Raw genomic sequence first — 55,711 nt, 5'->3', positions numbered from 1 at the left:
GAAGACTTCCCATCAAAAATTGAAGAGGCATTATTAAGTAACTCCTGCTTCCAGGTGGTAATTTGATTGGTGTGAAGATTAAATTGCTGTGCTAACTCAGATAAAGTTTTATCTCCCTTAGCAGCCGCTAATGCAACCTTAGCTTTAAATTCTGGTGAGTGGTTTCTACGTTTTCTAGTCATAATCTGCTCCAGCTGTGATGCTAGTTATTAAAACAGATTAATCACTTAAGATCGTGTCCGATTTTTGGGGACCATTTCTGAAGTTACCGTTCGACAAAGTTACTAACGTCAACGAACTTATTGAATTATACAACAAGCCATACACACCGCTGTTTAGTATTAATGATTACCAGCTGGCCACAAGCCAGCAATGGCAGGAAGTATTGGGTCAATTAGCGGAAAAATAGAATTGTAACAGTTGCTATAACCTAATATATAAGCTTAACAACAAAAAATTGTAGACTACCTTAAGCTATGAAGGTATTTCAGATAAAAAGTAATAATTAACTGCTGCTTCTCAGCGGGCGCTTTTTCAAACTTCAAACGTAATATAAACAGAGCGAGCATGCGCTGTTCATGTATTTTAGACGTTATCAAGGGTCTCAGTTCATCCAGTGACAGGCTCCTGTATTTTTTAGCCAGCAGGCGCAGCGGCGGGATGCGTATTCCCCAAAACAGATCCCCTTCACCGTAACCGCCGGGAAAGGCTTTAAAAAACTGCGGAAAATAAGCGGCCTTCTGCGGTTCAATATAAGTTTTTAATTCATCAAGTAACTGGTTCATTTTATTACCCTACATAAACAGAGAAATTTTATAAACAAAAGGCGGGTCATTTAATAATAGACAGCTATATTAGGAGAAGTATATGTGCAGCAGCCCCAAATCACATGCTTCAAAAAAAGTATTAAAATCTCATTACGGCGGCATAATGTCTGGATTAGACAAGCAGGCCAGAATTAAATTCACGGAACGGGCTAATACTGCGGCGGATAGACGTGCATTAACGGAAAAGAACATCGGGCAGCGGGAAACAGTGAAAAACAGCCGTGAGGTTTCACTTCTCTCATATTTTCAGCTTGCTTTAAACAGCTCAAAATAACTATGAAACAGTGTCTGTGCGGATAATTAAAGAATAAACAGCTAGGCTAAGAAGCAATAATGGTAATAGAACCGCTTTGCAGATCTGCACTCTGACAGCTCAAGTCTAAGCGCTGCTCATCGGGTTTATTAAATAACGCTTCCACTTTCTGCAGATCATCAGCTAATAAAATCATATTTTTAAAAGTTAAATTTCTTTTACTGCCGGGAATAGTAAATGCAGCGGCACAGTCACTCAATGCTTTTTTACCGCCCTCTAATGCTTCTTTACTAATACGCTTCTCAGCCAGCATCTTATCTATTTCGCCCTTCGCCAGCTCACTTTTTATGCCGCCTAAGATACAGGCGGCCTGTAAGTTTAAGACTGCAATAGAACGGATCTTATTGGTTAATCCATCTTCAAACAGCCCGACAATACAGGGTAGTAATTCAGATGAGACCTGCTGCGGTGCGCCGCTTGTTAACGTTACTTCAACGGATAAAGAGCGGTTTAGTGTCTGCTGTAAACGGTTTAATTTAGGCAGCACAAAACCGTTGTTCGCTTTGACCTTAATTAATGGAATAATCGCTTTATGCAGCGATTCATCATCAAAAGGTTTGGCTAAAACAAATTCAGCACCAAGCTTTATCGCTTTTTTAATGCGTCCTTCATTTCTTTCCGTGGTAACAAGTCCCACCTTTATCGGCAGCTCTCTTTTTCGGATAACAGCAAGCAGTTCTAAACCCGACATATGCGGCATATGCCAGTCAGAAAGAATAATATCAGGATGCCATTCATCAATGACAGCTAATGCATCTTTACCGTTAGATGCTTTTTTAATACTGAAAGTAACATGCTCAAACTTAGTCAGGCCGCGGCGGACGATTGCCTGCATAGCTTTACTATCATCAACAATTAATAATTTCACATAAGCTCCTTCTAGGGCCTGTTTATCTTTGCTCTTTGTTCCTGCTGGAGGCTATTTTTATGCTCAGCAAGGCAGAAGTCATGCAGTGTAGTTACTCTACATTAATGACTGATAACGAAGTTGAGTGTAAAAATACCCCCTGCCCTTCGGGTTGAGGCTGAAAATCCCTCACTCTGCGTTGCTCATCACTCATTTAGAACAACTAAACTTCATTCTTCGCGTCTTGATTGAGAAACTTTCAGGCTCAACAGGGGCAATTTTCAAAGATAAACAGGCCCTTAGTAAAATAGTTATTAACTTTCAGTAATATGGGCAGAATTATAGAACACAGCTATTATCTGATAATTATAGGTCTGAAATAAATTAAGGATAGATATGATAAGCGAAAGAATGCTGGAAGTGTTAGCTGTCGATTTAGGATTAATCATAATTGCGGGCTGGTTCTATATTTTACTTCTGATGTTTAGAGAGTTCCAGACAGTCAGCAGCGCAGTTAACCGTTTGACTAACTCTCATCTAATTCAGGATCTAAGCCTGGAAAATAAAGATCCGCTTGCAGATAACGAGCTTAATCTAAATGAAACCGACAGCAGAAAACTTGATGAATTAATTAGAATCAACACTAAAATTGAAGCTCTGTTCAGTACTGAACTGGTCGGTAAAAATAAACGTCTGCAGCTGCATAAAAAAGAGATCGCCTTTTTAAATCAGGAAATACAGAAATCAAATGCACTGATTAAAAAGCTGAAAACCAATATGAGGAATCATTATGGTGCTCAGGATGAATTAGAAGAATCCCGCCGTAAATTATCTAAACAGCAGTTAGTCATCAAAAAACTACGTATTCAAAGCGATAAAGCCAATATAGAAAACGATCAGTTAAAGCAGCAGATAATAAATCATATTAAAGAGATAAAACAAATCAGCGAACAGGGCGAGCTGTACTCTCAGAAGCTGATAGAGCAAGGTAAGGAGCTGGAGTATTTAAAAGCAAAATCTCAAGCCGAAGGAAATAGTAAAAATGCAGTGGATCTCAATATACAGATAGAAACGCTGCAGGACAAACTGTCCAATTCCAAAGAAGAGCTGCAGCGGATTTCAACCGAGAAAGATTTCTTAGAAACACAGTTTCTGGATATATTAGAACAGTATGAAGAGGAGGAAGATGAAAACTAAAGAGCAGTGACAGCGATAAACACAATCTATTTGCAGGATAAACAACCGCAGGAAAAGTTACATTTTGTTAACTCAATATAATTAACAAAATGTAACCTCAAAAATACTAAACAGAAAAAAACATCAACATTTCAAAAACAACAAACAACAAAAACAGTCGTTTAACAACAATACACTACAGTGCATACAAAACCCTCTACAGAAATTAGTGACAAAGCTCGCACAACCAAAACGCAGAGTTACATATTGTTAACTTTAACTTGTATACAGAACATATAAGGAGCAGAATTCGCCCGTAAAGTTAACAATAGTGAGCAGAAAAATGGAAAATATAATTAATAATAAATATAGTGAAGCAGACAAGGAAGCTCTGGCGGCTTATTTTCGTTTAGCAGATACCATGGCCGATTTCATCGGTCCGCATTGTGAAGTGGTGATCCACTCCTTTGAAAGCTACGAAAAATCGGTTGTAAAAATTGTTAACGGGCACCATACCGGCCGTACCGTAGGCTCACCTATCACTGATTTAGGTTTAAAAATGCTTAATGCATTTGAGAAAACCGGTGAGGTATCACCAAAGTGTTATTTTACTAACAGCAAAGACGGCGCAATCCTGAAATCAACGACCTGTGTTTTAGCCGGCGACAGCGGCAAAGCGATAGGCATGTTCTGTATCAATATGAATCTCTCTTATCCGTTTCCAGAAATCATAAAAACCCTAATGCCGGATACCTCAATTGCCAATACCGTGGTTAACGAAAACTTCAGCTCTAACGCGGCAGATGTAATTACCCAGGCTCTTGATAATGCTATTGAGGATACTGAGAAAGACGCCAGCATCAAATTAAAAGGCACCAATAAAGCAATCACTAAGCGCTTGTTTGAAAACGGCGTTTTTGAGCTGAAAGAGACCACCCTGATGGTTTCTGAACGTCTTGGTATAACCCGCCACGCGATATATAAATATATCCGTGAGTTTAAAGCTGAAGAATTAAATCAAACAATTTCACATTAACAACATTAAATAATCAACATTAATCATAAGGTCTAAAAATGAAAAAAATAATTGATACAAAGCATGCCCCGGCAGCCATCGGCCCGTACTCTCAGGGAGTTTCCATGGGTAATCTGGTATTCACATCAGGACAGCTTCCGCTTGTCCCGGAAACCATGGCTTTTGTCGAAGGCGGTATTAAAGAGCAGGCGGCTCAGTCATTAAGCAACCTGAAAGCCGTGTTAGAAGAGAGCGGTGCGGCATTGGATTCAGTACTGAAAACAACCTGTTTCTTAGCCGATATGGAAGACTTCGCGGCATTTAATGAAGTGTACCTGGAAATCTTTGGTACAGACGCGGCGCCAGCACGTTCATGCGTTGAAGCAGCCCGTTTACCAAAAGATGCATTAGTTGAAGTTGAAGCAGTCGCTTTTATCAAATAATCACACTATAAAGCTGTATTTTTAGGAGTTCCTATGAGTATTACATTTATTACATTATGCGCCCTGTTTTTAGGTTTTTACGTCATGTTAAGCCGTTTTAAAAAACAGCGTAAATCATTTAACTTCAGAGTATTAAGCGCGCTGGTCGGCGGTTTAATGTTCGGCGGTGCAATCCAGCTTACTCTGGGTTTCAATAATGAAATGCTAACCGGATTTACTGAGTTTATTTCTATTTTCGGTAAAGGTTATATTAAATTACTACAGATGATTGTTATCCCGCTGGTATTTGTAGCGATGATATCTGCGATCATGAATGTTGACGGCGGCGGTGCCCTGTCTAAAATCGCCCCGAAAGTATTAGCGACATTAATATTTACGGTTGCAGTATCTGCAGTTGTTGGTGTTGCCGCAGTTTACATCTTTGGTATTGATGCGAATGCGTTAGTCACTACCATCGGCTCTAACAGCGATATACATATGCGTGAGCACTCGCTTGCATCTACACAGACATCAATGGAAAGCCTGGGGTTATCCGGCCTGTTCCTGTCAATTATCCCGGGAAATATCTTTGATATGCTGACCGGCTCTGAACGTACCTCTACGCTTTCAACGGTACTATTTGGTATGTTCTTAGGTTACAGCATCCTGCAGGTTAAAAAACGCCGTCCTGAAAAAGTACAAAACTTTATTGATTTCATCAATGCGGCTAAAGAAGTTGTACTGTCTATGGTACGTGAAATCTTAAAGCTGACCCCCTACGGCGTGTTTGCATTAATGACCAGCTTTATGATGACTAACGACCTGTTTGCACTTGCAGAGATGGGACGCTTCCTGTTAGCAAGTTACGCGGCAATCTTTGTTATGTACGCCATCCATTTAATTATGGTCGCAGTATTCGGCTTATCTCCTATTCAATTTGCACAGAAAACATGGCCGGTACTGGTATTCGGCTTCGGCTCCCGTTCAAGTATGGCGGCGATTCCTCTTAATGTGCAGACCCAGACAGAACGTTTAGGTGTTGATGAAGAAACTGCAAATATGTCAGCAACATTTGGCACAAGTATCGGACAGAACGGCTGTGCGGGTATTTACCCGGCGATGCTGGCAATTATGGCGGCACAGGTAATGGGTATGCCGATTGATCTGAGCTTTATGCTTCAGCTTGTAGCTGTTATTGCCATTGCCTCTTTCGGTATTGCCGGTGTCGGCGGCGGCGCAACATTTGCAGCGGTTGCGGTACTAACCATTATGGGTCTTGATATTACGGTTGTCGCTATTTTAGTGTCCATTGAAGCGCTTATCGATATGGCCAGAACCGCGCTTAATATCTCAGGTTCAATGCTGTCCGGTGTGATCACGGCTAAACAGAATAAAACCTTAGATGCTGATGCATATAACGGTGAACAGACAGGTGAAGCAGAAGCGATTGTTTAATCCCGCCTGAATTAATAAAACAGCACTTCATAGAGGTGCTGTTTTATACCAATCAGAATAAGTCTCTGATCTTTTATGCTGGTTACAATCAATCCTGTCTTCGTTATTAATTTCGTAATTAGAGTAACTAGTTACATCAATTAAAACCTTGCTAGTATCGATTTTTCCTACGCCTAAAACAGACCATTTACTTAATCAGTTTGGTATTATTTGAGATAACAGTTATTAGGTAATAGACAGATATGAAATATTTAATTATCGGCGGCAATGCTGCCGGCATGAGTTTTGCCGCAAAATACAAAAGAAACAGCCCTGAAGATGAAGTGATAGTGATTGAGAAACGTGATTATGTCTCCTTCGGCGGCTGCGGACTGCCCTACTTCACCGCGGGTTTGTTCCATGATACTGACAGAATGATCTCCCGTAGCCCGGAGCAGGCGATCAAATCCGGCTTAGATATGCGCGTAAATTCAGAAGTGATCAGTATTGATAAAGAAAACAAAAGCGTATTAATCAAGTGCGGTGAAGAGAGCTATCAGCAGAGTTACGATAAGCTGCTGATCTGTACCGGCGCACGCCCGATAGTGCCGAATTTCGGCCAGTATAACCCGGAGCATGTTTATACATTAACCAGCAAAAAAGACGGTTTTGATGTTAAAAATGCCTTTGAAAATCCGGCATTAAAAAATGTCTGTATTATCGGCGCCGGTTTTATCGGTTTAGAAGTATTTGACGCGGCCCATCATTTAAATAAAAACGTTACTATTATTGAGCGTGAAACACACATTATGAGCCGTCAGTTCAGTCCGGAGATGATCAATACCGTTGAACAGGATATCAGAGCAAACGGCGGCACATTAAAAACCAGCTGCTCAGTAGAAAGCATTTCGGATAATGCCGAGGGCGGATACATAATTAACACCACTGACGGTGAAATTCGTGCTGATATCATTATTTTATCGCTTGGTTTTAAACCCAACACAGAAGCTTTTGATCTGCCGAAACTGCCTAATGGTTCATTAATGGTTAATAAAGTCGGTCAGACTGATGATGAACATATCAGTGCAGTGGGCGACTGTGCGGCAAGCTACCATATAGCGCTTGATAAAATGGTTTATCTGCCGCTGGCAACAACCGCTAATAAGCAGGCGCGTATGATGGCCGATCACGTTGCCGGAAAGGAGACTTTCTTACAAGGTATGCTTGGCTCTTCATGTTTAAAAGTATTAGATCAGGAGCTGGCCTGCACCGGTATTTCTGAGATAGTTGCCAAAGAGAATAATATCTCTTATAAAACATCCATTATTGAAGATCAGAACCAGACGGATTATTACCCGGGTCAGGAGCCGATAAAAATTAAACTGGTTTACGATCCAGCTTCAAAACAGCTGCTGGGCGGTGAGATTATCGGTAAGAAAGGGGCTGTCAGCCGCATCAATGCATTAGCCGTGGCCATTACAGCTAAAATGACTACCTCTCAACTGGGTTATCTTGACTTCTGTTATGCACCGCCGTTTTCGCGCACATGGGATGCGTTAAATGTAGCGGGTAATGTTGCCAAATAAGAGCACAATAAAGCCCGTTTTTTAAGGAGAACGGGCTTTATTAAATCTCAAATAAATAATTAACCAAGTAATAAATCGCGATCAATCGGGTTAAACACTGTACAGGAATCAATTAATGCTTTAGCAGTGAGCTGAGGCACACCGTAAGCTTCGGTCTGCACAGCAAAACTGTCTTTCACTTTATCCAGCAGAATCGCAAAATCACCGTCACCGGACAGTAAAATGACCGTATCCACCTGCGCCGCTGTTTCCATAATATCAATGGTAATACCTACATCCCAGTCACCTTTGGCAGTGCCGTCACTGCGCTGAATATAAGGCTTAAGCTTCACTTCAAAACCAAGGTGTTTCAGTGCATCCTGAAATTTTTTCTGCTGCTTGTCCCCGCGGTCAATGGCATAAGCAAAAGCATTAACAATAATCCCCTGCTTCTCGATAATCTGCCAGAGCTTACGATAGTTAAACTGTTTTCCGTAAGCCTGGCGGGTGGTGTAATAGATATTCTGCACGTCCGCAAATACAGCAATCTTTTTCATTCAAATATTCACTCTGTTATTTTTTCTGCATAATGCCATATAAAACAATACAAAAAAGCCTTAAACAACAAGGTTATTTAAGGCTTTTATTTTTATCTGTTAATTAACCGTAAAAATGCAGTTTTATTCACCAACAAAGTTATTACGTGCTGAACGCTGTTTTTTATTACTGCCGGTTTTCGGACCTGAACGCAAACCGTCACGGTGACCTGGTTTAGGTTTTTTAGGTTTTTTAGGTTTTTTAGGTTTAGGTGCACGCGTATCTAATACTGACGGCGGCAGAGGCTCTCCCGGTTCAAAACCTTCAACCGTTTTACGCGGAATAACTTTTTTAATCAGTTTTTCAATATCTTTGAGCAGTTTAAACTCTTCCTGACAGACTAAAGAAACAGCTTGTCCGTCATTACCTGCTCGACCGGTACGGCCGATACGGTGTACATAATCTTCGCTGACATGCGGCAGATCGAAATTAACAACCTGCGGCAGCTGATCAATATCGATACCACGTGCGGCGATATCCGTTGCCACTAATACTTGAATCTGACCTTCTTTAAATCCGGCTAAGGCTTTAGTACGCGCGCCCTGGCTTTTATTGCCATGAATAGCGGCCGAGCGGATTCCGCGGGCATCTAAGTTTTTAACTAAACGGTTGGCACCATGTTTAGTTTTAACAAACACTAATACTTGTTCCCAGTTTTGTTCTTTAATTAAGGTACTTAACACAATCGATTTTTTAGTTTTATCTACCTCGTAAATAAACTGCGTCACACTTTCTGCTGTGGTATTACGCGGGCTTACTGAAATCTCAACCGGATTGTTTACCAACCCCTTTGCCAGATTACGAATATCATCAGAGAAAGTGGCAGAGAAAAGCAGGTTCTGACGCTTTTTAGGTAAAAAACCTAATATTCTTTTAATATCATGAATAAAACCCATATCCAGCATACGGTCAGCTTCATCCAGAATCAGTACTTCTAACTGCTTAAAACGTATTGCATTCTGCTGGTACAAATCTAATAAACGTCCCGGTGTTGCGACTAATACATCCACACCGCGGCGTAGATTCTGCATCTGCGGATTTATTTTCACGCCGCCGAATACAACAGCTGAGCGAAGCGGCATATTTTTGCCGTAATTTTCTACACTAGCATGTACTTGAGCCGCCAGCTCACGTGTCGGCGTTAATATTAATGCACGCACCTGATTCGCTTTAGCGCGTTCACCATGCTCCAAGTTTGCCAGCAGCGGTAAAGTAAAACCGGCTGTTTTGCCGGTACCTGTCTGAGCGGCCGCCATCACGTCTTTACCTTGTAAAACTGCCGGGATCGCCTGAGCCTGAATCGGAGACGGTTCAGTATACCCCTGTTCTTTAACTGCTTTTACTAATGAATCGGGTAAACCTAAGGAATCAAAGCTCATAAACGGATCTCTTCTATAAATGGTAAAGGGTATAAATCTGGTGCGTAGCTTACAGCAAACTAAGAAAGAGGTGTGATTTAAATCACCATTGCTCTATAAATAGTCAAATTGCTCTGTATAATAGCGTAACTTAAAAAATACAGTGAATTATTAAGCGCTGTATCATCAATATAAATACAGTCATATTCAGATGCAGGGCATTTATCAGTATGACATTGAATTAGGAACACTAACCTTGTTAAGTACTAACAACATCACCATGCAGTTTGGTGCAAAACCATTATTTGAAAACATCTCAGTTAAATTTGGTACTGGTAACCGCTACGGTCTGATTGGTGCAAATGGTTGTGGTAAATCAACCTTTATGAAAATCTTAACGGGTGATCTTGAACCAAGTGCAGGTAATGTTACTAAAGATCCTAATGAGCGTATCGCTAAACTGCACCAGGACCAGTTTGCTTTCGAAGAGTTCTCTGTTTTAGATACCGTGTTAATGGGTCATAAAGAGATGTGGGAAGTGATGGCTGAGCGTAACCGTATTTACAGCCTGCCGGAGATGAGCGAAGAAGACGGCATGAAAGTTGCCGATCTTGAAACTGAGTTTGCAGAAATGGATGGTTATACCGCCGATTCCCGTGCCGGAGAGCTGCTGCTGAGCGTTGGTATTCCCCTTGAACAGCATTACGGTTTAATGTCTGAAGTTGCTCCGGGCTGGAAACTGCGTGTACTTCTTGCACAGGTTCTTTTCTCAAATCCAGATATCATGCTCCTGGATGAGCCGACCAATAACCTGGATATCGATACTATCCGCTGGTTAGAAACAGAATTAAATGCACGTCAGTGTACTATGGTAATCATCTCGCATGACCGTCACTTCTTAAACTCTGTATGTACACATATGGCTGATATCGATTACGGTGAGCTGCGTTTATACCCGGGTAACTATGACGAATACATGACAGCTGCGACACAGGCTCGTGAACGTCTGCTTTCTGAGAATGCTAAGAAAAAAGCCCAGCTTTCTGAACTGCAGGAGTTCGTAAGCCGCTTCTCTGCCAACGCATCAAAAGCAAAACAGGCAACATCACGTGCTAAACAGATGGATAAAATTCAGCTTGAAGAAGTAAAAGCATCCAGCCGTGTCAACCCGTACATTGTTTTCAAGCAGGAGAAGAAACTGTTCCGTAATGCTCTGGAAATGGAAAATGTCACTAAGAGCTTTGATACCACTCTGTTTAAAGATCTTAACCTGATGGTTGAAGTGGGTGAGCGTATTGCCATTATCGGTCAGAATGGTGCGGGTAAAACAACACTGTTACGTACTTTAATGAGCGAAATTCAGCCGGATGCCGGTCACTTCAAATGGTCTGAAAATGCTAACTTAGGATATTACGCGCAGGATCATTCTGCTGATTTTGAAAAAGATCAGACCCTGATGGAATGGATGGGACAATGGATGAAACCAGGTGACGACGAGCAGGCTGTCCGCGGCACATTAGGCCGTTTACTGTTCGGCTCTGACGATATCGGCAAATCTGTGAAAATCATCTCCGGTGGTGAACAGGGCCGCATGTTATTTGGTAAGTTAATGATGAACATGCCGAACATCCTGTTAATGGATGAGCCTACTAACCACCTGGATATGGAATCGATTGAAGCACTTAATTTATCACTGGAAAACTACGAAGGTACATTACTGTTCGTAAGTCATGACCGTGAGTTTGTATCTTCACTTGCTACCCGTATTATTGAAATCAAAGAAAACGAAGTTGTTGATTTCCACGGCCCGTACAGTGAATACCTGAAAAGCCAGGGTATTATAGAAGCTTAAAATAAGCTTACTGATCAATTAGAAAAGGGCCTAGCGCCCTTTTTTTGTCTCCGCGTAAGATTGTTACACTTTCGATAAATAGAAATACTGCAGGTCATTTCCCCATAGATAAATATATTTACGCTTTTTATCTTTACTGAAAACACATTTGCCGAACAAAATAAACCCAGCGCCTTCTACATCCGTCGGCTCATCAATATCAAAACGACTCAACAGCTGCTCGCGGTATTTAGATACAGGTAAACCAACACTACGATCTTCTGCCGGATTTAACCAGTTAAGTGTTTTATCCGCATGGGATATGGTGCCCCAGTACATTCTCGGCGCATTATTTTCGGTTGGCTGCGCATCTTTAATATTGACGAATAAATTTTTAGCACGCCATTTATGCTTTTCACTGGTATAGATCCATAGATCCGATGAAGCTAAAGAGCTGCCCCGCAATAAGCTGGTCAGCAGTTTAGCCAGCCCCTGCTTAGATACTTCAGGCAAATTATTTTCTTCATCTAAGCCTGCACTCTGCGGCTTTGCTTTATTACTTTTAGAGGATTGAACGGCTTTAGTTAAATACCTTTCCTGAACAGTGTGCCGCTCTTTTTGCGCTTCAAATTCCTCAGCCGGTTCTGTTTGAGAAGACTTTTTCCTGCTGATAACAGGTTTGCTGAAATCAATCAGCAGCGAATCCTGCTCGAGAATAATCTGCTCCACTTCAGCAAGCTGTTTCTCTTCTTCGCTTTTAGATGCGGAAGGATTGAATTCTTCACAGTCTTTTTCATGATAACGTGAACCAAAACAGGCCTGCTTGCCGTCTTTAGATGCTCTGCGGAAATACGCTTTCTGCTTACAAACCGGGCAGAGCAGCGAATAACGCAGCTTATCTATTTCTGTTTCCGGCAGAAGCTTAAACTCAAAAATAGAATAGATTTTCGGATGAGTCTTATCATAAGTACAAATTGCATCAAGCATACTAAGTCCGTTAATTAATAAACAAAAATCCGCTGGTTAATTTACAGCATCAGCAGCGGCAGCTCACAATGCGTTAAAAATTAGCATTACTTACTGGATAAAATCTATTTTGCCCTCTTTTACAGCAACCATAATATTCTTCCCCGTGGTTAAAGAGCCCGAGAGAATCCTCTGTGCTAATGAATTCTCTAATAACTGCTGAACAGCACGTTTTAACGGCCGCGCACCATATATAGGGTCGTACCCCGCTTCAACTAACAGGTCGATAGACTGATCGTTAAAAGTTAACTGGTAGTCACGTGCTTTAAGGCGTTTCTGCAGTGCATGCAGCTGAATAGTAGCAATCGATTTTATATGCCTTTGTCCAAGCGGGTGAAATACAACCGTTTCATCAATTCGGTTTAAAAATTCAGGTTTAAACTGCTGACCTAACACTTCTAATAGAGTTAACTTAATCTCTTCATAGCTGACCTTGTCAAAGGATTCATGGATTAAATCAGAGCCAATATTAGAGGTCATAATTATCACTGTATTACGAAAATCAACCGTTCTTCCCTGCCCGTCCGTTAAACGTCCGTCATCTAAGACCTGCAGTAAAATATTGAAAATATCCGGGTGTGCTTTTTCAACTTCATCCAGCAGAATCACTGAATAAGGTTTACGGCGTACTGCTTCGGTCAGATAACCGCCCTCTTCGTAGCCCACATATCCTGGAGGCGCTCCCACTAAACGTGCAACCGAGTGCTTTTCCATAAATTCAGACATATCAATACGCACCATATTATCTTCACTGTCAAACAGGAAGTTTGCTAAGGCTTTGCATGACTCCGTCTTACCCACTCCGGTTGGTCCTAAAAACAGAAACGAACCGATCGGTCTATCAGGATCACTTAAACCTGCGCGGCTGCGGCGGACCGCATTAGCAATGGCGTCAATCGCTTCGTTCTGTCCGATTACCCGGGAGTGCAGATGTTTTTCCATCTGCAGCAGTTTATCTCGTTCACCTTCAAGCATTTTCGCCACGGGAATACCCGTCCAGTGTGCAAGAATTTCAGCTATTTCATTTTCTGTAACACAGTGCTTTAGCAGAGTCATTTCCTGCATTTCGGCCTGCGTAGCAAGATCCAGCTGTTTTTCTAATTCGGGAATTTTCCCGTACTGCAGCTCTGACATACGCGTTAAATCGGCTGCGCGGCTGGCCACTTCAAGGTCTAAACGAGCCTGTTCAAGTGCCTGTTTAATATTCTGTGTGCCGGAAAGGGCCGCTTTTTCCGTTTTCCATACTTCATCCAGCACTTTATAAGCTTTATTTTTATCCTGCAGAGAACTTTCTAAGTCAGACAGGCGTTTGACACTGGCTTCGTCATTTTCGTTCTGCAGCGCTTTCTGCTCCAGCGTTAACTGAATAATCTTACGCTCTAATTTATCCAGCCCTTCCGGTTTAGAATCCATCTGCAGACGAATGCTTGATGCTGCTTCATCAATCAGATCTATCGCTTTATCGGGCAGCTGACGATCTGCAATATAGCGGTGTGACAGTGTGGCGGCGGCAACAATAGCAGGATCTGTAATTTCAACCTTATGGTGCAGTTCGTAACGCTCTTTTAAACCGCGTAAAATAGCGATGGTATCTTCAACTGTGGGCTCATCCACCTGCACTTTTTGAAAGCGGCGCTCAAGGGCCGCGTCTTTTTCAATATACAAACGGTATTCATCAAGTGTGGTTGCACCGACACAATGCAGCTCACCACGTGCTAAAGCCGGTTTTAACATATTGCCGGCATCCATCGCACCATCGCTTTTTCCGGCTCCAACCATAGTATGAAGTTCATCGATAAACAGGATAACCTGACCTTCTTCCTTGGCCAGTTCGGATAATACCGTTTTCAGGCGTTCTTCAAATTCACCGCGGTATTTTGCCCCGGCAATCAAAGAGCCCATATCCAGTGATAATACCCGTTTGTTTTTTAAACCTTCCGGCACTTCGCCATTGATAATCCGCTGCGCAAGGCCTTCTACAATGGCTGTTTTTCCTACACCGGGCTCGCCGATAATTACCGGATTGTTTTTGGTACGGCGCTGCAGAACCTGCACCATGCGCCGTACTTCGTCATCACGGCCGATAACAGGATCCAGCTTGCCCTGCTCTGCACGCTCGGTCAGATCTATTGTATATCGATCCAGGGCCTGTTCCTGACCCTCAGCATTCTGATCATCGACTTTCTGACCATCACGAATTTTTTCTATCGACTTCTCAACCTTCTGTTTACTTAAACCCAGCTGTTTTAAAATAGCCCCTAATGGGCCTTTGTCATCACAGGCGGCAACAAGAAACAGTTCGGAAGAGATAAATTTGTCTTTGGATTTCTGGGCGTATTTATCACAGAGATTAAACAAAATCCCCAGCTGCGCGGAAAGCTGAACATCCCCGCCGATCCCAGAAACTTTGGCAATTTTGTCTAATTCAGCGGAAAGCTGCGAACGCAGTAAATTAATATCAACTTCTAAATCAGCCAGTATCCGGCGAATGGAGCCGCTGTCTTGATTTAACAGTGCCAGCATCAGGTGAGTCGCTTCAATATACTGATGATCACGCCCGAGTGCTAATGACTGCGCATCGGAAATGGCTAATTGAAACTTACTGGTTAATTTATCTAAACGCATACTCAATCCCCCTAAATCACATACCTTTAGAAGATGGAGCTTTACATGGGAAATTTCAAGGATAAGGACTAGAAAATAGTGTGAAACGTGACTTTTCAGCTCATTTCTTAATATTTTCAAGCTCTTGTATTATATAACCAATTTACTTCAATATGCTGATTCATAGACTGGATATAAGCGTTAGTCAATCCAGATTAAACTTGCCATGCGCCCGGTGATACCGTCGCGGCGGTATGAGTAAAACAGATCTGCTTCAGTAAAAGTACAGTGTTCACTTGTACTTATTTCGGCAACATTGAGAGGTGCTAAACGCAGCTTAGCTAACAGTTGCAGATCCGCAAGCCAGCGCTCCTGATCGGCAGTAAAAGCCGATTCAGCAAGTTTATTCTGTGCTATAAATTCAGCGCGGACTTCATCACCTACCTGAAAAGCACTTCTGCCGATACACGGCCCTAACCACACTAATAATTCCGTAGAGTTGATATTTAACTCGGTGCAGATAGAGTGAATAGATTTTTCAATAATACCGTCACACAAACCGCGCCAGCCGGCATGAACAGCACAAACAAAACTGCCTTGTTTATCTGTAATTAATACAGGTAAGCAGTCCGCAGTCATCACAATGCAGGGCTGTTTCTTAAGCGTAGTCCAGCTGGCATCTGCTTCAGTCTCACTAGCAGTCTGTTGTTCAAGCCTGAGTAAGATAGTACTGTGAATCTGATTTAACCAGCATAAATCGTCAGGTAAAGCTAAATGCTCAGCTAACAAAACACGATTCTGCACTACCGCAGAGGAGATATCATTAACATGATCACCTAAATTCAACCCCTTATAGGGCCCCAGACTTCGACCACCGCTACGGGTAGTCGAAAATGCCTGAATATGCTGTGGTGCCGACCATTGCGGTTTGATTAAGTGCATTTCGGACAGTTTATTAACCACCGTGTTTAATCATATCTGCGCGTAATGCGGCGGCCAGCTCAGCCATATCATCGGGAAGCGGTGCATGCCATTCCATCATTTCGCCAGTAATCGGGTGCTCCAGACGAAGCATAGTTGCGTGTAACGCCTGACGTCTGAAGCCGCGCAGTGTTTCAGACAGAGCTTCGGAAGCACCTTTAGGCGGACGAGGACGACCGCCGTAAACCGGATCACCGGCAAGAACATGACCAATGTGCATCATATGTACACGAATCTGGTGAGTACGGCCAGTTTCCAGACGCAAACGTAAACGAGTGTGTGCACGGTATTTTTCAGACACACGGTAATGTGTTACCGCATGTTTACCGCCCGTTGCATTAACCGCCATTTTAGTACGGTGCACTTTATCTCGACCGATCGGCGCATCTACACGTCCACCAGCAGTAAAGCGGCCCATTGCAATCGCTTCGTATTCACGTGTAATTTCACGAGCCTGCAGGCTTGCAACCAGGTGCGTTTGTGCTGGTACCGTTTTAGCAACCACCATCAGTCCAGTTGTATCTTTATCCAGACGGTGCACAATGCCCGCTCTCGGCACTTCAACAATTTCCGGGTAATGATGCAGCAGGGCATTTAAAACCGTGCCGTCCGGATTACCGGCACCAGGGTGGACAACTAAACCAGCCGGTTTATTTATCACTAAAATATGTTCGTCTTCAAAGACGATATCTAATTTAATATTCTGCGCTTTAAAAACAACTTCATCTTCTAATACGGCATTTACATCAACCATTTGTCCTGTAAATACTTTTTCTCGAGGACGGGCAATTACTTCACCGTCAATTTTGACCATGTCAGCCAAAATCCATTCTTTGATACGCGTACGAGAATAATCAGGAAATAACGAGGCTAATGCCTGATCTAAACGAAACCCTAATTGTTCGTCAGTAACTTCTGCGCTGAGCTTTAACTCTTGACTCATATATTTATTCTCTTTTCCTGATTTCCAAGTGCTTTAGTTATGCACAACTGCATAAATAAGCTTAATTTAACTGTTTGCACTGTGATCTTGTCACATTTTATCTTTTTTAACTTTTCTTTTTTTAGTCTATAGAAGATACTGTGCTTTTATCTGCACTGGCATTATAACACTTATGAAAAAGATCCTCAGACTAATAACGACCTCTCTGTTTATTGTTTTAATCAGCTCGGGCTGCTCTTCCAAAAAAGCAGACAAACCAAAAGTTGATGATAAGCCTCCAGTAGAGCTTTATAAAGATGCTAAAGCTGCTTCAGAGTCGGCAAGTCATGAGAAAGCAATCGAAGTATTAGAAGCTTTAGACAGCCGCTACCCCTTTGGACCACATTCAGATCAAGTGCAGCTGGATCTTATTTATTCTTATTACAAGCGTGACGACACTGCACTAGCCCTTGCAAATATAGACCGTTTTATCCGTCTGAACCCGACTCATAAAGATCTTGATTACCTGTATTACATGCGCGGCTTAACACATATGGCCACAGATCAGCAGTTTTTCCAGAATTTATTCGGCATCGACCGCTTTAACCGCGATCCAAGCCATTCACAGCAGGCGTTTAAAGACTTTGCACACCTGATAAAATATTACCCGAACAGCCAGTATGCGGCCGATGCTCAACTACGCTTGGTTTTTCTTAAGGATCGTTTAGCACGTTATGAAATTGCAATTGCACAGTGGTATATCGAACGTGAAGCTTATATTGCTGCGATTAACCGCAGTAAAACCGTTTTAAATAATTACCCGGATACCGCTTCGGTTGAAACTGCCTTAGAGATTATGATCGAGGCTTATGATGTACTCGAGATTAAAGAGCCGAAAGATAATGCGATGACGGTATTAAAGCTAAACTTCCCTAAAAATAGAACCGTTAGACGCTATGAGCGCTGGAATAAAGAAGACTAGTCACTTTATTTAAAACATAAAAAAGGAGAGCTGAGCTCTCCTTTTTTATTATTCAGTATAATTTATACCGCTTCACCGTCTTCTTCACCGGTACGAATACGAATCACCCGTTCAACAGGCATTACAAATATCTTACCGTCACCAATCTTACCGGTTTGCGCCGTTCCCATAATAGCTTCAATACAACGGTCTACATCTTCTTTTTTTACAACCAGCTCGATTTTAACTTTTGGTAGAAAATCAACCATATATTCAGCACCACGGTATAACTCCGTATGCCCTTTCTGACGACCAAAACCTTTTACTTCAGATACAGTCATCCCTGTAATATCAATATCGGCAAGCGCTTCACGAACATCATCCATTTTAAACGGTTTAATAATTGCTTCTATTTTTTTCATCACGGTCTCTTTATGTTGTCTGCAAAAAAATATAAATAAGAATAAGTGCCTACTGTAATACGAATTAAGACAAATATACAGGCAGAAAATTGAAAAGAATATTACACTAATAGTTCGCATCTACTCCATCTTCAGGACGATAATATGTACCCAGTGAAGGGTTTCACTCTATTAGAACTTATCATTGTATTGATAATCAGCATGCTGCTGATTACTATCGGTATTCCTGGATTTCAGACATTAATTCAAAATAACCGCTTAACCAGTGTTGCGAATACGATTCAGCACCACCTGTTATTTGCCCGCAATCAGTCGTTCAGCCTGATTAATTACGTTACCGTTTGTCCGCTGGATGCAAACCAGGTGTGCACCAATAACTGGATAAATGGAATTGATGTGTTTACTGATGCTGATCAGGATTATTTAGTTAATAATAATGATGTGCTGCTAAAAACAGGGGAGCCGTTTAATGCTAATGATCAGCTGGTTTTTCCTAGAAAAAATGTAACTTTTACACCGGACGGGCAGATCACCGGCTCTTCAGGAAATTTTCGTTACTGCACAGGCGAACAGAAGATTGGTGTCCAGGTCGCTTACAGCGGACGGGCTAAAGTTATTGACGGCAGTGAATTCACTAATTGTGACTAATAAGCGTCTCAATCAACTTGTCCGGCTAATTGAAACACTTAAATATATTAAACAGCTAAAAAGGAGTTGCGGCTTCTAACTCTTTAGCCTGACGATTTTTGAAGCTTTTACCTGCCTCTACACATTCATAGACTGATTTTATCTTTAAAAATGAAACGCCGTCCTGCTGAAATACCTTTTCTCCAACCAGGTCATTCACAAACTCCTGCTGTGTTTGTTCGCTGTAGACAAACTGGTGCACAACGCTGCTTTTATCTTCAAGCTGTAAATAACACTTGAGATGCCTGCGCTGCACATCCTTATTATCAGCAGATAAAGAAGGCGAAAATATCAAACCAGCAAGTATCATTATTAAAAATTTCTGTTTCATTTTAACCTCCTGTTAAACACATTATTTTCACTGAGCATTTCCCTTGCTCCTTAAGCTTATTAATATCTAATTCCAGCAGTTTGTGCCGTTGGCGTTAGTTGCTGTTTTTGTAAGCTCATGGTTAATAGCTAAGAAGGCACAATCAGTATCACCTGCCTGCTGGTTTTTTGGCGTGGCGGTTAAGGTAAAGTCAACCGTCGCTTTTGATGAGCTGGTTTCAATCTCATAATACTTATTTTCAGTAAGGAGCTTGTCTGGCCCATCTCCTAACAAGGCATTTAAACCGGAAGCATATTTATGATGATCCAGGTAATACATCTCCTGACGATTGGCTAAATCAATCAGCTTGGCCTGCGCTTCACTGCGCCTGCTATCCTGCACGTAACTTACGTAACTCGGGTAAGCCACACCAACCAGTATGCCCAGAATTGCTATGGTCACTAATAGTTCAATTAAGGTAAATCCATTTTTCTTCATCACTGTCTCTTCTTAATTAATTATGTTCTGCTATTTTTCTTTAAAATAGCTGTAAATTCTCCTAGGCATCATATCGGTATTTGTATCAACAGTGCCAGTGAAAACTTTCTCTTCTTCTTGAGTTTCTTCATTAAACACTGTTATTTCATCACCTTGGCCAACACCCAGCAGGCGGATCACACTGTCTTCCTGTTCATCTTCACCGGCATGAATTACCAGCGAATCAGGCACACGAGAGCCGATATCTTTTTTCGCTACAGCCACTCCCTGCTCATTGCTGAACCTTTTCTCGCCAGAATGTAAATCAACGGCATATAACCAGCCAGTACCTAAGTCCCCTACCCCGCAGCCGATATTTACCGTTGAATTAGGTACAAAGGAGGTGAAGTAAACCGTGCCTTCTAATACAGCGGCCTGGCCCAGAGATTTCTCTCCAGCTGAAGTTAACTGATACTTCCAGCCTTTATAGCCGCTCATATCAGCAAAAACATTAAGGATCTGCGAACCGTCGTAGCTTCCAACAGGATCATCAGTAATATCAAAAAGCTGAGAATTTAAAATTGACGTTGGTTTATCGGGAAAACCTGTAACGCCGAATAAAGTAGGATTAATATTATAATCACGCACAGAGAAGAAACTGTCATCTACATCAGTACTAGATGCAGGGTGAGCTCTATCGCCCGAACCAAGCAGTATACCGTCATAGGGAACCTTGCTGTAAGTGAAAACGCCCTCATCACTTTTGGTTACATGATTTTCATAAGTACGCACAACAACAGGAGTAACGAAAAAACGCCGGTCTGTACTTGCCGTATCACCGCCCAGGACCGCCAGTTTAATAGTGGACCACTTACTGGTATCCGTTCCCGCAAAGTCCATACGCCATAGATTTCCCCCGGTATCTCCGGTATACAAGCGGTCAATATAACCATCACCATCTCCGTCTAACAAGCTGACCTGGCTGGGAATGCTGTCGCGAATACAGTGTTTATCATCTTCCGCACAGCTGGAACCGTCAACCGACCAGATTTTTTCTCCGCTTACAGCATTAACAATATACACAGCGCGGCCGCTTACATCATTACAGGTTTCACTATCAGAGGGTATACAGGTATCTTTATTGGTATCGTAACCGCCGCCAAATACTAAACCGGGCTCAACCTTTTCTTCACTTCCCACTTTATAAGCAAAAGTACCAATGCTCGGCATCGACCAGGTTTGTGCCAGCTCAGAGAAACCAGAAGTGGCGGCATCAATTTTCCAGGCAAGTTTAGGCACATCATGATTAGTAATATCTACGGCATAATAACTGCCGCCGCCGCGGCGCATACCAACGATTGCAATAATTTTCTGCAGCGAGCCAGAGTCATAAATTTTAATAGCAATGGGTGACAGATCCATTCCATACTGGTGTTCGCTTGAAGCAGGCGCATCGCGCAGCGATAAGCCGAATGGTAATAATTCCGCAGGAATAAACGCCCAGTTTTCTGTGATGGTATCATCCGTCTGATCCAGTTCATCATTAGTATTGTCAGTAAACATATGTAAGAAACCGGCATTGGTTCCCACCAGCAGACGAACTACCTGCTTGCCGTTTTCGATATAGGTAATAGCAAGCGGTTTCGAGTGCAGCGGATCTGCAAATATATCGCTGCGGTAATCAGTCACTGAGCTGTCGCCATTGTCATCATCGACATCCAGACCTGTTAACCAGTTTAATGACCCCGTTAAATCACTTTCAGCAATACTTAATTCTGAAGCAACTTCAGCGGCGGTTGTGACTCCGTAATAAGCTTTTAGATTATCCAGGGTCGGCGCTTTTAATGTATCAGCGTTGATATTGCTTAATATAGTGCGGGAAGTTACCTCAGCAAGCATAGCGGCAACACCGCCTTCGGAAACAGCATTACCATCCTCAATCTCATCAGCAGCGCCCCAGTAGGTAGAAGCATTGTCTTTAATATTACCGTCCGAATTAATAGCGGCCGCACCAAAGCGGTCCACTAATATACCCGATGCATTCATAGTTAATTTTTTAATATTTCCCTGCCAGACGGGTAAATTGCTCGGCATAAACATAGAGTAATAAACGGAATCTAAACTACGGGTTCTATCGAAATTATTATTTGCAATCGCAGGCGAAGATAAACTGGAAGAGCTGTTTAAAATATCCAGAATAGTTGCCTGAAACGCCTTTTGCAGTGCGGTAGAGCTAGTGGCGGGATAATACTCACCGCCCCCCCTTTCTGCAGTTTCTCTTAACAGTCTACCAGCAGCATCAACCGCACTCTGACCAAAACCAATGGTATAAGTGGTAATATGCTGTGCACCGTTATCCGCATCGTCGTCGATATCAAAATTATTCATCCACTCCGACAACGTCGGCATATAACTGTTTTCTATTGATCCATTTCCAGTCAGGGTATTAATTAAGCTGTTGGCGGCCCCGTCATTGGTAGGTTCACCATCGGTCATTAATATAATGTAGGCTCTTTCCTGGCAGGCTTTAAAAGGTGATATATAAACACTGCTCTCTTCTGCTGAGGTATCCCGTGCAGGTGTTGAATATGAATCATCATTGCCGTAATAAACCCCCTTACCGGCATAATAACGGTAAGCTTCATACAGGCTTTCACAAAGAGGTGTCCAGCCGTCAGCATTTAAATTTAAAACTTGATTAATAAGCGTCTGCGTTTGCGCTGCATCACGTGTTTTTACTTTACTAATAATCCGTCCGCCATTCTTGTCATCACTGCTGTTGCCGCTGTTACGATTAAACACTTCCAAGCCGAAATCAACGGAAGGCGTACTTTCAATTAAACTTTCAATCGCTTCTTTAGCAATTAATAAACGGCTTTTACTGACGACACCAACCGTGTTATACCAATAGATATAGTTGGCTGAAAACAGGGTTACCGCATCACTACCGGAAAACACATTGTTAACCGTTGAAATATAAGGACCTGAACGGCCGTCTTTCGGAAAACCTGGATTTGTTGGAGTTGCCGGGTTGGCTGGTTCCGCATTTAATACGTCCTCTTTACACTCAAAATAAGTACCGCTATTACCTGACAAGGTTTTCCAGCGGGAACGTGAGCTTCTGCGCTTATTCGGGACCCAGCGTCTGACATTACCGTTATATAATCCTGCAGAGCTAAGCAGCGCTAAAGATGCCTGACAATTATTCTTTGTGGTTAAAAAATACTGACTGCTGCCTGTGCCCGGGGTATCACCACCTTCCCGCGTCCAGTAAATTTTATTAGCATTGCTGCCGGCGCCGTAATCACGCGCCGGATCATAAGCTTCCTTAATTACCTCTTCGGAGCTTCTCATACTGCCCGAAGTATCAAAAATAATAAGCACCTGCGGACGTATACCGTTCTGCGCACTGACATCTGAAACAAATAGTTCTGTATCATCGGCTAAGAGGATCGAACAAAATGAACATAAGATCCCGATTAATAATCGTTTAATTAACATAATTTATTACTCCATCTGCCTTATACGACAACTATCCTTTGTCTATCGACATCATTTTCTAGATGCTTATTTATAACTTTATATAACTAGGCTGCGCGTTATCCAGCAGCCCGGTTATTCCACAATAATCGGCTGTTCGACTCCAACTCCCAGCTCATTAGCAGCCCATTTAGAGCCGTCAGCTCTTTCTCTTCCGTAACGGTGTATAAAGCTGACCTCTAAGTATTTACACTTAAAATTACTGCCGCTCGCCTTCATTCTGCGCTTACAGTTAATCTCTCCGTTTAAATCCACTGTAGCGTTCACTTCATCGGAACTGAACGTAGTTTCCTTTGTCGCCTGAGCAAATGACTGCGCACTGCTGGAGCGGTGCAGAATATCCATCACAGCATTATTTAATAAAATATTCGACTCTCCCTGCATAACCCGCGCATCTGTCATTTTTAAACTAAGAAAAGTATTACTCATCACTAATACACCTAATACCAGCAGTAAAGGTAATATCAGCATAGCGATAAACAGAGCTATGCCTTTTTGTTTATGTAAACTAGTCATCAACTGATACCACGCTGTTTTGAAAAATTATAACGGTTGAAGCAATTTCTCGTTTATAACCGTCACCTGGGGCAATGAAAGGGTAATCACCAAGCTGATAGGTGCTGTTGTTTATATAATTAGGTGTTGTTTCTAAGGATCTGACTAATAAAGATATTTTCATACCTATCACCCGCCCTGTATCCCAGTCATTAGGCGTCACCAGTGAAGCTGGGACAAATGAATGCACCGCCCCGTCTCTGTCACTGGCTATCAGCTCATCCAGAGCAAACATAAACTGCATGTTTTCAATTCCCTCTACAAGCACCTCTTCACGCACCATCTTATCTTTTTCAAGGCTCAAACGGCGCAGACGAGGGATGCCGTCTTCACTGTCTAAATAATAAACATGATGAATATAACGCCATACAGGGCTAACTGTAGAGTTGGTTAACGCACTGGCATCTCCCTGGTAAACCGTCAAACTGGTTGTATCAATATCAAGATAATAACGCTTGGCAATATAACCACTGGTTTGTGACTGCCCCATAACACGTTTCATGGAAATATAATCACTGCCGGCTATAAGACTGGTATCACTGTCCCCGTCATCAAGACAGTCCATCTGCAGGCTGCCGATGGAAGCAGGAACTGTTGCAGCCCATAGAGCACGATATTTATTTGCAGAAGGAAATGAACCGCTCGAAATGTCATCCAGACAATCTAAGCTGGATGCAATAGAAGCACCGTTAAGATCCCACAAGCTCTTATTTTCGCCGGTTGCCTGTGAAAAAAAGTAAGCTTGTTTTAAATCACGAGTTAACAGCTGCAGAGCAAAGGAGGCATTTTCCTGGCGCTCCCCTCCGCCTACAGCTTCGGAGGTTGCCCGCTGACTAGATATAAAAACACTTAATAATCCGGCTGTTAAAAACAGAGCCAGCATGATCGCAATCATCCATTCAACAATCGAAAATCCATGCTGCTTAGTTTTAAAATGCCCATGGAAGTTAATCATGATGATTTACTTATTTTGCTTTGAGCTGTTAACTGGCGGCGGGAGGAAGAAGCTGTACCGCACTTAGCAAATATGCTCAGTGCATCAGCATCAGAGGCTGCATCTTTGCTTTTTATTGTTGAATACCAGCTTAAAACAATCTGACTTACGATTAAATTATCCTCTTCTGTCACTTCTATACATGCGTCCGCATCAATCAGACCATGTTCAGCGGTGCTGCTGTCGATTTCTGCGCCAAGAAACTTCTGCTTCCATTCATAAAGATCATTGTTTTTTATATCTGCACCGCTGCAGTCAATAAAAGCCCCGCCGGAGCCAACACAGCTCGGTACAGATAATTCAGCATCCATTAAACTGGCTACGGCATAATTATTACCATCTTCCTGAAGCCACACACGATTCAGCTGCATACGTTCGCTGATATCGGTAATGAGTGAATTGGCAAGAGTGCGCTGCTGAATTTCTATATTGGATTTAACGGCAGTGGACTGCATACCGGCAAGGCCTAACAAGCCCAGAGCAAGAATAAAGCTGGTGATCATAATTTCAATTAAACTAAAACCATGCATTTTCATAAACCAGTCCATTGCTGAATAAAATAAACACTCCCAGAAAATAAGTATAGCCCCTACTGGAGAGTTGAAATCAACAAAAGAATAAACTGGCGTAAAGAAAGGCATAAAGCGCATAAAAGAGTAGAGATTGACTCTGGTAAATAATCGCCTTTTTCAGAAAAATAGTTACAACGAAAATAAACACATGCTATTCAAATGGTTACGAATTTGAGCCTGTTTTTTATAAAACATGAAAAATAAAGATATTTTTTCCTTTTTAATGTGTAGTTGTTAGCAAATATAACCTTCAGCGTAAGCTAGCTTGAATAAAAGATTTAAAATAGAAATTTCATTAATAAAGCATGCTTTGAATCATCAAAAAATGCATTTAATAAAAGAAAAGAGTGAATCATTACAATATAATAGCGCTTGAATTTATTAGCTCATGGAGAAGAGATGCGTTCAAGTAAAGGTTTTACATTATTAGAAGTCTTGATAGTCATTGCCATTATCAGCATAGTTATCGCTATTGCCCTGCCCAGCATGCAGGCGTCAACACAGAGAAATCGTGTAGATACTGCAATCGCACAGATACAAAAAAATCTGACTTTTGCCCGCAACCATTCACAGAACTATCTTAAATATGTAACAGTCTGTCCTCTGAATAATGCCAATAAATGCACATCGGACTGGAAAATCGGACTGGATATTTTTATTGATGCCGACAAAAACTTAGAGTTCAACGGCGATGATGATGATATAAAACTGAAATCAGGACTGCCCTTTAATGCTCAAGATACAATTGTTTTTACCTCCCCTTTAACAGCTTTAACTTTTAGACCAGACGGACAAGCCACAGTATCAGCAGCACCTGGAACAGAAATATTATTTCGTTACTGCAGCGGTGAACAGCGAAGTGGGCTAAAGGTAGAAAACAGTGGTATTACAAGTATTGTTGAGGCAGCAAACTGCAGCTGATTTATAACTCAAAGCACTTAAAAAATTGTCTTTTCAAGTGCTTTAAAGCAGAAATAAACAGCAGTTAAACTGTCTTAAATAAGGTTAAAATGGCGTGATCTTTTCTAACCTCATTGCTTTTCTATTCCTAAAGTCTGCTTTGGCATCAACACACTCAACAACTTTTTCAACCCTCAAAAAACTAACACCGTCCTCAAGAAAAAATTTACTCCCTTTAATGTTTTCAATAAAAGTCTCCTTATCTTCTTTTTGATAAACAAACCCTCTAACATGATAACTCTTGTCCTCCAGCTGCACATAACACTTCAAGTATTTCCTTGGTGCCTGTTCCTGCTCATTTATAGGTGAAGGGAGCTTTTGGGGCATCTGCTGCTGCTGCGCATTTACCGGGAAAGCCCCCCCAAAAAAACACAGTAACAAGATAGTTAATAATCCTTTATTCATTTCAAATCCTTAGCAGCTTAATATTGATCACATTACGATACTCATTTATATTTTTCTACACCACAACCTATTCCCACAGTGGTTCTTCGAAGTAACTATAAATGCGCCTCGGCATCATATTGGTATTGGTATCAATCGTCCCAGAGTTAATCGTTTCACTTTCATCTTCGGGCGTACTTGCATCATCAACAATAGTAATTTCATCGCCCTGTCCAACCCCTAATAAACGGATCACATTATTCCCGACTTCATTAACACCGGAATGAATCACCAGTGCATCAGGAATTCGTGCTCCTATCGCCATTTTCTCCTGTGTCACACCATCTTTCTGCAGCTGGTTTGCACCGGAATGAATATTAACCGCATATAACCAGCCTTGACCAAAATTACTATTACCACAGGTAGTTGGTAAAGAATTTGGCGTAAAAGAGGTAAAATATATAGTTCCGTTGAGCAGAGAAGCTTTACCCAATGATTTTTCACCACTATTTTGATTAAATATATACTGCCATCCAGACGATTCTCCAATCGTCACCGCCTGTGTTGAGTCCCCCCTTAACTCGTGTAAAGCATCAGCCTTGATAGGTGTTGGCTTGGTGTCATCTTCAAACAGAGTAGGAGATATCTTATAATCATGAAGAAGATAAAATGCGTTGACCGTGGTTTTATTGCTAACCGGCTTAGCTCTATCACCTGATCCCATTAAAACTCCATCATAGGGGATATTAGTGCCTTTGTAAGTGCGAGCAATAACCGGCGCAGTAAAAAAACGTCGATCCGTTTCTGAAGTATCACCGCCTAACTCTGCCAGTTTTATATTTGTCCATTTACTCGTATCCGTTCCGACAAGGTCTGCCCGCCATACGTTACCCCCTGTATCACCGGCATAAATTCTGTCGATATTTTCATCACCGTCACTATCCATTACGGCAACCTCTGCCGGAATGCTGTCCTGTAAACTACTGTCATGTAAACAATGCTTGTCACCTGTAGGACAACTTCCTCCTACTAGAGACCAGACTCTATCTCCCGTAAGGGCATTAACAATATATATTGCCCTTCCTCTGCTGTCGTTACACGTTTCAATGCTATTTCCATCATCATTAGAGGAAGGAGTACAACTGTCTTTATTGGTGTCATAACCACCACCAAAAACAATAACAGGGGCAGTTTTCGTCTGTGTTCCATCTTTATAGGTTAATTTTCCAGAAACCGGCACAGACCATGTTTGTCCCAGCTCTTCAAAGCCGGATGTTGCAGTAACTCCCGTGGCCTGACCATTTATCTGCCACATAAAGCTGGGGGTCGCAGGGTTAGTAATATCCAAAGCATAATAACTTGAACCGCCTCGACGCATACCGACCACAGCAATTCTTTTCTCAAGAGCTCCATCTGCATCATATGTTTTTATCACCATAGGAGGAGAATCCATCCCATAGCTATGCTTGGCACCTGAAGTTGGTGCCGCATTTTTTAAAGCAATACCGTATTTTAATAATTGTTCAGGTATAAATGCCCAGTTTTCAGAAACCGTCTCACCTTCATCGGTAAACATATGCAGGAAACCGGCGTTAGTGCCAACCAATAAGCTGACAACTTCTTTATCTGGCTTATTAATTTCTTTCTTAATATAAGGAATTGCCAGAGGAGATGAATGCAGCGGATCAGAAAAAATATCATTACGATAATCATCTGTTGCACCGTCCTTATCAACATCAAGAACATCTTTCCCTAACAGCCAGTTGAGCGTTTCATCCAATTTATCTTCAGCAACAGCCAGCTCAGCAGCTAAGGCTGTAGATTTTTCTGCGTCTGTTCCGGTTAATTTATAATGGCTTACTAAGTTACTTTTTGAAGGCTCGCTCAAGGTAGCGACTGCCCCGCTGATATTACTTAAAATTGTCCGAGATGTGACCGTGCTAAGCATCGCTGTTACACCGCCCTGCTCAACTTTATCTCCATCAGAGATATTTCCCCAATAGGTCGAAGCATTGGTTTTAATATTACCATCGGCACCTATTGCAGCTTTATTATTCTTATCTCTGAGCACGCCTTTATTATCAAGCTTTAATTTTTTTATATTTCCCTGCCAGACCGGTTTATTGGTTGGTAAGAACATGGAAAAATAAATTGAATCCAGACTTCTGGTTTTGTCAAAGTTACTATTAGCAACCGCCGGAGAAGTAAGGCCCGAACTAGTGTTCAAAATCGTTAATATTGTCTCATCAAATGCGCTTTGCAGCTCAGAAGCACTTTTAGCAGGAAAGTATTTCCCTCCCCCTTGTTTTGCTGTTTCTGTTAATAACGTACCGGCACTATCAATTGCAGCCTGGCCAAAACCTATGGTATATGTGGTGATATTCTGCGCCCCGTTCAGAGAACTAACATCGTCATTATTCATCCACTTAGCCAAGGCTGGCATATAGCTTACTAAATCTCTATTGCGGCTATCTTGTCCATAAATAAAGCCCTCTGCAACACCTGCTAGCGTTTGAATCTCATCATCTGCATCTGCATCTTCATTCGGCTGCCCGTCGGTCATCAAAATAATAGAAGCGCTTTCCTGACATTCTTGAAATGGAGAGTTATAAACACCACTTGTTTCTGCTGACGAATCTTTGCCAGGTATGTCATTAGAGGCTAAATTTTTAGCATACTTGACAGAATTACCTGAATAATACAAATAAGACTCATACATAGTTTGAGTAAGAGGTGTAGCTGTATCCCCTATTAATCCGTCGATTAAAGCCGTAAACGACTCTATTGTTTCCTTTGTTGTTTCCTCATTTGCGTCCTCATTTTTTTTGTTCTGCTCAGCGCTGTATCTTTTCTGAACCTTACTGGCAATACGTCCGCCTCGGCCATGGTTAAAAATAGCAAGGCCAAAATCAACCGACGGTGTACCTTTAACCAAGCCTGTAATCGCTTCTTTAGCTATCGCTAAACGGCTTCTTCTTACCTCCTTTTCGTATTGATTCCAGTAAGCATAATCCGCAGAATATAAGGTAGCAGCACTATCATTTCCGAATAAATAGTTCTTTTGATTCGAATAAACTTGTGATGAATTTTTAGGATAACCATCTTTCCAATATTTATTCTCTGTTATGCTGTTAAGCACATCATCCTTACAATCAACAACACTTCCTCCCCCATATGCAAGACTGTACCACCGGTTATAGCCCCTTCCATAGAAAGCAACTAAATTACCACTGTATTTACCTGTATTAGTAAGCGGGCCCTCTGACGACTTACAATTATTAATGCTCCCCGAAAAACGGTAATCACGATTGTTAAAAGGCGGAATCCACCCTTTCCAACTTTCCAATCCGTAATAAATATCCGTTGAATCAGTATAATTTATCTTAGGATCAAAGGGAACTTTTGAAACTTCATTAGACTTCATACTGCCGGAGTTATCAAAAATAATTAAAACCTGAGGACGAATCGTCTTTTCACCAGATAGATCCGCAATAAACAGCTCAGTATCATCTGCCTGCACTGTACTGCTTAAGAAAAAAAAACTTGCTATAAGCACTCTATATAACATTGATATAATCCTTTATCCTGCTAAAACTTAATTTTTTCGTATAATCAAACTGCATTCTTATATACACAGTAGTAAATTCCATATACCTGCTAATGGGCAATATAGGGCTGTTCAACACCAACCCCCATCGCATTGCTTCCCCAATGAGTCTCATCTGCTCTTTCCCGACCGAATTTATGGACAAACTTAACTTCTAAATAGAGGCATTGAAAATCATTACCGCTGGCATTTTTGCTCCGTTTACAGGTTTTCCCAGTTTCATATTTTACTGGTGCAGTGTCATCTTTTACCGTTACCGTACCAACAGCATCGGAAAAACGTGCAGAAGAGAACTCTGCACCTGTTGTTGCAAGTGCAAAGGAGGCGGGGCTTTTAATTGATGCAAACATATCAGCCGCTGCAGCCGTTAATTTGATATTAGACTCATTGCGCACCACCCTTGCATCCACCATCTTCAAATCTACAGATGAATTCTCAACAAGCATCAGCCCAAGAACAACAAGCATAGGCAGGGTTATTAATACAAAAAAGAGTACCGCTCCCTTTTGTTTTTGAATATTAATCATTAATTAGAACTCATGTTATTAGAGAACATTAAAACACGCGACACCACTTCTCTTTTATAAGCATCGCCGCCGGCCGGGTGAGAAAAGCTACCAAGCTGATAAGTTTCATTATCCTTTCGGCCTGCTATTTTTTCTTTGGAACGTACCAGTAAAAATATTTTTATGCCCACTACACGCCCTGAATCCCAGTCATCGCTTGTAACCGCAGTACTGTTCACGAAATCATGGGCTGCACCGTCACGCAGCGCAACAGACAATTTATCCAGTGCAAACATAAACTTCATGTTTTCAATGCCTTCAGCTATGATTTCATCTGCGACCATCTTGCCCTTCTGGAGATTTATTCGACGCAGACGAGGCATATCACCAACACGATCCAAGTAGTAAACATGATGGATATACTCCCATAAATGCTTATTTGTCGTCACATCCTTGCCTAAATAGGCCTGTATTCCTAATGGTGTTATTGACAGGTAATAACGATCGTCCTGATGAGGCGCGGTCTGATCTAAACCACGAGCCCGCTTTATAGAGATATAATCACTGTTGTCTACTAACTCCGTTTCCGTATCAGTATCTTTGATGCAAGTCATTGTTGGAGTAGCACCGCTGACAGTATCTGCCCACAAGGCTCGATAATTACCAGAGGCAGGAAAAGAACCATTAGATTCCTTATCAACACAATCATCAGTTATTGCAGGAAACGCAGGGGGGGTTAACCATAAACCGTTATTTTCCCCGGAAGCCTCTGCAAAAAAATAACTCTGCTTTAAATCCTGGCTTAGCGCCTGCAGAGCAAAAGCAGCATTTTCCTGTCGGTTACTGGCAGAAATTGTTTCTTTGGTGAGCGCTTTAGTGGCAACAAAGACACTCAGGATACCGCCCACTAAAAACAATGAAACAACCAGCACCACCATCAACTCAACAATGGTATAGCCTTTCTGTTTAATATGTAGGGAGTGAGCTCTATTGACTTGTAAATAAGTGAAATTACAAAGAGCTGTCATTATGCATTACCAATATAATACTTTGTACTAACCTGACGGCGCTTAGGGCTGTGAATGCCACATGCCTTTACCTCTGCCGGATCTGCTTGTTCCTTCCAAGTGATGGTAATATCAACAATACCATTTCCAACATCGAGAATGCATGCATCGGCATCGATCAAGCCCTGAGTAGAGCCTGCAACATGGGCAGTGTCCAGTTTCTGCTTCCATTCAAATAGATCGTTAGCCTTTATATCAGCGCCGTCACAATCACTCACAGCCCCATCTTTAGCACAATCCGGCTGCACATAGGTCTTACCTTTAACACTGCTGACAATGTAATTATTGGCACTTTTTGATAACCAGGTCCTGTTCATCTGCATACGTTCGGTAATATCAACCAGTAACGAGTCTGCAAGCGCACGCTGCTCTACTTCAACGAGTGATTTAATGGCAACAGACTGCATGCCGGCCAAACTTAAACAGCCGATAGCAAAAATAAAGCAGCTGACCATTATTTCAATCAGGCTGAATCCCTTTTCTTTCATAAAACATCCTTGTCCATCAATAATTATTGACAGCGAAATTTAATATAAATCTGTAAATACAGGTTAAATTGGTACTGATAAAAACAGAAACGAGATGCGGATGAAAAATCCTTTTCACATCACGGTCAAACAGTAGATGACAAATATATTCGATTTTTATCAGATATAAAACCAATAATATCGAGTAACTTATCTAATTTTTATGTTACACATCATACTTTACTTAATTAGCGGCGAAAAAACGAGCGCTTTCTTTGTGGGTAATTACAAAGCATAGAATAACAGCGGAATACTTAATCGCTCAATGACAGCTGAAGAAGTTAATAATAACTTGTTCAACTCATTATAACCCGCAGCAGCAGTTTGTTATCTAACTAACTGATTAATTTAATAGATATTGAAATATAAAAAGAAGCATCGACACATCCTATTACGACCGCTGGACAAGAATAATATTGGTAAAAGAACAGGGGGGAATAAGAGGGAAAATATTTTCAGCTAAAACAACAAGATAACTAAATTTATTTTTACGGGCGTTTGTAACACATTGAATCATATTAAAAGGGGCTTACTCAGCACAGTGAATAAGCCTCCTCCAGCATATGTTTATTTAAAAAATTGATATAAAATTTTCACGCGGTTATTTATCAGATCTTCTATAAATAAACGTCTGTTTCTTATATTGTTTTTAGTCGAGCTGCTTAACACGCAGTTCCGCCGGCACTTCAAAAACGGTATTTTCTTCTACACCAGGGTTCTCAATAACTAAACTTCCTCCCAGTTCTTTGAGCTTATCAACCACAGCCTGAACTAATACCTCCGGGGCAGATGCTCCAGCTGTCACCCCGACAGTATTTACATTTTCAAACCAGCCGGAATGAATATCTTTATCGCTGTCAATAAGATAAGCATTAACACCAACGCAGCTGGCTTTTTCACGCAGACGGTTTGAGTTTGATGAGTTAGTTGAACCGACCACTAAAACAAGATCCGCTTTTTGCGCCAGATCTTTTACTGAGTCCTGGCGGTTCTGTGTTGCATAACAGATATCATCTTTACGCGGCCCTTCAATCTCCGGGAATTTCTCACGCAGTGCACTGATAATGCTCGCAGTATCATCAACAGACAAAGTGGTCTGTGAGCTGTAACAGAGACTTTTCGCATTTTTAACCTGCAGTTCTACCACGTCCTCAGGTGACTCAACCAGATAAATACCACCAGCCGGATTATCATACTGACCCATAGTACCGATCACTTCCGGGTGGCCGTGATGGCCGATCAGAATACACTCCTGGCCGCGGCGACTTGCGCGCGTCACTTCCATATGCACCTTAGTTACTAACGGGCAGGTTGCATCAAAAACTTTTAATTCACGGCGCTTAGCTTCATTACGTACAGCCTGCGAAACGCCATGAGCACTGAAAATAACAATCTGATCATCGGGTACATCATCCAGCTCTTCCACAAAAACAGCACCACGAGCCTCTAAGCCGTCTACTACATACTGGTTATGCACTACCTCATGGCGAACATAAATCGGCGGCGTAAACAGATCTAAAGCACGCTCGACGATTGAAATCGCACGGTGTACTCCAGCACAAAAACCGCGCGGGTTAGCTAAAATTATTTGCATGGGTAACCTCTAAATTAAATACAGCTGTACGCTTTAGTTTAAAACTTCTAATACGTCGACTTCAAATGTTAATGTTTGTCCGGATAACGGGTGGTTAAAGTCCACCGTTACACTATCGGCAATAACTTCGCGGATAATACCGGGAATTTCACTGCCGTCCGGCTGAGTAAAACTGATAATCGTACCAACTTCTGCCGGCACATCACTGCTGAATTTGCTTAGTTCCAGATGATGGATATTATCCGGGTTAGGCAGACCAAATGCAGACTCCGGTGCAAGTGTAAACGTCTCGCTCTGACCTTCACTTAAGCCGACTAGACACTCTTCAAAACCAGGCGTTAAACTGCCGTCACCCATCACAAATTTTGCCGGTTTATTATCAACCTTAGTGCTGTCAACAGCCGAGCCGTCGGCTAGACGAATTGAGAAGTGCATCAGCACTTCACTGTTTTCTTTAATCGAACGGCTTTTAATCTCACTCATTTTCCTGCCCCTTATTCTCTGTCTCTGCTTTTGTTTCTGGAACAAAAATGGATTCTAAGATAATCATGGCTGCACCGATAAAAATTGCGATATCTGCAACATTAAAAGTCGGCCAGCGATAAAAGCCTAAATCAAAATCTAAGAAATCAACAACATAACCAAACATCAAGCGGTCCATTACATTACCGATCGCACCCGATAAAATCAGTGCATAAGCAATATTTGTCCAGCGCTGCATATGGCTGTTTTTTTTCAGCGAATAAATTAAGAATGCTGAAACAACAAAAGCAATAGTCGTAAACAGATACTTCTGCCAGCCGCCTGCATCACCTAAAAAGCTGAAAGCCGCCCCGTAATTTCGGGCATAAGTAAAATTAAAAAACGACAGCACTTGATAGGATTCATGTAAATCTAACGCCTGTACTGTCCAGTATTTCGTAACCTGATCCAGGATCAGCATAACAGCTGAAAGCCATAACCAGCGCAGTCCCGATTTTTCTATTATCTCAGTCATTTTTTATCTCAGTTAAATCAGCTAAAAAAAACGCCTTAAAAATTAAGGCGTTAATATCAGATAATGCAGGAAGTCGTTAATTACGCAAATTTACGTACTTCACCGGCACCGTCAATATTTGTTACACAACGGCCGCATAAATCCGGATGAGCTTCATGTTTGCCGACTTCTTCATTATGGTGCCAGCAGCGGTCACACTTCTCAGCGGCACTTTTAGCAACAGCAACAGATAAACCTGTCACTTCAGTTTCAACGGCGCTGTCAGGAGCATCTGCTAACGGCTTAATTTCAGCTTTAGAAGTGATTAATACAAAACGCAGTTCATCTTCCAGGCTGGTTAATAAAGCTGTCAGTTCAGGTGAAGCATAAAGTGTTACCTCAGCTTCGAGACCGCCGCCGATTACGTTTTCTTTACGTGCCAGCTCTAACGCTTTATTTACTTCTGCACGTACAGAAATCAGATTTGCCCAGGCATCGTTACTTAAAACTTCATGGTCAGAAAGGCCGAATAAACCATCATACCAGACATCGGTGAAAACAAACTCATCACGTTCGCCCGGCATACGTCCCCAGATCTCATCAGCAGTGAAGCTTAAGATCGGCGCCATTAAGCGAACCAGCGCTTCAGCAATATGATACAGCGCAGTCTGACAGCTGCGGCGTGCGTTGCTGTCAGTTTTCGCTGTGTACTGGCGGTCCTTAATGATATCCAGGTAGAAACTGCCCAGCTCAATCGAACAGAAGTGCATCAGTTTCTGATAAACCACATGCAGGTTGTAGCTTTCGTATGCTTCAATCACTTCATTCTGCAGAGTCAGAGTCTGTGCAACGATCCAGCGGTCTAATGCCACCATCTCTTCACTCGGCACAATATCAGTGCTCGGCTCAAAACCGTTTAAGTTAGCCAGCAGGAAGCGTGACGTATTACGGATACGTCGGTAGCTGTCTGCGCTGCGGTTTAAAATCTCATCAGAAACAGTGATCTCACCCGTATAGTCCGTTGATGCAACCCATAAACGCAGTACATCAGCACCCAGCTCGTTCATTACCTTCTGCGGAGACATCACATTGCCTAAAGACTTAGACATTTTTTTGCCTTGACCGTCAACTACAAAACCATGCGTTAACACTTCTTTGTACGGCGCCTGATTTTTAATTGCGACACTGGTCAGCAGTGATGACTGGAACCAGCCGCGATGCTGATCTGAGCCTTCAAGGTAAAGGTCGATATTCGCCTGTTCGCCGGATTCCTGAGTATATTCATCACGTACACCAACTACTGCTGAGTGAGTGCTGCCAGAATCGAACCATACATCTAAAGTATCGGTTACTTTACGGTACTGCTCAGCTTCAAAACCAAGCAGAGACTCAGGCTCTAAGTCCCACCATGCCTGAATACCCTCTTTTTCGATTTTACGGGCAATCAGCTCCATCATCTCAACACTGTTTTCATGCAGCTCGTCTGTTTCTTTATTAACAAACAGAGTAATCGGAACACCCCAGGTACGCTGACGGGAGATACACCAGTCAGGGCGGTTTTCGATCATTTTTTCGATACGGCTCTGTCCCCAGCTCGGGATCCATTTAACATCTTTGATTTCACCTAATGCACCGTCACGCAGACCTTTTTGATCCATTGAGATAAACCACTGCGGTGTCGCACGGAAGATGATCGGCGTTTTATGTCTCCAGCAGTGCGGGTAGCTGTGTAATAACGGCTTGTGACATAACAATGCATTATTTTCCTGCAGTACTTCAACAACACGGTCATTTGCTTTAAATACATGTAAACCAGCAAAAAACTCTGTATCTTCTCTAAATACACCGTTATCACCAACCGGGTTCGCTACTTCTAAATCGTAACGTAAACCAACCGAGTAATCGTCCTGACCATGCCCGGGAGCGGTATGTACACAACCTGTACCAGCTTCAATAGTAACGTGATCAGCAACAATTGCAGGCACTTCGATTTTCAAGAACGGGTGATTGAAAAGTTTTTTCTCTAAATCAATACCGGTACAGATAGCTAATACTTTGAAATCTTCAATTTCATAACGCGCCATACAGTCAGCAACTAAATGTGATGCTAAAACTAAACGGCGTTCGCCCGCCTGCACTAATGAGTATTCAACTTTCTCAGACAGTGCTACTGCACGGTTCGCCGGCAGTGTCCACGGAGTTGTTGTCCAGATAACCAGACAAACATCACCAGTGCCTAAATCATCCGCTTGAGGAGTAAAGCAGCTGACCACCTGCTCCGGATTTACCGCTGCAAATGCAACATCAATCGCCGGTGATTTCTTATCTTCGTATTCAACTTCAGCTTCTGCTAGTGCAGAGCCGCAGTCTGTACACCAGTGCACAGGTTTAGAACCTTTATGCAGGTGTTTATTTTCAATAATTTTAGCCAGAGCACGTACAATGTTTGCTTCAGTTTCAAAGTTCATGGTCAGGTACGGGTTTTCCCATTCACCTAACACACCCAGACGTTTAAAATCTTTACGCTGACCGTCAACCTGACGAGCTGCATATTCACGGCATTTAATACGGAACTGCGCCGGTGTTAATTTTTTACCCGGCTTACCGTGTTTCTGCTCTACTTTTAATTCAATCGGCAGACCGTGACAATCCCAGCCGGGAACGTACGGTGCATCAAAATCAGCAAGCGTTTTTGATTTGATAATAATATCTTTAAGAATTTTGTTAACCGAGTGACCGATATGGATATCACCATTTGCATACGGAGGGCCGTCATGCAGAATGAATGTCTTTTTACCTTTTTTCGCAGCCCGGATCTTTCCGTAAAGATCCTTGCTGTACCAGTTTTTCAACATATTTGGTTCACGATTGGCAAGGTTTGCACGCATCGGAAAACCGGTTTTAGGCAGGTTTAACGTGTTTTTATAGTCACTCATTTTAATTTTCCATTAACATAATGTGTAATTACGATTTTTTATTGTGCCACTCTCTGGCCAGTTCAATATCTTTATCAATTTGAATTTTTAATTCTGCGAATGAATCAAATCGTACTTCATCACGCAGTTTTTCTTCTAAAATAACTTCTAACTGCAGTCCATAGAGATCCGCGCTGAAATCAAACAGGTGCACCTCCAGCTGCTGACGAACTCCCTGTACGGTCGGACGCTGCCCTATATTAGCAACTCCCTGATAAACTTTTTCGTTTATACCCAGAACCGAAACAACGTAAACTCCAGAGACCGGAGAAACTCGACGCTTTAACAGCAGATTTGCAGTCGGCACGCCGATTGTACGACCGAGCTTCTGACCATGCACAACTCTGCCGGCAATGCTGTATTTTCGCCCCAACATGGCAGAGGCTCGCTGCAGGTCTCCCTGCGCTAAAGCATCACGAATACGGGTACTGCTGATACGCAGATCACTCTGCATTAAACTCTGTGTATCAATCACTTCAAAGCCGTACTTTTTACCGGCCTGTTTAAGCAGTGCAAAATCGCCTTTACGCTGATAACCAAAATGGAAATCATCGCCAACCACCAGATACTTTATATCCAGTTTCTTAATCAGTAGTTCAGCAATAAAATCTTCAGCACTTAGATTGGCAAAATGATGCGTAAAAGAGACGCATAATAAACGGTCCAGACCTTGCTTTTCTAACTGCACAAACTTATCACGCAGACGGCTTAAACGCGCCGGTGCATTATCCCCGGCAAACAGTTCCGCCGGCTGAGGCTCAAAAGTCAAAACAACGGCCGGTACATTAAGGCGTTCAGCCTCTATTAATAAACGATTCAGAACCGCTTGATGGCCTAAATGAATGCCGTCAAAGTTGCCGATACTTAATACGCAGCCTCGGTGCTCATTTTTCAAATTGTGAATGCCACGCAATAATTTCATGCTATTTAACCATTGTTCTCAACAAGAAAAGTGCACAGCTGCCGAAATGAATACCATTGCTGTCATTAAAACCTACACCAATACTTAATACGCAGCCTCGGTGCTCATTTTTTAAATTGTGAATACCACGCAATAATTTCATGCTATTTAACCATTTTTTCTGCGCTAAGAAGGCACGGCAGCAGAAATGAATCCCATTGCTGTCAATAAAACCGGCACCAATACTTAATACGCGGCCTCGGTGCTCATTTTTTAGATTGTGGATACCACGTAATAATTTCATGCTATTTAACCATTACTCTCTGCACTAAAAATGCACTTCAGCCGAAATGAATCCCATAGCTGTCATTAAAGTCTGCCCCAATACTTAATACGCGACCTCGGTGCTCATTTTTAGATTGTGAACACCGCGCAGTAATTTCATTATTTTGACTTATTTAAGATCTATAAAATGCAAAAGAGAGGATTATATATCAGAGTGAGCAACTATTCAGCTCTCATTTTTATCATTCTCTACTGAAACTTTAAAATGTGAAAAACGGATGCCGATAATGCCCAGCGCAGCAAAATAAAACACAACAGCGCAGCCTATCAAGGTAAACAATTTTAAGGCAGCCTCAAACAGCGAGAATTGAGTCCACTCCAGCAAAGACGGGCTGTACATAAATAACCCCGCGGCCATCAGCAGGCCGGCTGCGGCAATGCGCAGCAGTACTGAAATACTGCCTTTCTGCACCTGATAAACACCGCTTCGGTATAAACCTAACCACAATAGAGAAGCATTTAATGTTGCCGACAATGCAGTCGCAATCGCCAGACCGACATAACCATAAGGAATCGCAAAAATAATATTTAACACCATATTGCTGAGCATCGCGATAATGCCGTATTTAACCGGTGTTTTGGTATCCTGACGCGAGTAATACCCCGGCGCTAAAATTTTCACCAGCATAAAGCTGAGCAGACCGCTGGCATATGCCCACAAACTCATTGATGCCATCGACACATCATGCATATCAAATTCACCGCGCATAAATAATACCCGCAGCATAGGTTCAGCCAGCACAATTAAACCTAACATTGCTGGAAATCCTAAAAAACACACCATACGAATACCCCAGTCTAGAGTTTTCGCAAAATGCTCCTTTGATTCGGTAACATGGGATGAAGATAAACTTGGTAAAATAACCGTAGCAATAGCAATACCAAACAAACCTAGCGGAAACTCCAGCAGGCGGTCTGAATAATATAACCAGCTGATTGAGCCCGTTTGTAAAAAACTCGCAATCAGAGTATCAAGGAGCAGATTAATCTGACTAACAGAAACACCAAATATTGCCGGAATCATTAGGGTTCGTATTTTTACAACACCGGGGTGAGACCAGCTCCAGGTAGGCCTGACCAGCATATTTTCTCTACGTAAAAATGGAATCTGGAAAAAGAACTGCACTGCACCGCCGATAAAGACACCGACAGCCAGGCCTATTTCCGGTTGTGCTAAGCCGGGTGAAAGGAAAAGTGCACAGGCGATTATGGCAATATTTAAAAATACCGGTGTAAATGCCGCCACAGCAAATTTGCCCAGGGTATTTAAAATAGCGCCGGACAATGCCGTAAAAGTAATAAACCACAAATAGGGAAAAGTAATCTTTAACATCAGTGAAGCCAGCTCAAATTTCTGCGCTTCCGCCCCGTCGTTCCACCATTCTAAAAACCAGCCGAAGCCGAATAAAGCAGTGATCACCGACGATCCGACAACCCCCAGGATGGTAATAATCGTCACTATCGTGCCCAGAGTTCCGGATACGGCGGCAATCAGTTTTTTTACCTCATCGGGAGATTTGGTTTTTTCATACTCAGTTAATACCGGTACAAAAGCTTGTGCAAAGGCGCCCTCGGCAAACAAACGACGCAGAAAATTAGGGATCTTATTCGCGAAGAAAAAAACATCAGCGGCTGCGCCGGCCCCCATTAAATTTGCAATCACTACATCTCGAACTAAACCTAACAGTCTTGAAACTAAAGTCATTGAGCTGACAATCAAACCGGATCTCAATAATTTTTTACTCACAATCAACTTCCCGAAAATATTTTTGTAATAAAACAGCTGTACAGCAAAACACATTACTGTGATCAATAACACACTAATTTAACAAGCAAAATAAAAATAAAATATACTGCATGCGGATATCACCCGTTTTCAGCACTGTTAACTACAGGATCAAGTTGCATCTATAAGCTGTTTGGGTATAAAATGCGCGCAGTTTAACCATCTACCTGGTTTCTTACCAGTTTTTTAAGCGGTTAAAAAGAAACCATTTGACAATATACGTGTTACAAGGCATATTCCACGACCTTTGATTATCCCTTGTATACAGAATTTAGGAGTTAAGGTCTTGGCTAATATCAAGTCTGCTAAAAAACGTGCGATTCAATCTGAAAAACGCCGTAAACATAACGCAAGCCGTCGTACAATGATGCGTACTTTCATCAAGAAAGTTGTTGTTGCAATCGAAGCTGCAAACAAAGAACTTGCTACAGCTGAGTTTTTAAAACTTCAATCAGTTTTAGACAGCTACGCAACTAAAGGCTTAATCAACAAGAATACTGCTGCTCGTAAGAAAAGCCGTCTTTCTGCTAAGATTAAAGCACTTTAATATTGATTCGGCTTTTTTAAAGCCTTTGATATATTCGGCAAAAATGAAAGCACTGTAATACAGTACTTTCATTTTAAGCCTGAACAAAAACCGACTTTATGTCGGTTTTTTTGTGTCTTATTTTTAGCTGGATAAGCAAAAGGGAGCATCAGCTCCCTTTTTTATTTTTAATATTTGATTTAAGCAGGCTGCAGTTAAATCCCCATTCCGGATAATGCTGTCATCAGATCTTTAATGGCTTTACCAATAACAGGATTGCTTTCTTCAAAAACTAGCAGCTGCTGTGCCAGTTTTTTATCACGGATAAGCTGTGCCGGATCCCGGGAGATTATCGCTTCTTGAAACTGATCGTGAACTAAACGCAGTTCACCAGCGGTACATTCATCAGCAATAAGATCATCAGCTATAGCTGCCGATAACTTTTCAAATTCTGACTTCACTTTTGTAATTGCCATAAACACCTCTATTGCTGATTAAAGTTTTGGTACCAAATCCAATGATTATCTATTCATTTATGCTGGTTAAAATGAACGCTGGCTTCGTTCTTGATTTTGTAATTAGAGCGACTAGTTACTGCAATCAACGCCTTGCCATCATCCATTTTTCCTACGCCTAAATAACTCATCTAATCAATGGAATTGGTATAATAAAAGTGTAGTCTTAAATTAAACAGTTAGGATTTCGGCTGTTTAAAAAGGTGATCAAGACAACGCCCCAGCAGTAGAAAACCGACCACAAAAGTGACACTTATCAGCATTAGACCAATTTTAAACCAGCTGAATTGTGAACAGTGCTGTAAATATAAAGAGGAAAGGTAAACGGCAGCTAGCCAGTAAATAATCCGGCAAAGAGATGCCCCGAAAGAATAGTTCCGCTCCGTTAACCATAACTTAGCCATGCTGTCAGGCCCTCTTAACCGCAAAACTTAATACATGGTCAATATGCTCCTGCCCGGCGGCCAGCATAATTAAACGATCAATGCCTAAAGCCACACCGGCACAGTCCGGTAAAAAGGTAAGTGAATCAATAAAATTCTGATCAATAGGCATCTGTTCTAACCCTTTTAGCTCCCGCAGACGGTTATCTTCCTGAAAACGTTTCAGCTGCTCCTCGGCATCACTTAATTCATGAAAGCCGTTCGCCAGTTCAATTCCTTTATAATAAACTTCAAACCGCTCAGCAACACGGGGATCCGTTGCTGAAATTCGCGCTAAAGCGGCCTGAGAAGCTGGGAAATTATAAACAAAACACGGTTTATCCTGAGCAATAACCGGCTCCACCGCCACGCAGAACAGCAGCTGTAAAATGGTATCCCGATCTGTTTCACAGCTTAATACTTCCCCAAGATCCAAAGCAGATCCAGCCTGTTTAAGCTCCTCAAGTGAACTCTGCAGCGGGTCAACCGCTAACACCTCGATAAATGCCTCCTGATAACTGCAGCGTCGGGCAGACTCGCAGCTAAGCACCAGCTGCAGCAGCTGATCCATCTCATCCATTAAGCGATGATGATCAAATCCGACCTGATACCATTCCAGAAGCGTAAACTCAGGGTTATGGAAACGTCCGGACTCTTCATTACGAAAAGCTTTGCTGATTTGAAAGATTGAGCCGCTGCCGGCTGACAAAAGACGTTTCATATGAAATTCAGGTGATGTCTGCAGATACAAAGGTAAACCTGAACAGTCCGCTTTTGTCGAAGATATCTGCGGCCCGATAAACATTGTCTGAAAACAGAACAGATGAATATCAGTCACGCCGGCCTGGCTTAACGTTGGAGTCTCCACCTCTAATAAACCGCGGCAGATAAAAAAACTGCGGATATTTTGTATTATTTTCGCTCTTTGCTGCAGCTGTTTTAAGTCTGCGGAAGGTAACCAGGTCATTATATTTCCTATTTTCAGAACAATTTGATCAATTTATCCGCACTGTCAGCCGCCGGCTAAAAGAGCTTAATTAATCAATTTATGGTTAGTTTACCTAAGAATTGATTTAGCAGGAATAAAAACTCTTTGATAGTTGTTATCAACCAACTAACCCTAATATTAACAATTGCTTAAAACACATTTGCGTTACCTCTCAGTATTAATATATTGTTCAATATTATCCTGTTTGGATCACGAAAATTTAAAACAGCACTGATACACTAAATTGTCAGATCAATTAAATATAATTTTGATGGGAGTAAAAGAGTGCAGATAATTAAAACAGATGTAGCCATTGTAGGCGCAGGCGGTTCAGGTTTACGAGCCGCTATTGAAATTGCAGAAAATCATCCCGATCTGGATATCGCATTAATATCCAAAGTTTATCCCATGCGCAGTCATACCGTGGCGGCAGAAGGCGGAGCAGCCGGTGTTGCTCAGGATCACGACTCCCTCGATAACCATTTCAATGATACCGTTGCCGGCGGTGACTGGTTATGTGAGCAGGATGTGGTCCAGTATTTTGTTGAAAATGCCTCAAAGCAGCTTACTCAGCTCGAACATTGGGGCTGCCCGTGGAGCCGCAAAGAAGACGGCAGCATTAACGTACGCGCATTCGGCGGCATGAAAATAGAACGCACCTGGTTTGCAGCAGATAAAAGCGGATTCCATATATTACATACTCTTTTTCAAACTTCAGTGCAGCATCCGAAAATCACCCGTTTTGATGAACATTTCTGTTTAGATCTGCTTGTTGAAGACGGTAAAATTCAAGGGCTTTTAATCCTGGATATTGCCGAAGGGGAAGCAAAACTTATTCAGGCAAAATCCGTGATCATGGCAACCGGCGGAGCCGGGCGCGTATACAGTTATAATACCAACGGCGGTATTGTAACCGGAGACGGCATGTCGCTTGCTTACCGCCACGGCGTAGCACTGCGGGATATGGAATTTGTACAGTACCACCCGACCGGTTTACCAGGCAGCGGTATTTTAATGACCGAAGGCTGCCGTGGTGAAGGCGGTATTTTATTAAATAAAGACGGCTACCGTTATCTGCAGGATTACGGTTTAGGGCCAGAAGTCCCCGTCGGCCAGACTAAAAACAAATATATGGAACTGGGACCGCGTGACAAACTCAGTCAATGTTTCTGGCAGGAACAGCAGAAAGGCAATGTAATTAAAGGTGAAAGAGGTGACGTAGTACATCTGGATCTGCGTCATCTTGGCGAAGAAAAAATTAATGAGCGTCTGCCGTTTATACGTGAACTTGCCAAGGCTTATGTGGGTGTTGATCCGGTACATGAACCAATCCCTGTCCGCCCTACCGTACATTACACTATGGGCGGCATTGAAACTGATGCCAAAACAGCTACCAGCCTGCAGGGGTTATACGCTATCGGCGAGTGTGCTTCTGTCGGCCTGCATGGTGCAAACCGCCTTGGTTCAAACTCATTAACTGAGCTTGCTGTATTTGGTCAGTTAGCCGGTCAGGAAGCGGCTAATTACGCACACGCTAATAAGCATGAAAAAATTGCCCCTCTGAAAAAACAGGCGGAAGCTGTTTTAGAGCGCACCGAAGCGCAGCTGCACAGCAGCGGTACTGAGAAAATGGCCGATATCCGCCAGGAGATGGGTGACAGTATGGAAGAGGGTGTTGGAATCTACCGTACCAAAGAGTCCATGCAGAAAACCATTGATAAATTAGCCGAACTTAAAGAGCGCTACAAAAATATCCAGATCAACGATAAATCCAGCGTATTTAATACTGAGTTTTTATATGCAGTTGAGCTGGGTTACTTACTCGATACAGCAGAGGCAATGGCGCACAGTGCGATTTTAAGAGAAGAATCCCGCGGCTCTCATCAGCGTATTGACGGTTTTGAAAAGCGTGATGATGATAAGTTCCTAAAACATTCACTGGCCTTTTACCAGGCAGATAAAGCACCGAAAATTGACTACTCATCAGTAAAAATCACTAAAAGCCAGCCGGCCGAACGTGTATATGGTGCAGCATCAGAGAAAGCAGGCGCTACACAGGAGAAAGTTTAATGAGTGAGTTAATGATTGAAATTGATGTACTTCGCTACCGTCCGGAGATGGATGAAAAGCCGTTTACACAGATGTTCGAAGTCCCCTATACACCGGATATGTCAATTTTAGAAGCGCTGCAGTACATTAAAGATCATCTCGACAGCACTATCAGCTTCCGCTGGTCATGCCGTATGGCGATCTGCGGCAGCTGCGGCATGATGGTTAACGGTGTACCTAAATTAGGCTGTAAAGCTTTCCTGCGCGATTATTATCCTAAAAAAGTTAGCTTAGAGCCTTTAGCTAACTTCCCTATAGAGCGCGATCTTGTAGTAGTAATGGATGACTTCATCAAAAAACTAGAAGAAGTGAAACCTTATATTATTCCTGAAAAAGAAAAATGTCTGTCAGAAGGTACCTATCAGCAGACTCCGGAACAGATGGCCAAATTTAAACAGTTTTCAATGTGTATCAACTGCGGGCTTTGTTATGCAGCCTGCCCGCAATATGCTCTTGATAACAAGTTTACCGGCCCGGCGGCACTGGCACTGCTTGCCCGCTATAACCGTGACAGCCGTGACGGCGGCGAAGCACAGCGGATGAAAATCGTAAATCAGGAAGAAGGAGTCTGGGGCTGTACTTTTGTCGGTTACTGCTCTGTTGTATGTCCTAAAGATGTCGATCCGGCAGCTGCTATTCAGCTATTAAAAGTGGAAAGCAGTAAAGATTACCTGATCGGTATGTTTAAACCGGAATAAAGAAACATGTGATGCTTTGAACCGTACCTTAAGCTGCGGTTCAAAGCTCACGGTACTTCTCATATTGATAATATTAACCTTGGCAGCGCACTGCTGCTTTTCAAACACAGCAGTGCGGCAAAGAAAGAGGAGCAGCAAATGACCAAACGTAAACCTTATAAACGCGAATTACCCACCGACTGGTGGCTGAAACATGCTTTTTATACAAAATACATGATCCGGGAAGGAAGCAGTGTTTTGATAACTTTATACAGTCTGATTCTAGCCTGGGGGGTTCTCCGCCTCAGTCAGGGTGAAGCGGCATTTAACGGCTGGCTTGAAGCTCTGCAGAGCCCCTTTTCAATTTTCATCCACCTGCTCGCACTTGCACTGGCGCTGTACCACACCATAACCTGGTTTTCGCTGGCACCAAAAGCAGTTGATTTATGGCTGAAAGGTAAAAGGCTGGAAGATAAAGTCATCGTTGCCGGTCATTACGGTGCTTTCGCTGTAGTTACTGTTTTTTGCCTGTTAATTATTACGTTATAAGGGAGCTAGAAATGTCAGAGACAACAGAAAAAACCTACAAACGTTCTCATGAGCCGGTATTTTGGGGATTATTTGGTGCAGGCGGCATGCTCACCGCTTTTCTTACTCCGGTTATGATATTAATAACCGGCATTTTAATTCCGCTGGGAATTATCAACAGCCAGAATTTCAGCTATGAAAAAATTCACGGCTTTGCAACAACCTGGTACGGAGCAGTTATTGTTCTCGTTTTAGTTGCATTACCGTTATGGCATACACTGCACCGTATTTTTCATGCTCTGCATGATATCGGCATTAACCGCGGCCGTGACTGGCAGCAGGTTATCTGTTACGGCTTTGCTTTTGCCGCCAGCATATTTGTTTTTACCCTGCTGCTGCAGATGTTTTAGCCCGAGGTTAATCCGCTAAATGCACAAACCAGCAAATAGAATAAATACAGTCTGTTGTACTGTATTTATTCTATTCTTAAGCACCCCATCTCCGTCATTCAGTAAGGATGTTTTTACTATCGGCGTACAGAACTTCTTTGAATACCACCCATACTCTGAATTTAAAAATAATCAATATCGTGGTTTTAACCGCGAGTTACTGGATATGTTTGCCGCTAGTCATAATTATACTTTCGACTATAAAGTTCGTCCGATTAGACGTTTATATGCCGAATATATTGCCGGGAAGTTTGATTTTAAATATCCGGATAATGAACTCTGGCAGGCAGAGTTAAAAAACAGCACAGATATAAAATACAGCGCACCTGTTGTCGAGTATACCGACGGTATTATGCTTGTTCCCGACAAAAAAGGCACCGCACTTAATGAACTCAAAAGTATCAGTGTCATTAACGGCTTCACATTACCACAGGCATATCTGTACAAAGAACAGCAGGGAGAGCTTCTGATAGTCAGAACAACGGATTACAAGCGTCTGCTGCAGCTGGCATTAGAGGGGCGAGTTGACGGCGCTTATTTTAATACAACAATCAGCCGCCATTACCTTTCACACTCGGGATACAAAGCGGATGCATTAATCTTTGAGAACAGTTTACCTTTCCTTCGCAGTCAACGGAGACTCTCTTCGATTAAATACCCTGCTGTTATCAGACAATTTAACCAGTTTTTAATCGAACGAAAAGACGATATTGATAAGCTGAAAAAAAGATATGACTTGAACGGCGATCCTGATAAAAGACATGTACATCAATATCAGCATAATGAAAATATTCCAGCGGCTAAGAAACTGCCGGAGAACAAAAAGAAATAAGAAAGCTTATAAATATTAATACAGCTATAAAAAAACCAGTTATTAATAACTGGTTTTTCGTCTTCACAACCTGCTTAGTGCACAGTGCTTATTTTTTTACACGACCAACATATTCAGCGCTGCGTGTATCAACTTTAACAACTTCACCAATCTGGATAAACAACGGTACTCGAATAACAGCACCAGTTGCTAGAGTAGCAGGTTTACCGCCAGTACCAGCGGTATCACCTTTAAGACCAGGATCAGTATCCGTTACTTCAATTTCAACGAAGTTTGGCGGTGTAACAGCAATCGGGTTATCGTTCCAGGTTGTGATAGTACACATATCCTGCTCAACCAGCCATTTTTCCATATCACCAACCGCTTTCTGATCTGCGGCGATCTGCTCAAATGTTTCATTGTTCATAAAATGGAAAAACTCACCGTCGTTATAAAGATAAGCAAGATCAAAATCCATTACATCAGCAGACTCAACTGTCTCGCCAGACTTAAATGTTTTTTCAATCACTTTGCCTGACAGCAGTTTACGAAGTTTCACGCGGTTAAACGCTTGTCCTTTACCAGGTTTAACGAATTCATTCTCGATAATTGCACAAGGCTCTTTATCAAGCATGAATTTTAGCCCGCCTTTGAATTCACTGGTACTATACGTTCCCATAATAACCTCTATATAAATTAATTTTAAAAATGGCACAAATAATTACCGTGAATAATACCGACGAGTTGCCCTCTTGGCAAAAAGAACTGGCAAATGCGATTAAAAATCCGCTGCAGCTTCTGCAATTATTAGATATATCCCCGCAAAGTCTGCAGTTTAGTGATGCTGCACGTAAAAGTTTTCCTATGTTAGTACCACATCCGTTTATCAGGAAAATGAAAAAGGGCGATATAAATGATCCTTTATTAAAGCAGGTTCTGCCTGTTGCAGATGAACAGTTAATCAGTCCTGATTATAGTTTTGATCCCCTGCAGGAACATGAAAGCGCAGTACCCGGCTTACTGCATAAATATAAAAGCCGCGTTCTGCTGATTTTAAAATCCGGCTGTGCAGTTAACTGCCGCTACTGTTTCCGGCGCCATTTTCCGTATCAGGATAATAATATTAATAAAAAACAGCTCCAGGAAATTATCACTTACCTTAAAGCACACCCGGAAGTAAACGAAGTGATATTAAGCGGCGGTGATCCGCTGATGAGCAAAGATGACTTTCTGCACTATCTACTTAAGGAATTGAGTTTATTACCGCAGTTGACCCGTTTGCGGGTTCATACTCGGTTACCCGTTGTTATCCCGGCACGTATAACAGAGCAGTTGTGTGAGATTCTTAAACAAACTCGCTTAAATGTAGTTTTTGTTTTACACATTAATCACGGCAATGAAATTGACCGCGATTTTAAAGATGCCATGCTCAAACTCAAGGAGGCGGGCGTTCAGCTTTTAAATCAAGGGGTGTTATTAAAAGGAGTTAATGATAACAGTCAGGCTTTAATTGCGCTCAGTGAAGCTTTATTCGATGCCCATATCCTGCCTTATTACCTGTTTTTACTAGACAAGGTGCAGGGCGCACAGCATTTTGATTTAGCAGAGAAAAAAGCACAGCAGCTGATTCAGGAGATGAGCATCGCATTACCGGGGTATTTAGTACCCAAGCTAAGTAGGGAAATTGCCGGTCAAAAAAGTAAAACTGTTATTAATTCGTTATAATGCGCTAAAGTAATAGTGCAGTTAGCATCAAATAGGAAAAAATAATGAGCAAAGAAAACGTTGTTAAACAATTACAAGAAAATGTAAAAATTATTTACCATAAAGCAGTTGATGCAGATAAGCAGCTTGAAGTTTTACGCAAACAGGACAAAGCCAGTTTTGCACAGGTATTCAGCGCAGACAGCGCTTTTAAAAATCATTCCAGCACCTTTTTACCCTATGTAGAAGAACTGGCTGCTGATTTACAGGAAATTCAGGTCGATAATGAAGAGCATTACAAAACCTTATTACCTGCAATCGTAGTGAAAATTGAGCTGCTTTTTAAGACACTTAGTTCATTTAAAATAAACTTGAAAGATTAAGCCTGGTAGTGACAAGCTTTTCTTTAATTTAAGGGCAAACAGACAGACTGTTCGCCCTTTTCTTTATCCAGCTATCCCTACAAACAAGCGCCAAAAACTCATTGCGCAGTATCTTCCGACTCCTCCAGAGGCTGAGCATAACTGTCTATAAAGGACTGCAGTCCCTGCTGTACCAGTTCATAGGTTTTATCTATATTAGATGCAATATCACCCTCTAATACATTTAAACCGTGCAGTATATCGCGGGCTTCTGAAAAGCCCTGATCGATTCCACCGCCAATCACAGCAATAAAACTGGTCAATGCTTCCTGCTCCTGCATTTCTGGATGTTGTTCATGGTAGAGGCTGAAAAACTGCGTACTAAAAGAAACAATACGCTCGGCCGTTGCTTCCGGGCTGACATCAAGACCTGAATCATAAGCCTCTTCAACCTTAGTTTCTACTCCCATCTCCTGCAGCGCTTCGTTTATCCCCTGCAGAGCCGTCTTTAACAGTAAAGAAAGCGGCTTATCGGCAATAGTCTCACTAAACTCCAGCGTTGACTGCAGAATGGCTGCGTTCAGCTGTTTTTTATTTGTGACTGAAACAGGCGTTTGTATTTTTTCAGCATTTTTGGCATGTGCTAGTTCGGAAACCTGCCCTCCTATCGGTCCGTTTTCTTTTTTATGCTCAGCTTTGGCAAGTGCACGAACATCTTGATTAAAAGCACTATTTGCGTTAATTTTAGGATCCATAACAGATACCTCTTTGTTGAAGTATATATAGTAAGTATCGGCCTGTTTGCTCAAAACTTAAACAGCGCTTTGAATACAATTCAAACACAGCCTGCACATCCCATTAATTACAAACACTTACAAGCACGTTCAGCATACAAAAAGCAATGAATTGTGATTTTTTGAAAAAAAACAACATAAAGTTGATTTATTCGCTTCATTTTTTTTGGGAAAACGTTAAGTTACAGGCTTTTCATAAATGAAAATATAAGCAGGATCTATATTTTCCGACTAAAGGCGACATCTATGTTAGAACTTTTCAACTCAATCAACGGCATTTTATGGGGGCAAATCCTTGTATATCTATTGATTGGTACAGGTCTATATTTCACTGTCCGTTTAGGTTTTATTCAAATCAGACATTTTTTACACACTTTCACGGTAATGCGTAACAGCCGTAAATCAGACAGAGAAGGTATTTCATCATTTCAGGCCCTTTCAACCAGCTTAGCAGCTCGTGTTGGTACGGGTAACCTGGCCGGTGTAGCAATTGCCATCACAGTCGGTGGCGCCGGGGCCATTTTCTGGATGTGGTTAATCGCATTGATCGGTATGGCAACCAGTTTTGCAGAGAGCACATTAGCACAAGCTTATAAAGTACACGATGACGACGGCAACTTCCGCGGTGGTCCGGCTTATTATATGGAGCGAGGCTTAAACGCACGCTGGATGGGCACTCTGTTTGCCGTCTTTTTGATTATTGCTTTCGGCCTGGTATTTAATGCTGTGCAGGCAAATTCAATTACCGCGGCGCTGCACGAATCATTCCAGATGGATAAAACCAATGTTGGTATTATTCTGTTTGTTATTTCCGGATTTGTTATTTTTACCGGTATCCGCGGTATTGCACGCATCTCAGAAAGAATTGTTCCTTTTATGGCAATGGCTTATCTATTAATCGCATTTTATGTGGTAGTGACTAATATTGCAGAAATTCCAGCTATCCTAAAAATGATTTTTGATTCAGCATTCGGCTGGCAGGAAGCAAGCGGCGGTGCATTTGGTGTAATGGTAATGACCGGCATCAAGCGTGGTTTATTCTCTAACGAAGCCGGCATGGGTAGTGCGGCTAACGCGGCGGCAACGGCATCACCTTATCCTCCTCACCCTGCTTCACAGGGTTATGTGCAGATGCTGGGTGTATTTATCGACACCATAATTATCTGTACAGCAACAGCTTCAATTATTTTATTATCCGGCGGTATCGAGTCATTTTCCGGAATGGGAGGTGTTGAAATAACCCAGCGCGCATTAGACGGCCAGGTAGGAAACTGGGGCGGCGAGTTTGTTGCTGTCGCATTAATGTTCTTTGCTTTCACATCTATTATTGCCAACTACTCATACGCAGAAACCAACTTAATGTTCCTGCAGCATAAGCACTCTCACGGTGTTAATACACTGCGTATTGCTGTACTGGGTATGATTATGTTCGGCGCAACCCAAAGTAATGAAGTGATCTGGGCGCTTGCCGATGTATCCATGGGGTTAATGGCTATCGTAAACTTAATTGCAATTTTGTTACTGTCTAATGAAGTAGTAAAACTAGCTAAAGATTACAATGTACAGTTAGATGCCGGTAAAGTACCGACTTTCGATCGCACCAAGATACCGGAACTTGACAGGAAAATTGAACCGGGAGTCTGGGAAAAGAAATAATTCCAGCACAAAACTCACCAATAAAAAAACCTGCATACTGCAGGTTTTTTTTTAATATCTGTTTTTCTTTAAATAATACAATAAAGCTCTGAACCTTCATTATTCAACATTGAATATTTTAAATCCTGCGACTACAACTATTAGCTGAATATTTCATTACTGAAAGGAACAGCTATGTATCCCAACCTGAATAATATCGGCGTATTAAATCATGAGAACATCGAACGTTATACCCTTCGCCAGGAAGCCGGTAACGACATTCTAAAAATTTACTTTCGTAAAGGCAGTCGTGATTTTTTTGCCAAAAGCGTGAAATTTAAATTCCCAAGACAGAGCAAAAAAGTAAGCGGTGATCACGGCACTCCCGGTTTTCGAAATATTTCTGAAATCAACAGCACCCTGCGCCCTATCATCCAAGAACTCGATATTCTTACCGTCCATGTAAAACACGAAAAAGAGATAAAAATGCAGGTCTTAGATGACTTAAAGCATTTAGAATCCGTTGTAACCAGCAAAATCAAAGAAATTGAACGTAAACTGGAAAAGCTTTAAGAAGAAAAAAGCCTGCAGACTGCAGGCTTTTCATTAGTTGGGATTTAATGACAATATAAGACTAGCTGATACGCTCAAATAACAGATCCCATACACCATGACCAAGGTTGTTACCACGGTTTTCAAACTTAGTCAGCGGACGCCATTCCGGGCGGGGAGCATAGTCACTATCACAGCTGTTTTTAAAATCTGACGCTGCTTTTAATACTTCTAACATATGCTCAGCATAATTTTCCCAGTCAGTTGCCATATGGATCACCCCGCCAATAGCTAACTTAGGACGCATATTTTCAATAAATTCCGGCTGCACAATACGGCGTTTATGATGACGTGCTTTATGCCAAGGATCCGGGAAGTAAAGCTGGAAGGTTGCCAGACTTTCATCCGGGATCATAAACTCTAATACTTCAACAGCGTCATGATTAATTACACGCAGATTGGTTAAACCCGCTTCTCCCGCGTCCGCTAAACAAGCGCCGACACCTGGACCATGTACTTCAATACCGAAAAAGTTTTTCTCCGGTGCATTTTTAGCCATTTCAACTAATGATTTACCCATGCCGAAACCAATCTCTAAAACAACAGGTGCATCGCGGCCGAATAACTCGGTGAAGTCCAGCTCTTTTTCTTGATAATCAACGCCCATGGTTGCCCATAGCGTATCGATTGCCGTCTGCTGACGGTTAGTCATGCGCCCTTCACGTTTTACAAAGGAGCGGATTTTACGCATATAACGCGCTTCGCCGACAGGCTGTGTTTTCTCAGAAGCCTGGTTTTCTTGATCTGTCATTTTTCTACCCTAGAAATTCACTGGTAATTAATATCTGCGCATTATACCAATAATATTTAAGAAAGGATCGACTTTATCAGCAGCAGAAAAAGATGCGTACAGCAATGCAGATATGCACTTAATTTTTGTAATGTTATTTTTTGAAATAACTCTGTTATCCTCTATTTTTCCCAGAAAATAGCAAAGAGTTTGTTTTGAATCACAAAAACTTCAGCCGGCGTATAATTGCCTGGCATCAAAAATTCGGCCGTAAAACCTTACCCTGGCAGCAGGATAAAAGCCTCTATAAGACCTGGATCAGCGAGGTAATGCTGCAGCAGACTCAAGTTGCCACTGTAATTCCATATTTTAATAAATTTATGCGTTCCTTTCCGACCATCTCTTATCTTGCTAACGCACCTTTAGATGAAGTACTGCACCACTGGACCGGGCTGGGTTATTACGCCAGAGCACGCAACCTGCATAAAGCAGCACAGTTTATCCGCGATAATTATAACGGTAATTTTCCAGAAGAGTTTCAGCAGGTTATTGATTTACCAGGCATAGGACGCTCCACTGCAGGTGCAGTTCTTTCCCTGACCTTAGATAAACACTTTGCTATTTTAGACGGTAATGTGAAACGTGTTTTAACACGCCATCAGACCATTGAAGGCTGGACGGGTGAAAAACGTGTCGAAAACACTCTCTGGAAACTCGCTGAGAAGCTGACGCCGCATACACAGACTAATGTATTTAATCAGGCAATGATGGATATGGGTGCCATGGTCTGTACCAGAACTAAACCTAAATGTAGTGAATGCCCGGTGCACAATGACTGCTTAGCTTTTGCCGACGGCAGCATGAAAGAGTTTCCTACTGCCAAAGCAAAAAAGAAAATTCCGGTAAAAAATGCATTTATGCTGGTGCTTGCGGATAAAAGCGCACAGACAATACAACTCAAGCAGCGTCCACCGGTTGGTATTTGGGGGAGATTATGGTGTTTTCCTGAATTTAGCAGCTTAGACGAGTGCCGGGAAAAGTTAGCTGACACAGGTATTGAAAATTACCAGGAAACATTACTACCCGCTTTCCGGCACACTTTCAGCCACTATCATTTTGATATATCGCCCGTTTTAATTGAAGTGCCGAAAATGGAAATAAAACAAGTCATGGAAGAAAGTGACAGCCTTTGGTATAACTTACAACATCCGCAAAAAATCGGCCTGGCGGCGGCCACCAAAAAAATATTAAGCAGTGTTAATAAAATTCATGAAAAGGAATAAACAATGTCTAGAACTGTATTTTGTAGTTATTTAAAAAAAGAAGCCCCCGGACTTGCTTTTCAACTGATTCCAGGTGAACTGGGAAAACGCATTTTTGACAATATCAGCCAGGAAGCCTGGACAAAATGGCAGCACAAACAAACCATGCTGATCAATGAAAAAAAGTTAAATTTAATGAACCTTGAAGATCGAAAAATCATTGAAGAAGCGATGATTGGTTATCTTTTTGAAAATAAAGACGTTGATATTGAAGGTTATACACCAGAGAAATAAGCTCATTTTCTGCGTTAATGTTCGCAAATGAAGCAGATAACGTTCAAAGCACAGGCAAACACTAAAAAAAGCAGCTAAAACATTAAAAAGTGGTTGACGGTCGAAGGGAAAATCTATTTAATACGCCTCGTTCCTGCTTCGTTAGCTCAGTCGGTAGAGCAGAGGATTGAAAATCCTCGTGTCCTTGGTTCAATTCCGAGACGAAGCACCATATTTTAGTTTGTTGAAG

General features: G+C 42.0%; 56 protein-coding genes and 1 tRNA gene. 23 read left to right on the top strand and 34 right to left on the bottom strand.

What is annotated here, in order from left to right; translation table 11 throughout:
• Both G337_RS0112520 and G337_RS26185 read right to left on the bottom strand, forming a co-directional pair.
• A partial coding sequence (locus tag G337_RS0112520) for a transposase (protein ID WP_028864194.1) occupies nucleotides 1-182 on the bottom strand: 182 nt, incomplete at its 3' end.
• 282 nt (nucleotides 183-464) lie between these two features.
• Nucleotides 465-785, bottom strand: coding sequence for a DNA alkylation repair protein (locus G337_RS26185; RefSeq protein WP_245597660.1), 321 nt, complete (start codon nucleotides 783-785; stop codon nucleotides 465-467).
• Between the two features lie 82 nt (nucleotides 786-867).
• Between G337_RS26185 and G337_RS0112510 the strand changes: the two genes are divergently transcribed.
• Nucleotides 868-1,101, top strand: a complete 234-nt coding sequence (locus tag G337_RS0112510; RefSeq protein ID WP_028864193.1) for a hypothetical protein — start codon at nucleotides 868-870, stop codon at nucleotides 1,099-1,101.
• A 46-nt stretch (nucleotides 1,102-1,147) separates the two neighbouring features.
• Here G337_RS0112510 and G337_RS0112505 read toward each other — a convergent pair whose 3' ends face one another.
• The gene (locus G337_RS0112505) at nucleotides 1,148-2,008 is read right to left on the bottom strand and encodes a response regulator (protein WP_051303223.1); all 861 of its coding nucleotides are present in this window, start codon (nucleotides 2,006-2,008) and stop codon (nucleotides 1,148-1,150) included.
• A 375-nt stretch (nucleotides 2,009-2,383) separates the two neighbouring features.
• Here G337_RS0112505 and G337_RS0112500 point away from each other — a divergent pair, with 375 nt between their 5' ends.
• From G337_RS0112500 to G337_RS0112480, 5 genes are all read left to right on the top strand, one after another.
• Nucleotides 2,384-3,184, top strand: coding sequence for a coiled-coil domain-containing protein (locus G337_RS0112500; protein WP_028864191.1), 801 nt, complete (start codon nucleotides 2,384-2,386; stop codon nucleotides 3,182-3,184).
• Nucleotides 3,185-3,506: 322 nt separating this feature from the next.
• On the top strand, nucleotides 3,507-4,199 hold the full coding sequence (locus tag G337_RS0112495) for a helix-turn-helix transcriptional regulator (protein ID WP_028864190.1): 693 nt from the start codon (nucleotides 3,507-3,509) through the stop codon (nucleotides 4,197-4,199).
• A gap of 38 nt (nucleotides 4,200-4,237) precedes the next feature.
• Nucleotides 4,238-4,621, top strand: coding sequence for a RidA family protein (locus G337_RS0112490; RefSeq protein ID WP_028864189.1), 384 nt, complete (start codon nucleotides 4,238-4,240; stop codon nucleotides 4,619-4,621).
• A 33-nt stretch (nucleotides 4,622-4,654) separates the two neighbouring features.
• The gene (locus G337_RS0112485) at nucleotides 4,655-6,055 is read left to right on the top strand and encodes a cation:dicarboxylate symporter family transporter (protein WP_028864188.1); all 1,401 of its coding nucleotides are present in this window, start codon (nucleotides 4,655-4,657) and stop codon (nucleotides 6,053-6,055) included.
• A 242-nt stretch (nucleotides 6,056-6,297) separates the two neighbouring features.
• Nucleotides 6,298-7,620, top strand: a complete 1,323-nt coding sequence (locus tag G337_RS0112480) for a CoA-disulfide reductase (protein WP_028864187.1) — start codon at nucleotides 6,298-6,300, stop codon at nucleotides 7,618-7,620.
• 59 nt (nucleotides 7,621-7,679) lie between these two features.
• Here the strand turns inward: G337_RS0112480 and G337_RS0112475 are convergent, their stop codons facing one another.
• Together G337_RS0112475 and G337_RS0112470 are read right to left on the bottom strand one after the other, a co-directional pair.
• Nucleotides 7,680-8,156: an NYN domain-containing protein gene (locus G337_RS0112475; protein WP_028864186.1), complete on the bottom strand. Its 477-nt coding sequence runs from the start codon at nucleotides 8,154-8,156 to the stop codon at nucleotides 7,680-7,682.
• Between the two features lie 123 nt (nucleotides 8,157-8,279).
• Nucleotides 8,280-9,575: a DEAD/DEAH box helicase gene (locus G337_RS0112470; protein ID WP_028864185.1), complete on the bottom strand. Its 1,296-nt coding sequence runs from the start codon at nucleotides 9,573-9,575 to the stop codon at nucleotides 8,280-8,282.
• A 235-nt stretch (nucleotides 9,576-9,810) separates the two neighbouring features.
• Here G337_RS0112470 and G337_RS0112465 point away from each other — a divergent pair, with 235 nt between their 5' ends.
• The gene (locus G337_RS0112465) at nucleotides 9,811-11,406 is read left to right on the top strand and encodes an ABC-F family ATPase (protein WP_028864184.1); all 1,596 of its coding nucleotides are present in this window, start codon (nucleotides 9,811-9,813) and stop codon (nucleotides 11,404-11,406) included.
• A gap of 63 nt (nucleotides 11,407-11,469) precedes the next feature.
• On the opposite strand, the gene G337_RS0112460 is transcribed toward G337_RS0112465, so the two are convergent.
• The 4 genes from G337_RS0112460 to rluD all read right to left on the bottom strand — a co-directional run bounded on the left by G337_RS0112460 (nucleotide 11,470) and on the right by rluD (nucleotide 16,939).
• Entirely contained in the window at nucleotides 11,470-12,372 is a 903-nt protein-coding gene (locus G337_RS0112460; protein WP_028864183.1) for a hypothetical protein, read from the bottom strand.
• Between the two features lie 90 nt (nucleotides 12,373-12,462).
• Nucleotides 12,463-15,036 carry an ATP-dependent chaperone ClpB gene (gene clpB / locus G337_RS0112455; RefSeq protein ID WP_028864182.1) on the bottom strand — a complete coding sequence of 858 codons (2,574 nt, stop codon included), beginning with the start codon at nucleotides 15,034-15,036 and terminating at the stop codon, nucleotides 12,463-12,465.
• Nucleotides 15,037-15,216: 180 nt separating this feature from the next.
• Nucleotides 15,217-15,957: a peptidoglycan editing factor PgeF gene (pgeF, locus tag G337_RS0112450; RefSeq protein WP_028864181.1), complete on the bottom strand. Its 741-nt coding sequence runs from the start codon at nucleotides 15,955-15,957 to the stop codon at nucleotides 15,217-15,219.
• Between the two features lie 13 nt (nucleotides 15,958-15,970).
• Nucleotides 15,971-16,939, bottom strand: coding sequence for a 23S rRNA pseudouridine(1911/1915/1917) synthase RluD (rluD, locus tag G337_RS0112445; RefSeq protein ID WP_028864180.1), 969 nt, complete (start codon nucleotides 16,937-16,939; stop codon nucleotides 15,971-15,973).
• A 172-nt stretch (nucleotides 16,940-17,111) separates the two neighbouring features.
• Here rluD and G337_RS0112440 point away from each other — a divergent pair, with 172 nt between their 5' ends.
• Nucleotides 17,112-17,900, top strand: a complete 789-nt coding sequence (locus tag G337_RS0112440; protein ID WP_028864179.1) for an outer membrane protein assembly factor BamD — start codon at nucleotides 17,112-17,114, stop codon at nucleotides 17,898-17,900.
• Nucleotides 17,901-17,962: 62 nt separating this feature from the next.
• Here G337_RS0112440 and G337_RS0112435 read toward each other — a convergent pair whose 3' ends face one another.
• Nucleotides 17,963-18,301 (bottom strand): P-II family nitrogen regulator, encoded by a 339-nt coding sequence (locus G337_RS0112435; protein ID WP_019615587.1) that lies wholly within the window; start codon nucleotides 18,299-18,301, stop codon nucleotides 17,963-17,965.
• A 144-nt stretch (nucleotides 18,302-18,445) separates the two neighbouring features.
• Here G337_RS0112435 and G337_RS26180 point away from each other — a divergent pair, with 144 nt between their 5' ends.
• A complete protein-coding gene (locus G337_RS26180) occupies nucleotides 18,446-18,949 on the top strand; it encodes a GspH/FimT family pseudopilin (protein ID WP_051303221.1) in 504 nt (167 codons plus the stop codon).
• Nucleotides 18,950-19,004: 55 nt separating this feature from the next.
• Here the strand turns inward: G337_RS26180 and G337_RS0112425 are convergent, their stop codons facing one another.
• From G337_RS0112425 to pilV (G337_RS27720), 6 genes are all read right to left on the bottom strand, one after another.
• The gene (locus tag G337_RS0112425; RefSeq protein WP_028864178.1) at nucleotides 19,005-19,319 is read right to left on the bottom strand and encodes a TapY2 family type IVa secretion system protein; all 315 of its coding nucleotides are present in this window, start codon (nucleotides 19,317-19,319) and stop codon (nucleotides 19,005-19,007) included.
• A gap of 66 nt (nucleotides 19,320-19,385) precedes the next feature.
• Entirely contained in the window at nucleotides 19,386-19,796 is a 411-nt protein-coding gene (locus tag G337_RS0112420) for a type IV pilin protein (protein WP_028864177.1), read from the bottom strand.
• A gap of 30 nt (nucleotides 19,797-19,826) precedes the next feature.
• Nucleotides 19,827-23,276 carry a pilus assembly protein gene (locus tag G337_RS0112415; RefSeq protein WP_028864176.1) on the bottom strand — a complete coding sequence of 1,150 codons (3,450 nt, stop codon included), beginning with the start codon at nucleotides 23,274-23,276 and terminating at the stop codon, nucleotides 19,827-19,829.
• 114 nt (nucleotides 23,277-23,390) lie between these two features.
• The gene (locus G337_RS0112410) at nucleotides 23,391-23,831 is read right to left on the bottom strand and encodes a hypothetical protein (protein WP_028864175.1); all 441 of its coding nucleotides are present in this window, start codon (nucleotides 23,829-23,831) and stop codon (nucleotides 23,391-23,393) included.
• Complete coding sequence (locus tag G337_RS0112405; RefSeq protein ID WP_028864174.1) at nucleotides 23,824-24,825, bottom strand: PilW family protein; 1,002 nt, start codon at nucleotides 24,823-24,825, stop codon at nucleotides 23,824-23,826. Before G337_RS0112405 ends, G337_RS0112410 begins: the two co-directional genes overlap by 8 nt.
• On the bottom strand, nucleotides 24,822-25,400 hold the full coding sequence (gene pilV, locus G337_RS27720) for a type IV pilus modification protein PilV (protein ID WP_169719626.1): 579 nt from the start codon (nucleotides 25,398-25,400) through the stop codon (nucleotides 24,822-24,824). The genes G337_RS0112405 and pilV (G337_RS27720) overlap by 4 nt, the downstream gene beginning before the upstream one ends.
• A 435-nt stretch (nucleotides 25,401-25,835) precedes the next feature.
• Between pilV (G337_RS27720) and G337_RS29195 the strand changes: the two genes are divergently transcribed.
• Complete coding sequence (locus G337_RS29195; protein ID WP_051303217.1) at nucleotides 25,836-26,357, top strand: GspH/FimT family pseudopilin; 522 nt, start codon at nucleotides 25,836-25,838, stop codon at nucleotides 26,355-26,357.
• 84 nt (nucleotides 26,358-26,441) lie between these two features.
• Here G337_RS29195 and G337_RS0112390 read toward each other — a convergent pair whose 3' ends face one another.
• From G337_RS0112390 to murJ, 12 genes are all read right to left on the bottom strand, one after another.
• Nucleotides 26,442-26,801: a TapY2 family type IVa secretion system protein gene (locus tag G337_RS0112390; RefSeq protein ID WP_028864173.1), complete on the bottom strand. Its 360-nt coding sequence runs from the start codon at nucleotides 26,799-26,801 to the stop codon at nucleotides 26,442-26,444.
• A gap of 67 nt (nucleotides 26,802-26,868) precedes the next feature.
• Nucleotides 26,869-30,348, bottom strand: a complete 3,480-nt coding sequence (locus G337_RS0112385) for a pilus assembly protein (protein WP_028864172.1) — start codon at nucleotides 30,346-30,348, stop codon at nucleotides 26,869-26,871.
• A gap of 89 nt (nucleotides 30,349-30,437) precedes the next feature.
• A complete protein-coding gene (locus tag G337_RS0112380) occupies nucleotides 30,438-30,914 on the bottom strand; it encodes a hypothetical protein (protein ID WP_028864171.1) in 477 nt (158 codons plus the stop codon).
• Nucleotides 30,914-31,921 (bottom strand): PilW family protein, encoded by a 1,008-nt coding sequence (locus G337_RS0112375; RefSeq protein WP_028864170.1) that lies wholly within the window; start codon nucleotides 31,919-31,921, stop codon nucleotides 30,914-30,916. The genes G337_RS0112380 and G337_RS0112375 overlap by 1 nt, the downstream gene beginning before the upstream one ends.
• Nucleotides 31,921-32,448, bottom strand: a complete 528-nt coding sequence (gene pilV, locus G337_RS27715; RefSeq protein ID WP_028864169.1) for a type IV pilus modification protein PilV — start codon at nucleotides 32,446-32,448, stop codon at nucleotides 31,921-31,923. The genes G337_RS0112375 and pilV (G337_RS27715) overlap by 1 nt, the downstream gene beginning before the upstream one ends.
• A 688-nt stretch (nucleotides 32,449-33,136) precedes the next feature.
• A complete protein-coding gene (gene ispH, locus G337_RS0112365) occupies nucleotides 33,137-34,081 on the bottom strand; it encodes a 4-hydroxy-3-methylbut-2-enyl diphosphate reductase (RefSeq protein ID WP_028864168.1) in 945 nt (314 codons plus the stop codon).
• A 33-nt stretch (nucleotides 34,082-34,114) separates the two neighbouring features.
• Nucleotides 34,115-34,564, bottom strand: a complete 450-nt coding sequence (gene fkpB, locus G337_RS0112360) for an FKBP-type peptidyl-prolyl cis-trans isomerase (RefSeq protein WP_028864167.1) — start codon at nucleotides 34,562-34,564, stop codon at nucleotides 34,115-34,117.
• Nucleotides 34,557-35,078, bottom strand: a complete 522-nt coding sequence (gene lspA, locus G337_RS0112355) for a signal peptidase II (protein WP_028864166.1) — start codon at nucleotides 35,076-35,078, stop codon at nucleotides 34,557-34,559. Before lspA ends, fkpB begins: the two co-directional genes overlap by 8 nt.
• Before the next feature lie 80 nt (nucleotides 35,079-35,158).
• Complete coding sequence (gene ileS / locus G337_RS0112350) at nucleotides 35,159-37,993, bottom strand: isoleucine--tRNA ligase (RefSeq protein WP_028864165.1); 2,835 nt, start codon at nucleotides 37,991-37,993, stop codon at nucleotides 35,159-35,161.
• A gap of 28 nt (nucleotides 37,994-38,021) precedes the next feature.
• Nucleotides 38,022-38,954 carry a bifunctional riboflavin kinase/FAD synthetase gene (ribF, locus tag G337_RS0112345; RefSeq protein ID WP_028864164.1) on the bottom strand — a complete coding sequence of 311 codons (933 nt, stop codon included), beginning with the start codon at nucleotides 38,952-38,954 and terminating at the stop codon, nucleotides 38,022-38,024.
• A 1-nt stretch (nucleotide 38,955) separates the two neighbouring features.
• The gene (locus tag G337_RS0112340) at nucleotides 38,956-39,237 is read right to left on the bottom strand and encodes a hypothetical protein (RefSeq protein ID WP_028864163.1); all 282 of its coding nucleotides are present in this window, start codon (nucleotides 39,235-39,237) and stop codon (nucleotides 38,956-38,958) included.
• Between the two features lie 207 nt (nucleotides 39,238-39,444).
• The gene (gene murJ / locus G337_RS0112335; protein WP_028864162.1) at nucleotides 39,445-41,025 is read right to left on the bottom strand and encodes a murein biosynthesis integral membrane protein MurJ; all 1,581 of its coding nucleotides are present in this window, start codon (nucleotides 41,023-41,025) and stop codon (nucleotides 39,445-39,447) included.
• A gap of 325 nt (nucleotides 41,026-41,350) precedes the next feature.
• Between murJ and rpsT the strand changes: the two genes are divergently transcribed.
• Nucleotides 41,351-41,611 carry a 30S ribosomal protein S20 gene (gene rpsT, locus G337_RS0112330; RefSeq protein ID WP_028864161.1) on the top strand — a complete coding sequence of 87 codons (261 nt, stop codon included), beginning with the start codon at nucleotides 41,351-41,353 and terminating at the stop codon, nucleotides 41,609-41,611.
• Between the two features lie 194 nt (nucleotides 41,612-41,805).
• Here rpsT and G337_RS0112325 read toward each other — a convergent pair whose 3' ends face one another.
• The 3 genes from G337_RS0112325 to epmA form a co-directional block, all read right to left on the bottom strand.
• Nucleotides 41,806-42,066 (bottom strand): DUF4404 family protein, encoded by a 261-nt coding sequence (locus tag G337_RS0112325; protein WP_028864160.1) that lies wholly within the window; start codon nucleotides 42,064-42,066, stop codon nucleotides 41,806-41,808.
• 218 nt (nucleotides 42,067-42,284) lie between these two features.
• The gene (locus G337_RS0112320) at nucleotides 42,285-42,509 is read right to left on the bottom strand and encodes a hypothetical protein (RefSeq protein WP_028864159.1); all 225 of its coding nucleotides are present in this window, start codon (nucleotides 42,507-42,509) and stop codon (nucleotides 42,285-42,287) included.
• A gap of 4 nt (nucleotides 42,510-42,513) precedes the next feature.
• A complete protein-coding gene (epmA, locus tag G337_RS0112315; protein WP_028864158.1) occupies nucleotides 42,514-43,494 on the bottom strand; it encodes an elongation factor P--(R)-beta-lysine ligase in 981 nt (326 codons plus the stop codon).
• A 306-nt stretch (nucleotides 43,495-43,800) separates the two neighbouring features.
• On the opposite strand from epmA, the gene frdA reads away from it, so the two are divergent.
• From frdA to G337_RS0112290, 5 genes are all read left to right on the top strand, one after another.
• A complete protein-coding gene (gene frdA, locus G337_RS0112310) occupies nucleotides 43,801-45,585 on the top strand; it encodes a fumarate reductase (quinol) flavoprotein subunit (protein WP_028864157.1) in 1,785 nt (594 codons plus the stop codon).
• Entirely contained in the window at nucleotides 45,585-46,322 is a 738-nt protein-coding gene (locus G337_RS0112305; RefSeq protein ID WP_028864156.1) for a succinate dehydrogenase/fumarate reductase iron-sulfur subunit, read from the top strand. Before frdA ends, G337_RS0112305 begins: the two co-directional genes overlap by 1 nt.
• Nucleotides 46,323-46,460: 138 nt before the next feature.
• On the top strand, nucleotides 46,461-46,850 hold the full coding sequence (locus G337_RS0112300) for a fumarate reductase subunit C (RefSeq protein ID WP_028864155.1): 390 nt from the start codon (nucleotides 46,461-46,463) through the stop codon (nucleotides 46,848-46,850).
• 11 nt (nucleotides 46,851-46,861) lie between these two features.
• On the top strand, nucleotides 46,862-47,239 hold the full coding sequence (gene frdD / locus G337_RS0112295; RefSeq protein WP_028864154.1) for a fumarate reductase subunit FrdD: 378 nt from the start codon (nucleotides 46,862-46,864) through the stop codon (nucleotides 47,237-47,239).
• 19 nt (nucleotides 47,240-47,258) lie between these two features.
• Nucleotides 47,259-48,110 carry a substrate-binding periplasmic protein gene (locus G337_RS0112290; protein WP_028864153.1) on the top strand — a complete coding sequence of 284 codons (852 nt, stop codon included), beginning with the start codon at nucleotides 47,259-47,261 and terminating at the stop codon, nucleotides 48,108-48,110.
• A gap of 88 nt (nucleotides 48,111-48,198) precedes the next feature.
• Here the strand turns inward: G337_RS0112290 and efp are convergent, their stop codons facing one another.
• On the bottom strand, nucleotides 48,199-48,768 hold the full coding sequence (efp, locus tag G337_RS0112285; RefSeq protein ID WP_028864152.1) for an elongation factor P: 570 nt from the start codon (nucleotides 48,766-48,768) through the stop codon (nucleotides 48,199-48,201).
• Nucleotides 48,769-48,797: 29 nt separating this feature from the next.
• On the opposite strand from efp, the gene epmB reads away from it, so the two are divergent.
• Both epmB and G337_RS0112275 read left to right on the top strand, forming a co-directional pair.
• Entirely contained in the window at nucleotides 48,798-49,814 is a 1,017-nt protein-coding gene (gene epmB, locus G337_RS0112280) for an EF-P beta-lysylation protein EpmB (RefSeq protein WP_051303216.1), read from the top strand.
• Between the two features lie 44 nt (nucleotides 49,815-49,858).
• Entirely contained in the window at nucleotides 49,859-50,176 is a 318-nt protein-coding gene (locus G337_RS0112275; protein ID WP_028864150.1) for a hypothetical protein, read from the top strand.
• A gap of 98 nt (nucleotides 50,177-50,274) precedes the next feature.
• On the opposite strand, the gene G337_RS0112270 is transcribed toward G337_RS0112275, so the two are convergent.
• Nucleotides 50,275-50,910, bottom strand: coding sequence for a DUF5610 domain-containing protein (locus tag G337_RS0112270; RefSeq protein ID WP_028864149.1), 636 nt, complete (start codon nucleotides 50,908-50,910; stop codon nucleotides 50,275-50,277).
• 285 nt (nucleotides 50,911-51,195) lie between these two features.
• Here G337_RS0112270 and G337_RS0112265 point away from each other — a divergent pair, with 285 nt between their 5' ends.
• Nucleotides 51,196-52,605 (top strand): alanine/glycine:cation symporter family protein, encoded by a 1,410-nt coding sequence (locus G337_RS0112265; RefSeq protein WP_028864148.1) that lies wholly within the window; start codon nucleotides 51,196-51,198, stop codon nucleotides 52,603-52,605.
• A gap of 174 nt (nucleotides 52,606-52,779) precedes the next feature.
• Complete coding sequence (locus G337_RS0112260; protein WP_028864147.1) at nucleotides 52,780-53,157, top strand: DUF3461 family protein; 378 nt, start codon at nucleotides 52,780-52,782, stop codon at nucleotides 53,155-53,157.
• Nucleotides 53,158-53,218: 61 nt separating this feature from the next.
• On the opposite strand, the gene trmB is transcribed toward G337_RS0112260, so the two are convergent.
• Complete coding sequence (gene trmB / locus G337_RS0112255) at nucleotides 53,219-53,947, bottom strand: tRNA (guanosine(46)-N7)-methyltransferase TrmB (protein ID WP_028864146.1); 729 nt, start codon at nucleotides 53,945-53,947, stop codon at nucleotides 53,219-53,221.
• 194 nt (nucleotides 53,948-54,141) lie between these two features.
• Here trmB and mutY point away from each other — a divergent pair, with 194 nt between their 5' ends.
• The 3 genes from mutY to G337_RS0112240 all read left to right on the top strand — a co-directional run bounded on the left by mutY (nucleotide 54,142) and on the right by G337_RS0112240 (nucleotide 55,693).
• Nucleotides 54,142-55,209, top strand: coding sequence for an A/G-specific adenine glycosylase (gene mutY / locus G337_RS0112250; RefSeq protein ID WP_028864145.1), 1,068 nt, complete (start codon nucleotides 54,142-54,144; stop codon nucleotides 55,207-55,209).
• Between the two features lie 3 nt (nucleotides 55,210-55,212).
• Entirely contained in the window at nucleotides 55,213-55,482 is a 270-nt protein-coding gene (locus G337_RS0112245) for an oxidative damage protection protein (RefSeq protein WP_028864144.1), read from the top strand.
• A gap of 135 nt (nucleotides 55,483-55,617) precedes the next feature.
• Nucleotides 55,618-55,693, top strand: a tRNA-Phe gene (locus G337_RS0112240).
• Nucleotides 55,694-55,711 lie beyond the last annotated feature (18 nt).

The organism is Psychromonas aquimarina ATCC BAA-1526, from assembly GCF_000428725.1.
Classification (GTDB): Bacteria; Pseudomonadota; Gammaproteobacteria; order Enterobacterales; family Psychromonadaceae; genus Psychromonas; species Psychromonas aquimarina.
The sequence above is the reverse complement of the archived record's forward strand: the minus strand, read 5'-3'. Positions and strand labels throughout refer to the sequence as shown.

Excerpts from the sequence above, each read along its gene's own strand:
- G337_RS26185 (WP_245597660.1), bottom strand. The coding sequence starts at position 785 with ATGAACCAGTTACTTGATGAATTAAAAACTTATATTGAACCGCAGAAG.
- G337_RS0112510 (WP_028864193.1), top strand. The coding sequence starts at position 868 with ATGTGCAGCAGCCCCAAATCACATGCTTCAAAAAAAGTATTAAAATCT.
- G337_RS0112500 (WP_028864191.1), top strand. The coding sequence starts at position 2,384 with ATGATAAGCGAAAGAATGCTGGAAGTGTTAGCTGTCGATTTAGGATTA.
- G337_RS0112495 (WP_028864190.1), top strand. The coding sequence starts at position 3,507 with ATGGAAAATATAATTAATAATAAATATAGTGAAGCAGACAAGGAAGCT.
- G337_RS0112490 (WP_028864189.1), top strand. The coding sequence starts at position 4,238 with ATGAAAAAAATAATTGATACAAAGCATGCCCCGGCAGCCATCGGCCCG.
- G337_RS0112485 (WP_028864188.1), top strand. The coding sequence starts at position 4,655 with ATGAGTATTACATTTATTACATTATGCGCCCTGTTTTTAGGTTTTTAC.
- G337_RS0112480 (WP_028864187.1), top strand. The coding sequence starts at position 6,298 with ATGAAATATTTAATTATCGGCGGCAATGCTGCCGGCATGAGTTTTGCC.
- G337_RS0112475 (WP_028864186.1), bottom strand. The coding sequence starts at position 8,156 with ATGAAAAAGATTGCTGTATTTGCGGACGTGCAGAATATCTATTACACC.
- G337_RS0112470 (WP_028864185.1), bottom strand. The coding sequence starts at position 9,575 with ATGAGCTTTGATTCCTTAGGTTTACCCGATTCATTAGTAAAAGCAGTT.
- G337_RS0112460 (WP_028864183.1), bottom strand. The coding sequence starts at position 12,372 with ATGCTTGATGCAATTTGTACTTATGATAAGACTCATCCGAAAATCTAT.
- clpB (WP_028864182.1), bottom strand. The coding sequence starts at position 15,036 with ATGCGTTTAGATAAATTAACCAGTAAGTTTCAATTAGCCATTTCCGAT.
- pgeF (WP_028864181.1), bottom strand. The coding sequence starts at position 15,957 with ATGCACTTAATCAAACCGCAATGGTCGGCACCACAGCATATTCAGGCA.
- rluD (WP_028864180.1), bottom strand. The coding sequence starts at position 16,939 with ATGAGTCAAGAGTTAAAGCTCAGCGCAGAAGTTACTGACGAACAATTA.
- G337_RS0112440 (WP_028864179.1), top strand. The coding sequence starts at position 17,112 with ATGAAAAAGATCCTCAGACTAATAACGACCTCTCTGTTTATTGTTTTA.
- G337_RS0112435 (WP_019615587.1), bottom strand. The coding sequence starts at position 18,301 with ATGAAAAAAATAGAAGCAATTATTAAACCGTTTAAAATGGATGATGTT.
- G337_RS26180 (WP_051303221.1), top strand. The coding sequence starts at position 18,446 with ATGTACCCAGTGAAGGGTTTCACTCTATTAGAACTTATCATTGTATTG.
- G337_RS0112425 (WP_028864178.1), bottom strand. The coding sequence starts at position 19,319 with ATGAAACAGAAATTTTTAATAATGATACTTGCTGGTTTGATATTTTCG.
- G337_RS0112420 (WP_028864177.1), bottom strand. The coding sequence starts at position 19,796 with ATGAAGAAAAATGGATTTACCTTAATTGAACTATTAGTGACCATAGCA.
- G337_RS0112415 (WP_028864176.1), bottom strand. The coding sequence starts at position 23,276 with ATGTTAATTAAACGATTATTAATCGGGATCTTATGTTCATTTTGTTCG.
- G337_RS0112410 (WP_028864175.1), bottom strand. The coding sequence starts at position 23,831 with ATGACTAGTTTACATAAACAAAAAGGCATAGCTCTGTTTATCGCTATG.
- G337_RS0112405 (WP_028864174.1), bottom strand. The coding sequence starts at position 24,825 with ATGATTAACTTCCATGGGCATTTTAAAACTAAGCAGCATGGATTTTCG.
- pilV (WP_169719626.1), bottom strand. The coding sequence starts at position 25,400 with ATGAAAATGCATGGTTTTAGTTTAATTGAAATTATGATCACCAGCTTT.
- G337_RS29195 (WP_051303217.1), top strand. The coding sequence starts at position 25,836 with ATGCGTTCAAGTAAAGGTTTTACATTATTAGAAGTCTTGATAGTCATT.
- G337_RS0112390 (WP_028864173.1), bottom strand. The coding sequence starts at position 26,801 with ATGAATAAAGGATTATTAACTATCTTGTTACTGTGTTTTTTTGGGGGG.
- G337_RS0112385 (WP_028864172.1), bottom strand. The coding sequence starts at position 30,348 with ATGTTATATAGAGTGCTTATAGCAAGTTTTTTTTTCTTAAGCAGTACA.
- G337_RS0112380 (WP_028864171.1), bottom strand. The coding sequence starts at position 30,914 with ATGATTAATATTCAAAAACAAAAGGGAGCGGTACTCTTTTTTGTATTA.
- G337_RS0112375 (WP_028864170.1), bottom strand. The coding sequence starts at position 31,921 with ATGACAGCTCTTTGTAATTTCACTTATTTACAAGTCAATAGAGCTCAC.
- pilV (WP_028864169.1), bottom strand. The coding sequence starts at position 32,448 with ATGAAAGAAAAGGGATTCAGCCTGATTGAAATAATGGTCAGCTGCTTT.
- ispH (WP_028864168.1), bottom strand. The coding sequence starts at position 34,081 with ATGCAAATAATTTTAGCTAACCCGCGCGGTTTTTGTGCTGGAGTACAC.
- fkpB (WP_028864167.1), bottom strand. The coding sequence starts at position 34,564 with ATGAGTGAGATTAAAAGCCGTTCGATTAAAGAAAACAGTGAAGTGCTG.
- lspA (WP_028864166.1), bottom strand. The coding sequence starts at position 35,078 with ATGACTGAGATAATAGAAAAATCGGGACTGCGCTGGTTATGGCTTTCA.
- ileS (WP_028864165.1), bottom strand. The coding sequence starts at position 37,993 with ATGAGTGACTATAAAAACACGTTAAACCTGCCTAAAACCGGTTTTCCG.
- ribF (WP_028864164.1), bottom strand. The coding sequence starts at position 38,954 with ATGAAATTATTGCGTGGCATTCACAATTTGAAAAATGAGCACCGAGGC.
- G337_RS0112340 (WP_028864163.1), bottom strand. The coding sequence starts at position 39,237 with ATGAAATTATTACGTGGTATCCACAATCTAAAAAATGAGCACCGAGGC.
- G337_RS0112325 (WP_028864160.1), bottom strand. The coding sequence starts at position 42,066 with ATGGCAATTACAAAAGTGAAGTCAGAATTTGAAAAGTTATCGGCAGCT.
- G337_RS0112320 (WP_028864159.1), bottom strand. The coding sequence starts at position 42,509 with ATGGCTAAGTTATGGTTAACGGAGCGGAACTATTCTTTCGGGGCATCT.
- epmA (WP_028864158.1), bottom strand. The coding sequence starts at position 43,494 with ATGACCTGGTTACCTTCCGCAGACTTAAAACAGCTGCAGCAAAGAGCG.
- G337_RS0112305 (WP_028864156.1), top strand. The coding sequence starts at position 45,585 with ATGAGTGAGTTAATGATTGAAATTGATGTACTTCGCTACCGTCCGGAG.
- G337_RS0112300 (WP_028864155.1), top strand. The coding sequence starts at position 46,461 with ATGACCAAACGTAAACCTTATAAACGCGAATTACCCACCGACTGGTGG.
- frdD (WP_028864154.1), top strand. The coding sequence starts at position 46,862 with ATGTCAGAGACAACAGAAAAAACCTACAAACGTTCTCATGAGCCGGTA.
- G337_RS0112290 (WP_028864153.1), top strand. The coding sequence starts at position 47,259 with ATGCACAAACCAGCAAATAGAATAAATACAGTCTGTTGTACTGTATTT.
- efp (WP_028864152.1), bottom strand. The coding sequence starts at position 48,768 with ATGGGAACGTATAGTACCAGTGAATTCAAAGGCGGGCTAAAATTCATG.
- epmB (WP_051303216.1), top strand. The coding sequence starts at position 48,798 with ATGGCACAAATAATTACCGTGAATAATACCGACGAGTTGCCCTCTTGG.
- G337_RS0112275 (WP_028864150.1), top strand. The coding sequence starts at position 49,859 with ATGAGCAAAGAAAACGTTGTTAAACAATTACAAGAAAATGTAAAAATT.
- G337_RS0112270 (WP_028864149.1), bottom strand. The coding sequence starts at position 50,910 with ATGGATCCTAAAATTAACGCAAATAGTGCTTTTAATCAAGATGTTCGT.
- G337_RS0112265 (WP_028864148.1), top strand. The coding sequence starts at position 51,196 with ATGTTAGAACTTTTCAACTCAATCAACGGCATTTTATGGGGGCAAATC.
- G337_RS0112260 (WP_028864147.1), top strand. The coding sequence starts at position 52,780 with ATGTATCCCAACCTGAATAATATCGGCGTATTAAATCATGAGAACATC.
- trmB (WP_028864146.1), bottom strand. The coding sequence starts at position 53,947 with ATGACAGATCAAGAAAACCAGGCTTCTGAGAAAACACAGCCTGTCGGC.
- G337_RS0112245 (WP_028864144.1), top strand. The coding sequence starts at position 55,213 with ATGTCTAGAACTGTATTTTGTAGTTATTTAAAAAAAGAAGCCCCCGGA.